We start from the raw sequence: 54,581 nt of genomic DNA, 5'->3' as shown, positions 1-54,581 counted from the left end.
CCGACCCGTCCAAGGAGCCGCGCCACCTACTCACCTATTCTAACATCGGCCAGATCCAGCCCTACACCATCGAGATCGGCGCCACCGACCGCATCGTTTTCGCGAGTGTCGCGTAATGGCCAGCGCGAAGAGCCCGCAGCCTGCCGCCGCTGAGGAGCCGGAGACGCTTCCGGTCATCTGGATCCCGCCCGTCGATCCCGGTGATGCCGGCGGCATGGGCAACAGCACCGAACGGGTGATCGTCCCCGGCACGCTGCATAAGTCCGCAGAGGAGGCGCGAGCCGACGGAACGGCTTGGGCCCGAGGTTAGCGCCCTGTGTCAGTATCCCCCGCTTCCGCCTCCGCCTCCGCCATCACCACCGCCACAGCTACCACCGTCGCTGAAGCCACCGCCCGGGCATCCATCTCCAGCGCCGCCCGATGGCGTCGAGCTGTCGGACGACTGACTGTAGCTAGCGTTTGTCGGCCACGATGGCCCTGGTCCCCAAGGGTTCTTCGAGCGGAGCCAGTTCTGCCGCAGGCTCCAGAGCGCCATGACGGACGCGAAGCAGAAGATGAAGACTTCAAGACCTTGCTTATTATCCATCCACGCACCTCAGCGGCTGTGTCAGGTCGCATCATCATAGCACATTTGGCCGCGCGCGGGGTCCAGGGTCCTTCCCCATGGGGCGGAGGGATGCGGGTCAGCGCGAGTTCGGCTTCTGTCTAGGTGCTCAGTTTCCATAAGGGGTTCCGCCGCCATGTCGACGATCAGCCAGGCCGCTTCGCATCTCGACATGAGCGAGCGCCGGTTCCGCGAGTTGCTGGACGAGACGGTCATCGCCCGCGCACCACGCGGCGAGTACGACCTCGATGCTGTTCGCCGGCAGTACATCGGGCACTTGCGCGAGGTTGCCGCCGGACGGCAGCCGGCTCAGCCCGGCGATCTTGATCCGGCCCAGGAGCGGGCCCGCAAGGATCGCGCGCTCGCCATTGCCACCGAACTGAAGAACGACTTGGCGACCGGCAAGGTCGTTCTGATCGACGACGCGATCGCAGCCGTCACGATCCAGAACATGAAGCTTCGCAACAAGCTCCTGAGCTTGCCGACTCGCATTGCCAGCCGCTTGCCCGAGCAGGGCCGCGCGCAGGTGTTCACTCTGGTGGAGGCCGAGGTGCTGTCCGCCATGGAGGAGCTGACCACCGGCGGTGAGGGGCACGTGACACCGGCCGAAGTCGCCGCCGAACGCGGCCTTACTGCATCTGTCGAGGAGCCTACCCATGGCTGACGATCGCCTGCGCCTTGTCGCGGAAGTCCAGGATGGCTTCACCGGTCCTCTGGCGAAGCTGGAGACGGCCCTCGGCAGGGCGGCCAAGACGGGCACTCAAGCCGGCAAGGATCTGAAGCACGACTTCGACGGGTTCCACGGCTCGCTCGGCAAGGCCACGGCAGCGCTGCAGGGCATGACGCCGGTTCTGTCCGGCCTCGGTCTCGTCGGCCTCACGGCAGGCGTCTCGCTCGGGACGGTGACGGCGGCTCTGAGCGGCTTCTCTCGCGGCACGCAGCAGCTTGCGATCATGTCGAAGGAGACGGGCCTCGCCGTCGATCAGCTGCGCGCCTTCAGCGCCCTGGGCGAGCGGTTCGGCGTGTCGGCGGAGACCATGCAGGGCGGGGTGCGCAAGTTCGCCGACGAGATGAGCCAGATGCGGAAGCGCTACGGCCAAACCTATCTCGACCTCCAGCAGATGAACCTCGGCGAGCTGGTCGAGAAGATGGTCAGCGCACCGAACATGAAGGCGGCGCTCGACACCTTTATGGACTCGGTCTCGCAGATCGGCGACCCTGTGAAACGCCGGAAGGTTGTCGAGATGATGCTCGGCTCGGACCAGATCGCTGCCGTCGCCGGGCAGCTGACCGGCCGCTACCGGCAGGTAATGGACGAGATCCTGAAGGCGCAGGGCCAGACCACGGACGCCCAGGTCAAGGCAGCCCAACGGTTCGAGACGGCGCTGAGCCGGGTCCGCGAGAACATGGACGGCCTGCGCACCGAGGCCCTGGCGCCGCTGCTCGAACAGCTGTCGGCCCTCGTTGAGAAGTTCGGCTCGGCGGAGTCGATGGCAGCCTTCGCCAAGCAGCTTGAGGAGATCGGCAAATTCGCCCGCACCACGGTGCAGGAATTTGAGGCGATCGTTCGGACCTACGAGAAGTTCAAGGAGTTCATCGGCCTCGGCGATCCGTCGAAGAACGTCGAGTTCAAGCCGCTGCTCGGTGGCGGAGGCGGCAAGCCACTGACCCGCGGCGAACTTGAGGGCAAGCGCGACTCCATTGAGCAGCAGCGCAAGCTTCTCGACGCTAACCCGAACGCCCCTGATTACGCCCGCAAGCGCGACCGGATGACGGAGGAGCTTCGGCGCGTCGGCGACGAGCTTGAGAAGCTGCGGACCTCTGGCGGGGCTACGGCTCAGCCCTCCGGGTTCTCCGGTGTGGCGGGGAGCGGGAACCCGCTGATCCAGCGCGCCAGCTTCGGTGGCTTCGGAGGTGTCCGCTCCGGCCCAGGCGGGTTTGGAGGGCCTCTGCCGACGATGGGCGGCGGGTATGGTAGCGGCGACCCCAACGTGACCGGTGGCGCGAACGGCCGCGGATATGGTGGTGGGGCAGCCCCGTCTATGTCGCCGACCGCACCTATCCCGCATCGCGATGCCATTGACGGCAGGACCGCAGCTGCCGTGACGGCTAATCCCGGCGCCTACAAGGATGTCCTTGACCACATCGCCCGATCTGAGGGCACAGCCAATCGTTCGGGCGGCGGCTACAACACGTCGCTCGGGTATGGGCGATACCTGCCCGGCGGCCAGGAACAGAACCTGACCGGAAAAACGCTGAACGAGATCAGCGCTCTCGGCAATCACATGCGGCGCCAACCCGGAAACCCAAACTCCTCTGCCCTCGGCCGCTACCAGATCGTAGGCAACACCATGCGCAGCCTCATGCGCAAGATGGGCCTGAAGGGCGACGAGTTGTTCGACGAAAAGATGCAGGACCGCATGGGTGCGGAACTAGCTCGCCAGCGAGGCGCGAACGCTACCGGCCTCGGCCAAGAGTGGGCGTCTCTCAGAGGACAGCGCCTTGCTCGCGCCGTCGAACTCATGGGCCGGGTCGATCCCCGGGCCTCAACTATGCCGAATGATCGCGTCGCGGGTGGCAGCCAGCCAGAGACCACAGGCTCGGGCGAGCGCACCGGTGACAGCATGATGCGCCGCTTCTACGGCGACGAGGCTCCGGTGGCGAAGGCCCCACCTCAGGACCACCGGATGACGATCGACCTGAACGGCTTCCCGCCTGGCACCCGTGCCCGCACCTCGATGGGCGACCTGTTCAAGGAGACGACGGTCTCGAAGAGCCGCCAGGTGGAGGCGATCTGATGGCCGATCCCGAACTCATCTGCGAGGTGCGCACCGAGGGCGGCACCTACCGCAACTGGATGCAGGTCCAGGTAGAGCAGAACTTCATGAACGAGGGCTGGATCCGATCCTTCCGCCTCGTCTGTGCCGAGCCGAGCGCGGTGGCGACCATGAGGCTGAAGCCGGGCGACCGCGTCGATATCGCCTTGGCCGGGCAGATTGTGATCCAGCAGGGCTACATCCGCGACCGGCAGGCCGTGTTCGATGCCAACCGCCATGCCGTGCAGGTCACCGGCTACGGCAAGGCCGGGCTGATCACGGAGGCCAGCATTAACGGCGGCACGGGGCAGTTCCGCGGCTACAAGCTCGATGCCATCGCGAACTCCGTCCTGAAGCCCTACGGCCTTACCTTCCGCGTCCAGAACGGATCGGACGGTTGGGACATGCCCTTCCCGAACGTGATGGTCCGGTACGGCGAGACGCCGTTCGATCTGATCTCGCGGCTGTGCCGGCAGCGCAACCTGTTCTTCTACGCCGACGCGGCCGGCAACGTAGTGGCCGGTCCGAAGTCCGGCAGCAGCATGGTGGCCTTCGTCGAGGGGCAGAACATCCTCACGGCGAACTGCCAGCTGCGCCACCTCGCGGTGGAGTCGCTGGTCTCGAACTCGCAGCAGCCCGGCTCCGACAGCCTGTTCGGCAAGTCGGCCTCCGAGATCCAGGCGAAGGCGACGGTGAAGGGCGGCACGCCGGGGGCGATGCGGAAGGTGCTGGCCGAGATGCCGCTCGACCAGAAGGGCACGCAGCTACGCACGAACTGGGAAGCGGCGGTCCTACAAACCATGGCCCTGCAGCTACAGCTGACCTACCAGGGCTGGCTGAAGCCGGGCGTGGGCGGACTCTGGGACCCGTCGGACGGTGTGACGGTAAAGTCGCCCATGCTCTTCCCCACGGAGAGCACGACGGAGACGCTGAAGGTGGCTGGCTACGCCTACATGCAGGATGCCAACGCCGGCACGACGACGACCCTCGACCTGATCAACACGCTGGCCTGGCAGCAGCGTAAGGGCGACGCCACGAAGAACGACGGCTTCTACGACCTCGGCAATGCGCCTGCGCAGCCGGAGGCAGCGACGTGATCTAATTCGTAGCCATGGCGTTAGCGCTGCACAGCCATTGAAGGACATGGGAAGTGGTAGGCGTCGGGCATGCCTATGACGGGTGCGACCTAAAACTCGGTATTCGAACTTTATGGTTGACGCGCTAGAGAAACCGTGAGTGACACCGCCGACCTGTGGAACGCTTATTCCTCTCCAGGGTTTTGTATCGCGCCACGGATAAATCCGATTGGCATGTCAAGGTTTTTCGTGCATAACCCGTGGCGCTACCTGGAATAAAACCAAGTCACTGATTTCGTTGGTTTTTCCCCGGCGTCTCTGTTGAGGCGCATCGGGATACACGGGCGACTCTCAATGACTCAACCGCCGATGGATCGAACAATGGGCGAACTCATCCACATGACGGTGGACCTCCCTCCTGTGGAATTTCCCGACTCTAAAAATGATGGGCAGCCGTCGGCTGGTTTGAGCTGGACCCTGTCCGAAAAAACCCAAGAAACGGTTCGAGAGATTGAGGCCAGCATGCGGGCGGCTGAGCAGATGAGCGGCAGCCTTCTGATCGGCTGAGCGATAAAGCGGCACCTTCCCCAACAAAACCAAACTTCTGGGTTGAAATGCCGTACCGGGTTGTGAAGCTCGACGGTGCAGGGTGGCAGTCACTCGAAGCCACTCTGCACGAAAACCAATCCAATAAAACCATTACAGATACTATCATAAGGCATTTGCGTGAGCTAAATGCCGACTCTTTGCTTATAGAAGAAGACTACATCGATCGCGATTTTAGCGAAGCATATTCTGCTTATTACGCAAAAACATTTCGGCGACATTCCAAGCTTTGCAGGCGCATCTTAGTGTTTGCATCAGATGTCACTTTTCTAAATCCGCTAAACGACGTCCAAAGCGCGATATCGCAACTTGAGGCGCAGGCATTCCTCGGACAGATCATTCTACGCCCTGTGATGGGGGCCCCAATAAATCAAGTCATTCTACGCACGCCCCCGGTATCACCTCCATATGAAGCTCATCTCCTAGTAAAGGGTGAGTACCGTGCGCACGTGATGGGAGCAGAGTTACGCGTAGACGGCGTACCGATGACCCAGCAGGACTCAAGGGTCGGAGCTTGCGCTCAGGCAACTATTTGGGTCGCTGCCAGGCATTTCCACACACGCCATCGAGGGCCTTGGCTATCCACTGTTTCAATAACTCAATCAGCAATTTTGAATTCTGAGCATAATATCAATCAAGTTTTGCCGGCTGGGTCAGAATTTTTAACAATAAATAATATGGTTTCAGCTTTGCGTGCAGCTGGTCAAGAGCCATTAGTTTACGGTGCGACTGGCTTAGATAGTGCAACTAATTTGCCTACCTGGGGAGGAACGTTGCGCCCTGAAGATATTATTAATAGATACGTAGACTCAGGAATTCCCGTTATTGCCGGACTTAAGTATGCAAATCAGGCAATCGGGCACGCTATCATAGTTACTGGACAGATTTTCAGCGATACTCCAGTCGGCAATTTACCAAATAATCCTACGCGCGCTGTGTACTGCGCTGCATACTACGCGAATGACGATCAAATCGGGCCTAACATTAAAGTTGCAACGACAAGTTCTTCGAAGGTGGGGGAAGCGCCGTACAACATTGCAGATAATATTATCTATCTAATGATCCCGCTTCCCAATAAGGTGTTCCTACCTGCCGAGGTTTCTGAAGCAATTTCCTGGGATATACTTGAACAATATGCAAATCTTTGGCCAAATCTAAAGCAAGTTCAGTCCGCAGATCTCGGCCAATCGGCGGCTGTTGGAGACTCCTTTGTAGACGAGTTTCGAAACAAGCGAGTGATCGCTAGGACCTATTTGACCTATGGATGGAAGAGCAAGCACAGGTCGATTAGAAATAACCTGCCAAACAAAGTTCGAAATATCATTGCAAGCCTAGATCTTCCACGTTTTGTATATGTAACTGAATTTTCGACGCTTGACCTTACGTCCTCCAAAACCAAATACGAGCGTCGTATCCTTGCCCATTCAGTAGTCGACGCAACTGCCAAGCACAATGGTGGGAATTCAGTGCTTCTGTTCTATGCTCCGGGTTTCTGTCTCACGCATTCTCACGATGTATCCGGCAATTTCACACAGAATGCTGTTGTCGTTGAAAATTCAGAACCTTATTACCCAAAGATACGTGGAGAAAATGATTTTAGCCACTTCTGCACAAGTTGAACGATAAACGTTAAAGGGTGCCGCTCTCGTTCGGATCGCTGCGTTTGATTGGCTTTGATTTGGGTGGCCATGAGCATAACCGATGCAACGAGCCCGGACGCGAAGACCATCATCAGCGCATTGTCGAAGCCGTTCGAAATGAGTACCGTGATCGACACGTAGGCCAGGATGAAGCCGCCGATGCCCATCGCGAGACGTTGAGGGTTCACGACAGGTGGCTTTTGCGTCCAGGCACACAATCGGTGCAAAACAGACTATTGAAATAGAGACTTGTAGCTTTCTAACTAAGTATTACGTCATAGCTCAGTTCGGGCATTTCGATAGCATTTTATCATACAGATCACCGAGACCGGTGAGATTAATATCTTCATTCGCAAGACCGCGATAAGTCAGTATTTTTAACCTGAGTCTGTGACCCAATAGAACATTACCTAAATCGTCTTTAATTCCAATAAGCCCAAGTTCTTTTTCGGTCATGCTGGGTAGCTTCATTCCACTGCTTGCATCTTCATCAATTCGGTACTCAAAACCTTGAACGCCTCCACGGCTACGGTAATTCATGTAAAATTGCCCAGCCGTTATTTGAACTGTCGGATCACGCGATAGGACCATCACGCATGTGGTTTTATCCGAAAATCCATCCTTTGATTTTCTAAGCTCCCAATAGCCCTGTTTTGCAATAACTTGTCCGAGCCCTTGACTAAAGGCCGGCGAGCAAAAGAAGATCGCGATGTAAGCGACCCAAGAAATGTTAATTCGTTTGCCCATGAATGACCTCGTCATGCTGCGCGCACGACCGCAGTTGTATAATCCAACACGATTTCGCGCTTCAAGACCTTCGCGTTCAACGCACGATTGACCAAGGCTCTCAAAACCCGACGAGCCTTGAACAGCTTTACAGGCTCCGCCGCGGTGTCAGTCACTTCAGATATCTCTTCGCCCTCAGGTGCTCGGCAAGGGACATCAATTTGCGCCTTCAGGATCTTCGCGGTGAGGCAGAAGACCGTGGCCGGTTAGCCAGTCGCGGAGGATGAAGCGGATTGCTTCAGCGCGGGATAGCTCAGGATCCTGTTCGAGGCGCCAGCCCTCAACGGCGCTGAGCAGATCAGGCGGAAGCCTCACGCCTTGCTGAGGAGTGATGCCAGTAGCCGGGCGGCCACGCTTTTTTTGCTCATCACTAATTGACATCAGCATATTTTTTGATTATCACAAAAACAGGCCGGAAGGAAGGGCTCAATCTTCCATCCGGCCCTGACCACCAACCGCACCAGGAGTGCTGTTCATGGCTATCTACAACCTTACACTGCCGAACGGCGGCGGTGAACGCTATTGCTCGCCTAGATCACAAATCGGCCCCGTCACGCTGGCCCTCCGCGCCATGCGGACACCCAATCCCGATCAGGCTGCAGACGACGCCATCGAGGCGATCCGCCGGGGCTTAGATCGCCACTTCTCCGAGGTCGACCACGATCGCCTGCAGGCCCTTCGCCGGCGCGTTGCGGATCGCATCCAAGCGGACCTTGCCCTGCTGGACGCCCTGGATGGCGACCCGGACTTAGACGCCGACCACGTGACATGTGAGCGGGCGGCTGACGGTAGCCTCTACCTGCTCGGCCGCTCCACGGACGACGAGGATGGTGACAACGGCTGCGGCGACCTCGACGGCGCGCTTGAGCAGCATGGCCACGGCGCCTTCAACGATGTGGTGTTCGCATGACCGCCCCGTCCGATCGCCGCGGGTTCCTCCGCGGCCTCGTCTCGCTTCCGCTCATCGGCGGCGGCGTGACGCTCATCGGGGCGCCTTCCGCGGTGGCGGTACCCCTTAGCCCGCAACTGCTCGACAGCTACGATGCGTGGCTAGAGATTGAGAGGCGGTTCCTCAAGTGGGAGCGCAACCGAACCCCCGGTTTGAGCGACCATGGGCCGGGTCTCCGCTGTGTCTGGTACGACGACCGACGCAAACAGGCGTTCGATTGGTTGCCTATCGATAACAATGGCGGGTCGTGGCACCGGACCGACGACCCGACCAAGCAGCCGCAACCCTCATCCCGTGCCGCGCTTGTCCTGAGCACGGTCGGATGCGATTGGCGGGAGGGCGCCCTATGAAGCGCCCAACCTTCAAGCCTCGTCTTGCCACGGAGGAAGGGCGCCGCGTCAGCCGGACGCCCAAGGCCAATCGCCTTGCGGCGCAACCCGCGACCGAGGCCGCTCGGCTTATGCGGTCGCTCATCGCCATCCGCAGTGAGGCCGAGGGGGCGCAAAAACGCGCCGATCGGGCGGTCGCGATCCTGGAGCGCGCGTTCCTGTCCTGCGCTCACGACGACCCGATCGTGACGCGGGCACTGGCGAGAGAGGCGCTGATAGAGTGCAGGTTCGCTGGTAATTTCGCGCTGCTGATCCGCTACTGCGAGATGGCTGAGGAGGGCACGCTATGCGCCTGATCCTGTCGTGGCTCGCCCTTGCCCAGATCCGCTGGGCTGTCGCCGACCTCGCCCGGGCCGAACGGCTCGCCGACGAGGCTGACGCGGCTTTGCTCCGATCTCGGGAACGCGTTCGCGCTGCTGAAGCTCTGGGGCAACGTGCAGGTCTCGGCCCGATGTTCGCTGACCTCCGCTAGCCTGCTGGGTAAAGCCTCTCGCGCCGGTTCAGTCTTCCCAGGACCGAAGCCCACACACCAAGACCGTCACCACCACCGAGCCGGCGATGATCAGCGACAGCGTGAGCTGATCCGTTGGGTCGTTGGTAAAGGCCCTGGCTACCGCAGGACCGATCAAGGCGCAGCCGGCACCACAGACGATCGCGACTGTGTTCGAGGTCATCGTGCACCTCCTCAGAGGCCGATCGCATGTCGCGATCACTGATCCTGTCGTCCACGCCCGCCCAGAAACGGGGGAGAACCTGAGCATGGGGGCGTGGACGGTCGATCCTCAGACCGACGCTTGGGTAAGCCGGGCCTAGGCCCTTTGTTCGAGGCGGCGGTCAGATGCCGCGGCGAGCGAATGTCCTGAGCGCCGGTCTGGCAGACTGAAGGCGCGAAATGTCCGCAACCGTCCGCTGGCGAACGGCCAAATTCTCGATGATGGCGTGGATGTAGCCGTGGGTAGTAGAAAAATTGAAAGAGTTAAGTATGTATAACGGAAGGGGTTATTCTTCTGGTTCGGCGGACATCCGCTTCCGCCAACCGCCCTCCCCCGTATCGATCCACGCGCCCCTCCGGACGGGGCTCGCGCCTTGGTGCGGACGGCCGTCGCGGCTAGGACGCGACGGACCTGTCCCGGACGCGGTTTTCCTGATGTTCTCGACCCTGATGGTCGTGCTGCCGATCTTCGCGCTGATCTTCGCGGGGTGGCTGGTGCGGCGGCTCGACGTGCTCGGCGACGGCGCCACGGCGGAGCTCAACCGCTACGTCGTCTACCTGGCGCTGCCGGCGCTGCTCTTCGACGTGATCGCCCACACCCATGCCGCCGAGATCTGGCAGCCCGGCTTCATCGCGGTGTTCGGCCTGAGCAGCGTGATCGTCTTCGCCGCCACCGTGACGTTCCGCCTGCGCCGGCCGCTGCCGCTCGCGGACGCGGCGATCGACGGCCTCAACGCGGCCTACGCCAACACCGGGTTCATGGGCTTTCCCCTGGCGCTGGTGGCGCTCGGCCCGGCGGCGCTGGCGCCGACCACCATCGCCGCGATCATGACCGTCTGCGTGGTGTTCGTGCTCGCCATCGTCCTGATCGAGATCGGGCTTCAGGCCGAGGGGCGGCGCTCCGACCTGGCCCTGAAGGTCGCCCGCTCGCTCGTGCGCAACCCGCTGCTGATCGCGCCCGCCCTCGGCGCGCTGGTCCCGCTCTCGGGCGCGGCCGTGCCGCTTCCCGCCGAGACCTTCCTGAAGCTGCTCGGCGGCTCGGCCGCCCCGTGCGCGCTCGTCGCGCTCGGCTTGTTCCTCGCCCGCCCGAGGGTGTCGGACGAACGCCCGGTCGCCGCGACCGCCCTGCTCGTCGGGCTCAAGCTCGTGGCGCATCCGCTGCTGGCCTACGGCCTCGCGCGTGCCTTCGGCCTGCCGCCGCTGCTGCTGCACACCGCCGTGCTGATGGCGGCTTTGCCGACCGGGACCGGGCCGTTCATGCTCGCCGAGTTCTACCGGCGCGAGGCCGCCGTGACCTCGAACGTCGTGCTGGTCTCGACGATCGTCTCGATCCTCACCGTCTCGGGCTACCTCGCCGCCATCCGCTGACCGGGGGATACGGCTGTGGCCGCACCGCAACGCCCGGGGCGCGAGCGGCGCCACGGTTCGATTCCTGTCTTGTTATTGTGTTACATCCGCATAATGAAACATTATAACATGATGTGACGAGGCGTGATGCGAAGCGGGCAAGCGAGATTCCGGGCGACGCTGTTGGGACTGAGCCTGAGCCTGAGCCTGAGCCTGAGCCTGCTGCCGGGTGCAGCGCGGGCGCAGGACGCGGTCGCCCTGTCCGAGCTCAGCGTCACCACGGCGAGCCCGATCCAGCCCGGGCCGAAGGCGGCGCCCGAGGCGAGCCTGCCGGCGGGCATCCTGCCGGTGGCCGTCGACACCTTCTCGCCGGTGACGGTGGTGACGCGCGACCAGATCGCCCGCGAGCAGCCGCGCACGCTCGGTGACGCGCTGATGGACCGGCCCGGCATCTCGGCCTCGACCTACGCGCCGGGCGCGGCCAGCCGGCCGATCATCCGCGGCCTCGACAACAGCCGGGTGCGGATCCAGGAGAACGGCGTCGGCATCCAGGACGTCTCGGAGCTCGGCGAGGACCACGGCGTGCCGATCAACCCGCTGGTCTCCGACCGGATCGAGGTGATCCGCGGGCCCGCGACCCTGCGCTACGGCAGCCAGGCGATCGGCGGCGTGGTCTCCTCCGAGAACAACCGCGTGCCGACCTTCATCCCGCCGCGCGGCTATGCCGGCCAGGTCACCACCGGGTATTCCAGCGTCGACAACGGCCGACTCGTGGCCGGCACCGTCGATGCGGGCTCGGAGAACGTCGCGGTCCATGCCGACGGCTTCCGGACCGGCGCCGACAGCTACGACACGCCCGCCGGCATCCAGGCCAACTCCGCCAACCGCTCGCAGGGCGGCGCGGTCGGCATGTCGGTGATCGGCGACCGCGGCTTCGTCGGGATCTCGTACAGCCACTACGACGCGCTCTACCAGATCCCCGGCGGCGAGGCGGCCGAGAGCCGCACGCGCCTGAATCCGAACCAGGACCGGGTGCTGGCGCGCGGCGAAGTTCGGCCGCTCGAGGGACCGTTCGAGGTGATCCGGTTCTGGGCCGGGGGCTCGGTCTACAAGCACCAGGAGATCGGCCTCGGCGAGGACGGCCTCGACGGGGTGCAGGCGACCTTCAAGAACCGCGAGGCCGAGGGCCGCGTCGAGCTGCAGCACGTGCCGGTCTTCACCGCCCTCGGCACGCTGACCGGGGCGCTCGGGCTCCAGGCCGGGCGGCGCGAGATCGGGACCTCGGGCGAGGCCGGCACCCTGCTGGCGCCGACTGATTCCCGCTCGAACGCCGTCTACCTGTTCGAGGAGCTGAACGTCGGCCACGGCCTGCGCTTCCAGGCCGCCGGGCGGATCGAGGGCGACCGCTCCACCGGCACGGCGACGCAGTTCCCGGGGAGCTACCTGCCGGTCGAGGGCGAGGATCCGCTCGCCTTCGGGCGGCGGCGCAAGTTCGCCCCCAAGAGCCTCAGCTTCGGCGCCCTGCAGGACCTGCCCTACGGCTTCGTCGCGAGCCTGAACGGGTCCTACGTCGAGCGCGCGCCCACCGCCTTCGAGCTGTACTCGCGCGGGGCGCACGACGCGACCGCGACCTTCGAGATCGGCGATCCCGACCTCAAGAAGGAGCGGGCGCGCACCGTCGAGGCCAGCATCCGCCGGGCGGAAGGTCCGCTGCGCCTCGACGCGACGGGCTACTACACCCGCTACACCGGCTTCATCTACAAGCGCGAGACCGGCACCCGCTGCGGCGACGACTTCGCCTCCTGCGGCTCCGACGACGCGCTGCAGCAGATCGTCTACTCCCAGCGCAACGCCACCTTCTACGGTGCCGAGATCGGCGCGCAGCTCGACCTGATCCCGGTGGGCGACGGCTGGGCCGGCCTCGAGGCGCAGTACGACTTCGTCCGCGCGCAGTTCGACGACAACACCTACGTGCCGCGGATCCCGCCCCACCGGGTCGGCGGCGGCGCGTTCGTGCGGGCGGACGGCTGGTACGCCCGCGTCTTCCTGCTGCACGCCTTCGCCCACACCGAGGTCGCGCCGCTGGAGACGACGACGCCCGGCTTCGACGACCTGCGCGCCGAGGTGAGCTACACCAAGCCCCTCGACCCGGCGGTCTACGGCGCGAGCGCGGTGACGCTCGGCCTTGCCGGCCGCAACCTGCTCGACGACCGCATCCGCAACTCGGCCTCGTTCAAGAAGGACGAGATCCTGCTCGCCGGGCGCAACGTCCGGATCTTCCTGACCGCGCGGTTCTGACCGGCTCAGGAACCCGCGGCCTCAGCCGTGGCAGGCGCAGCCCGAATGGCCGCAGCCGGCATGGTCCGGGTGGCCGGCGGCGCAGTCCTTGCAGCAGAAGGTCTTGCCCGCGCGCGCGATGCCATGGCCTGGCGCGACCTCGCAGACGCAGTCGGGGCAGGCGCAGGGGACGGTCTCGGAGTCGGTCGGTGCCATCGGTCTCGCGTCCTGATCCGCGCCGCGGAAGGCGGCCGGGACTGGAACGTTACAACCGGCGCGTGCATCCGGTCCAGGACGCGAGCGCAGCCGGGCCCGGTCGCGAACGCGCTCCCGGCGCCGTCCCCGGCATCGCCGCCGCGCGCCCCGGACGGTGCCTCAGCGTCGGCCCCTGTCGGCGGCCGACGGCTTCGGCTGCGACTTGGCCGGCACCGGCAGGTCGACGGTGCCGGTCGCCGTCCACTGGCAGATCGCGGTGCCCTGCAGGGCTAGGCAATCGTACTGCGCGCCGCCGAGGGCGACGTGCTCGGCGAGCGCGGCGATCCGATCCCGCGGAAACGCCGTGCAGCCGAGGTGGTCGGCCCTGACATCGCCCAGGCGTGCGAGCGCGGCGGCCTCGTCGGGCGCTTCCCGCCGCAGGAGACGGTAGTTCGCCAGCGACGGGCACGCGATCACCGGTGCGGAGACCGGCCCCTGCACGGCCGGCGCCGGCTTGGCCGGCCTGCCCGGCGCCTGGGCTTGCACGGGCCGGGATACGGCCAGGGCGGACAGGGACGTGGCGAGCAGGATCGCGAGACGCATGCCTCCTCCTAAGCGCAGGCCGGCATCGGGCCAAGCCTCTGTCCCGGCGTCAAGCCTCCGTGATCGAGCGGGCGTGGCCGGCACGGCGCGGCCCAAGGCCGGATGGCCTCGAGACGGGATCGCGCTCACGGTTGCGCCCGCAGCTTGGCGAAGCGCTTCACCGCCCGCTCCCGGCGCAGGCGCGAGAGGCGGGCGATCCAGAAGATGCCGTCAAGCTGGTCGATCTCGTGCTGGAGGCAGGCGGCCCGAAACCCCTCGGCCGCCTCCTCCTGCGCGACGCCGTCGAGATCCTGGAACCGCACCCGGATCGTGGCCGCCCGCTCGACCGGCTCGGACACGCCCGGCATCGAGACGCTGCCCTCCCGCGCCGTGACGCGCTCGGGCGAGCGGTCGACGATCTCGGGGTTGACGTAGACCATGGCTGGCCCGCCCGGCTCCGGGCGCAGCACGACGAGGCGCCGCCGCACGCCGAGATGCGCCGCGGTCAACCCGGCGGCCGCGGCCGAATCGAGGGTCTCCGTCACGTCCCGGGCGAGGTCGCCGAGATCGGCATCGAAGGCCGTCACGGGGTCGGACGGCACGTCCAGCCGCGGGTCGGGATAGAAGATCAGCGGACGGGCTGCCATCGGATCGGGGTCTCGCGCTGGAGGGTGGGGCGGGCGGCACGCCGGCCCCCGCGTCGGCCGTTCGGGGCGCACCGTGCGTCGGGACGATGGCGATGCGGCGAGCCTTCGCAACGACGCGGACGATGGCGCGTTGGGCTCGCGCCCGCGCCCGCAGGGATGTCGCGCCGGGCTCGCCCCGCCTTCGGCGTGGGACGCGCCATGGGCAACCTCAGCGATCGATCGAGAGAAATCGCTTGTGCAGTGCAATCGTCACGCGTAGGAAGTTCGCGCAACACATTTCGGGATAATTCGGCAATGACCCTTCGTCTTTCCAGCACCTTCGCCGCTCTCGTCCTGGCCTCGGCCACCATGACCGCCCCCGTCGCCTTCGCCAAGCCGATGACCGGCGCCCAGGCGGTCAAGATGATCGACACCGACAACGACGGCACCGTCGACATGAAGGAGATCGAGGCGACCGCCTCCGCGACCTTCGATCGCCTCGAGAAGGATGCCGACGGCACTCTCGACAAGAAGGAGCTGAAGGGCCGCCTGAGCGCCGCCGGCCTGAAGAAGGCCGACCCGGACAACGACGGCACGATCGACAAGAAGGAATACCTCGCCGCCGTCGCCGACCGCTTCCAGGCCGCCGACCCGGACAACGACGGCACGCTCGACGCCAAGGAGCTGAAGTCCCCCGCCGGCAAGGCCCTGCTGATGCTGATCAAGTGACCCTCGGGCGCGACCCTGCGGGGTCGCGTCGGATGTGCCACCTGCGAGCCGCCCCGGAAACGGGCGCGGCTCGTTTTCGTTCGGACGCTTCCTGACGCACGTCCGGTTCCGCTTCCCGTCCTGCACCCGCCTCCACCGGACCCTTGCACCGGCCCCTTGGCACCGGCCCCTTGGCACCGGACCCTTGCGGCCGACCGTGCGACGTCGCGCGACATGCGAATCCTGTTGACGCATCTCAACCATAGGATGCAAGCTTGCTCCGTCGTGGGGGCAATATCAGTATGAGCATCGATCACCCGAAGGTCGCGGACCAGCCTTCCCTCGTCGCGGAGATGCGCGAGATCATCGAGGAGACCCGCAAGACGATCGAGGCGTCGCAGGGGATCCTCGACCGCTGCACGGCTCACGTCGCCGAGGCTCACAGTGCGGAGGCTCGGGCCGCCGAGGGGACGTCCGGCGATCCGTTCCGTCAACTGGCCGACGCGGCCAGCGAGACCGTCAGCCTGCTCGAAGGCATCGCCGACGGCCTGATCGTCGCCTACGAGTACGCCAAGCTCGACAACGATCCGCCGACGCTCGCCCTGATCGAGAGGGCGATGCTGCATGTCGGCCGGCGCCTCGCCCAGGCCGTCGGCCCGAAGCAGGCCGGCCTCGCGCGCCACTGAGCGCGTCGCGCGCTCAGTACTCCCATTCCGCGCCGACGCCGACGCTGGTGCGGCCGTCGCTGCCGGCCTCGCCCTGGATCTTCACCCGGCGCGTCACGTCGTAGTCGATGGTCGCGCCCGTGTCGGCCGGCTTGGCGCCGGCCTTGATGCCGACGCTGAGCCGATCGCTGAGGTAGCGCGAGGCGCCGAGCGCCGGGCCGCCGCTGGTCCCGGTCGAGACGTCGAGGCTGTCGAGCCCGAGGCCCTTGCGCGCCGCCTCGAACACGTCGACGCCCCCTGCCCCGCCCGAGAGCTGCGACACGGCCTGCGCCAGCTGCAGCGCCTGGAACGGCGACAGGCTGCCCGACGCCTTCTTGAACAGCAGCCGCGACAGCACCTCGTCCTGCGGCAGGCTCGGGTCCGAGGAGATCGCGAAGACCGGGCTGTCGGCCGGCCCCGAGACCGCGATGCGGGCGGTGATGTCGGTGGCCTTGGTCTCGGCGACGAAGTCGAGGTCGGGGGCCGCGATGGCGCCGCCGAAGGTCACGCGGCCGCGGGTGAAGTCGAGGCGCTGCCCGATCACCGCGAGACGCCCGCGCCGAAGCTCGAACGCGCCGTTCGCGTTCGGGTCGCGCGAGGTGCCGGTGACGCGCAAGCTCCCGCCGAGCTCGGCGTCGATGCCGCGCCCGCGCACGAAGATGCGGTTCGGAGCGCTCACCGCGACGTCGAGGGTGGCGTCGAACGGCACGGCGGGCTTGCCGCGCGCACCGCGTCTTCCCACGGCCGCCACCTGCGCCCCGCGCAGGGCCTTGGCGTCGAGCCGGGCGCGGATGTCGGGCGGGGTGTTGACCCGGCGGATGCCCGGCAGCGGCTGCACCGTCGCGGGCAGCCGGTCGGGCACCGACACGTCGATCGAGACCACGTCGACGCGGCCGGCGATCCGCGGCGTGCGCGACAGCGGGCCGGAGAGCGCGAGGTTCAGGCTCGCCACCGCCGTCATCAGTGGGCTCGAGATCAGCTCGGCGCGCTCGCCCGCGATGCGGATCGTGCCCGGGAACCCGGCCTGGGGCTCGAGCGCCACGCGGCCGTCGGCGCGCAGCGTCCCGCCGTTGCGGGTCGCCAGGGTGAGGCGTTCCAGCACGACCGCGTCGCCGCGCCCCGTGGCGCGGCCCTCGATGTTGGTCAGCCGGATGCCGTTGAGCGGGTCGGTGAAGCTGCCGCCCGAGAGCGTCGCGCTGCCCTCCGCCCGCGGTGCGGCGAGCGTGCCCGTCACCCCCGCACCGATCGCCACCCGCCCGCCGACCCGCTGGCCGCCGACGCTGAGCAGGCTGTTGGCCAGCGCCGCGTCGAGCGTTCCCCGCGCCTTCACCGCGAGGCTGCCGCCGGCCGCCGCCGGCAGCGAGCCGGACAGGGTCATCGCGACGCCGGGCCCCGCGGTGATGCGGCCGTCGAGCCCGATCCGGCCGTCGCCGAGGTCGCCCGACGTCCGGGCCTCGATCGGCGGCAGGCCGGCCTTGCGCGTTTCCGGCGTGACGAGGCGGGCGACGGTGAGGGCGTAGTGCCCCTGCGGCCGATCCGTCGGCCCCCGGATCGCGGCCTCGCCGTCCAGGGTGCCGCTCAGCGCCAGGCCGGGCGCGGCGATGCGCGCGAGCGCCAGCGGCAGGGCGCGGATGCCGATCGTCAGGTCGTTGTCGCGCCCGGCCTTGCCCGCGACGGTGACGCGGCCGCCGCCCGCGGCGATCGTCAGGTTAGCGATCCGCGCGCCGCCGCCTTCGAGGGTCACCGTCGCAGGGCCCGCGAGCGCCAGCCGGTCGGCGCCCCGCGCGGCGGAGACGCGCAGCAGGTCGATCCGGGTGGCCGCGTCCGAGCCGTGGCCCGGCACGAGGCGGGCGGCGCCGTCGAGGTCGAAGCCGCGGGCGCGCGCCTTGAGCACGAGATCGGTCGCCGCCGGGGAGCCCGCCGCCGTCAGGCGCACCGTGTCGAGGATCTGGTCGGCGGCGACGATGCGGTCGGCCTCGGCCCGCCCGTTGATCCGCGGCGCCCCGAGAAGGTCCTGTCCCGTCAGGTCCGCGTCGAGCCGGGCGAGGCCGATCGCGCCGGCCTGCAGGCGCGCGCCGGTCGCGCGGATCGTCGCGTCCTGCCGGCCGCTCGCGCGGGACAGCGCGATGTCGGCGTCGAGGTGGCCGGCGAGCCGCGTCAGCGCCAGCGGCGTGAGGTCGTCGAGGTCGGCCGCCTTGAGCCGGACCGCGCCCTCCGTCAGCCGGGTCGCGGCGTCGAGCGCGGCGCTGCCGTCGAGGGTCACCGAGCCGAGTCCGAGCCCGAGCCGGTCGAGGCGCCAGTCGGCCCCCGAGCGCGCGAGGTGGGCCCCTCCCTGCAGCGGCTTGCCGCCGACGGTGCCGCCGAGGGCGACCGTGCCGTCGAGCGCGCCGGTCAGGTCCTTGAGGGTCGCCTCGACCTTCAGGCCCCGCACGGGGCGGCCCATGGCGCTGGCCTCGGACGCGCTGACGAGGGCGAACAGGTCGGGATGCTCGAGGGTCCCCGAGAGCCGCCCGGACAGCCCGGCTCGCCCGGCGAGCGCGTCGTCCAGGGCGGACAGGTCCTTCAGGTCGACGTCGAGCTTGGCGTCGGCGACCCGGGCGGTGGCGCGGCCGTCGAGGCGCGCGACGACGGCCGCGCCCTCGAGCTTCGCGCCGTCGAAGGCGTAGCCGTCGTAGACCTGGGACAGGCGCCCGGTGACGCGTGGAGCCGCCCCGAGCAGCCCGTCGAGCGCCGGTCGCCCGAGGGACAGCGCCTCGGTGCGGACATCCACCTCCGCGGTCACGGCCTTCCGCGCCGGATCGCCGCCGAGCTTGGCCGTGCCCGACAGCCTTCCGGCGAGCGGCCGGCCCGCGAGGTCGGAGAAGGCCGAAAGGTCTGACAGCGCGGCCTCGACCGTGCCGGTGAGCGTGTTGCGCCCGACGCGGCCGGCATAGTCCGCCCGCATCGTCGGCGCCTCGACGTGCAGGCGCGAGACCGAAACCGCGTTGTCGGGCTCCAGGGTCCCGCGGAAGTCGAAGGCGGCGCGTGCGCCGAGCGCCCGCCGCAGGGCGGGGTCGGGCAGCGTCAGCCCCTCGACCCGGGCGTCGGCGCTGAGGTCGAAGCGGTCGGCCGCGGCGGGCTCGGCCGCGAGCCGGGCTTCGACGAGGTCCAGGGCGCTGTCCCGGGTGCGCAGGCCGGCGGCCTTCAGGCTGCCCGCCACGTGCGGCCGGGCGAGCGGGCCTTTCAGGCTGCCGTCGAACACCAGGGTCTTGAGCTCGCTGTCGGCGGCCCGGGTCACCCCGCCCTCGGTCGGCACGGCGCGGGCCTGGAGGGTGAAGTCGGCGTTCCGCGCCGCGTCCAGGGTGCCGCGCGCGTCGAGGCGGGCGGTCCGCGAGGTCAGCTCGAGCCGGTCGATCCTGAGCGCGCCGCCATCGGAAAACCCGAGGGCGCCGTCGAGCTTGGTCGTGCCGGAGAACACCGCCGCGGCCGGGCCGGGAAGCAGGCCCTCGATGCGCGCGGCGAGGTCGAGGGCGAGGCGCCGCTCGGTCCCGACCCGCGAGATCCGGGCGCCGCCCTGGGCGCCGATGGTCTCGCCGGCGGAGAAGTCGAGGCGGGCGTTCCAGGCGTCCAGCGTCCCGCGGCCGTCGAGGTCGAGGTCGACAGGCGGGGCGCCGGGCATGTTCAGGCCCCTGGAGAGCAGGCCGCCGGCCGGCTCGGTCAGGGTCGCCTTCAGCTCCAGGCGCTCGCCCTGCGGCACGAACAGCAGCTTGAGGCCGAACCGGCCGCCGGCATCCTGGCGCTGCACCGCCGCGTCGAGGTCGAGCCCTTCGGACGGCGCGCCGAGCTTCGCCCGGCCCTTGGCCGAGAGCCGCGCCGGCTGCCCGGCGAGCCCTTCGCCGAGGACGAGCTCGGCGAGCGAGAAGTCCTTGATCTCGACCTTGACCGGCAGGTCCGGCAGCAGGGTGCCGTCGGGCTCCGGCGTCGCGGCGACGGCGGAGGGCACCGGGCGCCGCAGCACGTCGAGCCGGCCGACCTCGAGGGTGTCGACCTCGAGCCGGCCGGACAGCAGCGCGAGGCGGCGCCAGACGATGCGCGCCCGGTCGAGCTTCAGCCAGACCCCGTCGCGGTCGCTGATCGCCACGTCGCGGATCGTGGCGTCCGACGAGAGGGCGCCGTCGACCGCGCCGATGGCGACGCGCGACGACGGGGTGGAGAGCGCGCGCGACAGCAGCCCGCCGAGCACGGTCTTCTCGGCCTCGTCGGCGGCCTGGGTGACGGCCGCGGGCGCGGCGAGGCCGAGGACGAGCAGGATCGCGACGGCGACGCGGATCCCTCCCCCCCCTGCGGGGGGAGGGAGAACGCGCGCGAACCGATCCCGAATCCCCATCAGAACGACTGCCCGAGGCTGATGTAGAGGGCGACCGGGCGCTCGTGGTTGCCCTTGATCCGGTCGAGGGGGAATGCGACGTCGACGCGGATCGGGCCGATGCCGGTGTAGTAGCGAAGCCCGAGGCCCACCGCGGTGCGGATGCGCTCGTCGAAGTCGGGGAGCGAGCCGGCGAACGCCGTGCCCGCGTCGAAGAACGGCACCACGCCGATCGTGTCGGTGACCTTGATCCGGGCCTCGAACGAGGCTTCCAGCAGGCTTCGGCCGCCGACCGGCAGGTTGAACGGCCCGCGCGGGCCGAGCGTGCGATAGGGGAAGCCGCGCACCGAGCCGCCGCCGCCGGCGAAGAAGCGGATGTTGGCCGGGATGTCCTCCAGGCTCGCGCCGGAGATCGAGCCGAAGCCGAGGCGGCCGGCGAGGATGTACCGCGCGTCCTCGTCCAGGGCGTAGTAGGTCGAGCCCTGCGCCTTGGCGACGAAGATCGACGGATCGGAGCCGAGGAAGCCGGCATAGGGCGTCGCCGAGGCCGTCAGCCGGACGCCCCTGGTCGGGTCCAGCAGGTTGTCGGTCGAATCGTAGGACACCGAGACCGGGATGCCGACCAGGCGGTAATCGACCTTGCCGAGCGCGTCCTGGGCGCGGCCCGCCTGCCCCTCGACGCCGACCTGCGCGTAGAACGTGTCCGAGAAGCGGTGGCGGACGCCGAGCGTCCCGCCGGCGGCGTCCGCGACGTAGCTCTGCTGCGCCTCGCGACCCGCGAACAGGTTGGCGATCAGGTCGTTGCGGGTGCCCCACAGGGCCGGCTTCACGAAGGTGGCCGACAACCGCCCGCCGAGCCCGTTCGACTCGATGCCGGCGAGCTTGCGCTGCGTGGCGTAGAGATCGTTGCCCAGGTAGAACAGGTCGGCGTCGAGCCGGATCGTCTCGCCGCCGCCGAACAGGTTGCGGTTGGCGTAGGTCGCGCGGATGCCGGGGCCGTCGACGGTGGAGTAGCGGGCCGAGACGCCGATCAGGTTGCGGTCGCGCTCGGTCACGTCGACGAAGATCGGCAGGTTGCCCTGCGCATCCTGCGCCTCGCCCTCGCGCACCCGCACCGAGCCGAGGCCCTCGACCTTCACCAGCGCCCGGCGCATGTCGGTGAGCGCCTTCGGCGAGTACGGGTCGCCCGGCTCCGCGTCGATGAAGGAGCGCACCACCGCCGGGTCGATGTCCTTCGTGCCGCGGACCGTGACCGCGCCGAGGCCGGCCTGCGGGCCGGGATCGACGGTGAAGGTCACGTCCATGACGTGGGCGGCGTCGTCCACGACGGGATCGCGCGACACCACCTTGGCGAAGGGGTGGCCGCGCTCGCGGAAGCGGTCGACGATCTTCGCCTCGCGGGCGAGCACGAGGCTGGAGCGCGCCGGCGTCTCGTCGTCGACGCGGGTGAAGCGCTTCGGCAGCACCTCCTCGGGGAAGGCGGCGCCTTGCGGGTCGCGCACGGTGACGGTGCGCAGGGTGTAGAGCGGCCCGGCATCGACCGCGATGCGGACCGGGACCAAGGCGCGGGCGCGCTCGGCATCCGCCGCCCGCGCGGCGGCGATCAGCGAGGCCTCGCCGCCGAGCACCACCTCCTCGATCCGGACGGTGACACGGCCCGCGTAGTAGCCGTAGCCGGAGAGCGCGTCGGGCAGGCGCCGCAGGTCGGCCTCGGCGCGGCGCACCAGCCCTTCCCCGTCCGGCGGCGGCTCGCGGCGCAGGCGGTGGAGGGTCGAGGTGTCCTCCAGCGTCTTCTCCAGGTCGGAATCGTCGGTGCCCTGGATCTTCAGCGCGTAGGGCAGCGCGGTGGCGCTCGGCGCCAGGGGCTCCTCCTCGGAGCCGAACAACCCGAACAGGTCGAAGGCCGCGGCCGGCGAGGCGGCCAGGGACAGGCCGGCGGCCATGACGGCGCCGGCGAAGGCGCCGTTGCGGCCGCGCGGGACGGTGGTGGCGCGATCCGGGTTCCGTCGCGTCACGCGCAGGGGCCGGCCGTCCGCTGCACGTCCGCGGCGTGCGGAAATTCCGTCGCGCTCATCTCGAAGTCCCCCCTCGTCGCGATGCCGATCATGCCGGAGCAGGCCTTAAGGAAGGTCGCTGCCGGTGGTCCCCCGCCCGAGCCGGATCCGAGGTGATCGGGCGCCGGACCCTCCGTCCGGACCCCATCGCGCACCGGGCCGAACCTAGACGGCCGGGCCGGCTGCGGCAACCTTCGGCGGCCTTCGCAGGGGGCGGCGCCGGGACTGTCGGCCGGACTCTTGTCAGACGGCAGGCCGCGACCTAACTCCAGCGTGCGTCGATGCTTGCCGGCCGCCGCCGGGTTGCTCCGCCCGCTGTCCCTTTAGCCACTTGCAAGGGCGTCGCTTCGACTGACATTCCATCTCGACATCCAACCTGCTTCGCCCACCCCCGCGCGTGGACAGCCGCTCGGGCCGGCAGGCTCAACACATCGATACGACGGAGGTAGGCGCCATGAGCACGGGCACCGTGAAATGGTTCAACGAGACCAAGGGTTACGGCTTCATCCAGCCGGATGACGGTGGCAAGGACGTGTTCGTCCACATCTCCGCCGTCGAGCGCGCCGGCATGCGCAACCTGATCGAGGGCCAGAAGCTCTCCTACGAGATCGAGAACGACCGGCGCACCGGCAAGCAGTCGGCCGGAAACCTCCAGGCGGCCTGATCCGCGACAGCGACGCCTCCGGACGGAGCGGTCCGGGGGCGTCGATCGTCCCGCTGCGGCATATCCGCATCTGTCCCTGGATTTGCGACGGCGCGACGACGATTGTCACCCATCGCGGCGATTTCCGAATGCAGCTCAGGTTGCACGCCGCCCATCCGTCGGTCATTGGCTTTTTCGATTCGCCGCGAGGCGGAATCAGGCTTGCCGAATCCGATTTGCTGAAGGGCCCGTTCCCCCGGCCCCGTCCCGCGGATTGATCCGTCGCGGACGCTCCCGAAACCCGAAGTGAGACACCGTACGAGAAAGGTCAGATGAGCGCATTCGACTATCGTAATTTCGACGACCGCCGCCAGAATTCCGCAGCCGCCAAGGCTGCCCTGCTCGCCAAGTTCAAGGCGCGCCCCCCGGCCGACGACCCCGAGATGATCGCCAAGGCCAAGGCCCGGGCCGAACTCGTCCAGGCCCGCGAGACCCGTCTCCGCGAGCGCGAAGCCGCCCGCATCGCTGCCGAGAAGCAGGCCGCGGAAGAGAAGCGCGCCCGCGAGGAGGCCGAGCTCGCCGCCCAGATCGCCCGCGAGGCCGCCGAGGCCGCGGCGTTGCAGGAGCGCAAGGCCGCCGAGCTCGCCGCGAAGAAGGAACTCCGCGACGCCCGCTATGCCGCCCGCAAGGCCAAGGTGAAGACCAAGCGCTGACGCGGACGCCGCGTCGCATCGGCCGCCAGACAGCGCCGTCCGCCCGCCGCGGACGGCGTTGCCGTTTCTTCCGGACCTTCGCGCCTCGCGCGGCCGTCCCGCCTGTTCGCAGACCGCCGAGGGAAACATGATCGAGCGGCATTTCCGACGGCGTGCGTGCCGGGCCGGCATCGGGCTGGCCGCGATGCTCGTCACCCCCGCGCTCGCGCAGCCGGACGATCGGGTCGCGGCCTGCGATACCCTCGTGTCGCTCCGCCTCCTTACGACCGCCGCCCCCGACCGCGCCGCCGCCCTCGCCCAGGCCGGCACCCGGCCCGGCTGCAAGGCGATCCGGCGCGCCGACGTCGGCGCGGTCGAGCACCGCGCGATGATCGGCGGCGCGCCGTTCGAATGCCTTGCGGTGAAGGGCGAGCCGGCCTGCCTCTGGGTTCAGCCTTGAGGAGCTGAAGTCAGGACGACGGCCTGCGGGTCGGTCGATGCGTCGCGCCGAGATGCGGGGAGGCGCCGGCAGCCGTCCTGCTCCGGCTCACCCCGGCGGCGGGCGCATCGCCGGGACCGTCGTCGACGCCGGGCCCCCATCGGGGCGGGTCGGCCTCAGGCGCTGAGCGGCGCGCCGATGCGGGCACGCAGCTGAAGCCGCAGGTTCTCGTTGGCGTTGCCCTCGGCGTCGAGGGCCGACATCAGGCGCAGGAGCTGGCTGATCGGCGTGGCGCGGCTCTGGACCGCCTCCGCGATCCGCTCGTGGAGAGGCCTGTCGCTGCAGGGATTCCAGGTCTGTACGCTGGTCTCGGCCGTCTGACGCATGATCCGCCCCGTCCTTAGAAGGATCCCAGGAAGTTCCGGCGGGGTGGCTACGCCTTTCGCGCCACCCGCGCCAGTCTTATCCTGCGTTGTCCGTAGCCGGCGCGAGACCGCGTCGCATCCGGGCCACACGCATGCCAGGATTGCGGGGACAATTGCGGGCGCGCACCGGATTCGACGTCAGATCGTCTTGCGCTTTGCCAGCGGCGAGGATTCGAAATCTTCGAGCAGGTGCTGCGGGCTGCGATAGATCGCGATGCAGCCGGCCGCCTTCAGGTCAGTTTCGGGGAACCCGCCGCACAGCAGGCCGACGGTGGCGAGCCCGGCCTTGCCGGCGGCCTGCGCATCGTAGGGCGTGTCGCCCAGGACCACGATCTCGGCGGGGTCGATGCCTTCGAGCCGCTTCAGCGCCGCCTCGAAGATGTCGGGATGGGGCTTCGAGCGCTCGGCGTCGTCCGAGCTCGTCGCCGCGTCGACGAGGTCCGCGATGCCGAGCACGTCCTGGTAGTGCTCGACCTCGCTGCGCTTGCCCGAGGAGGCCAGCGCGATCGTCGTGCCGTCGGCGCGGATCCGCTCGAACAGGGCGCGCACGCCCGGGAACGGCTTCACCCGGTCGCGGTAGGCGCGCTTGAACAGGTCGGAGCGGTAGGCCTCGATCGCCTCGCCCTGGTCGCGCAGCTGCGCCTCCGACAGGAAGACCGGCATCAGCTCGTCGCCGCCCTTGCCGATCTGGCTGCGGACCTTGGCGACGTCGGTCTCGACGCCGAAGTGGCGGAAGGCCTCGACCCAGGCCTCCGCGTGAAGGTCGACGCTGTCGAGCAGCGTCCCGTCGATGTCGAAGATCGCGGCTTTCATCGGCTCAGCGCGGGATCGGGACGAGGCGCAGGCCGTCGTCGGGCAGCAGGTTGCGCGTGGGGCCGCCGGTCTGCTGGCCGCGGCCCTGCTGGTAATAGGGCAGCTCCGGCCGCCGGTCGTTGTCGCCGCCGGAATCGTAGGCCCAGGCCGGCTGCCAGGGCGCGCGGCCGCCGACGGTGATCGGCACGGTCTCGCCGAGCGGGCCAGCCGGCGCGCGGTCGCGATAGACCTGCGCCTGCGCGGCGGCCGGGACGGCGAGCAGGGCGAGCAGAAGGCCGGCTGTGCGGAGCGTCATCGGGTCCTCGTGTCGGACAGGGCGGCGCGCGGGGCGCGCGCGTATCCTGGCCGGTGCAGGGTTCTCGTCGGACAACGGCACAGCTTCGCCGCCGTTCCACGGCCCTCGTCGCGGACTCACGCGGCCGGCGCCTCCGTCCGCGGATGGACGTGCCAGACATAGGCGCACAGGAGCGCCACCGGCACGCCGATCAGCGCCGTGCCGACGAAGAACCAGGCGAAGCCGACATCGGCGATGATGAAGCCGGAGGCGCCGGCCAGCAGGCTGCCGGGGAGCGCGCACAGCGAGGTCAGCAGCGCGTACTGGCTGGCGGCGTGCTCGCTCGCGGCCAGCGACGACATGTAGGTGATCAGCACGATCGAGGCGAAGGCGTAGGCGAAGCTGTCGACGCTGACGGCGATCGCGAAGGTCCAGAACGCCGCTCCCCCGTCACCGCCGTGGATCGCGAGGTAGGCGAGCGCGAGGTGCGAGGCCGAGCCGAACACGGTGCCTGCGACGAGGCTCGCGAGGATCCCGATCCGCGGCACGACGAAGCTCGCTAGGAACGTGCCGGCCAGCGCGACGCCGAAGCCGAACAGCTTGGTCACCGTGGCGATGTCGGTGTTGGAGTAGTGCAGGCTCTTGAACAGCGGCATCGCCATCGCGCTCGACACGTAGCCGGGCATGCGGAAGCCCGCGACCATCACGAGGATCGGCACCGCCATCGGCCCGAGCCGCGTCACCAGCTCGCGGATCGGCGCGACCACGGTCTCGACGAAGCCGGCGCGCTCGTGCGTCGCGGGCCGGGCGGGCTCCGGCTCGGGGGCGATCAGGGCCGCGATCATCCCGGGCGCCATCAGCACGGCCATGCACAGGTAGGCGGCGCGCCAGCCGTAGGCGTCGGCGAGGTAGAGCGCCCCGGCGCCCGCCGCGAGGTTACCGACCCGCCAGCCGACCTCGGCGAAGGACGACATCAGCGCCTGCCGCTCGGGCGCCGCCGCGGTGATGCGCCAGCCGTCGATCACCACGTCCTGCGTCGCGCCGGCGAATCCCAGCGCCAGCGAGAACACCACCGTCCAGGCGAGGAAGTCGGCCGGGTCGCCGAAGGCGATGCCGGCGAGCGTCAGCGCCACGCCGAGCTGCGTCGCCACGATCCAGCCGCGCCGCCGCCCGAGCCAGCGCCCGAGGATCGGGGCGTCGTAGCGGTCGAGGAACGGCGCCCAGAGGAACTTGAACTTGTAGGCCAGCGTCAGCTCGCTCAGCAGCCCGAGGATGCCGATCGGCACCTTCGCCTCCGACAGCCACGCCGACTGCGTGACGTAGACCAGCAGGAACGGAAGCCCGGAGCTGAAGCCGAGCCCGAGCATCGCCACGATGCGGCGATCCGCGAGGTGGGTCAGGACCGACGGCTTGGCGGATGCGGGCGCGTCGGCCCCGCTCACGGCGTCTGGCATGCGAACCACAACCCCTGGCTTACGGAGATTCGGGGATCCGTCCCTCGCGCCTGCAGGATCGGCGTATCCCGCATCCGGGGCCATCCGGGAAGGGGGCATCCGGGAAGGGGCCGAGCGGGTCCTCGAAACGGCAAGAGCCCGCCCCTCGGTCGAGGGGCGGGCTCTTGCGGTCGAGTTTCGAGGCCTCGGCGGCGGCTCAGTGCAGGCTGGCGCCGGTCGAGGCGCGGGCGGCTTTCGGCTTGGCGGCGAGGCTGGCGGCCGCGAGCGCCTTCGGAGCCTTGGGGGCCGCGATCTTGGACGCCGCGGCCTTCGGGGCCGGCTTGGCGGCAGCGGTCTTGCCGGCAGCGGTCTTGGCGGCAGGCTTTGCGGCGGCCTCGGCGGGCTTCGCAATGGCCTTGGCGCGGCTGGCGCGGGGCTTCAGGGTCTTGGCCGGGCTCGGGGCGAGGCTGGTCTCGGCGACGGCCTCGATCGTCAGGATCGGCGCGGGCGCGGCGATCTCGGCTTCGGCGCGCAGCCAGTGGGCGTCCGCCCGGCCGTGGATGCGGCCTTCGTCCTCCCAGATGTAGTAGGCGCGCTCGCGCACCCGGTGCTCGATCAGGTCCATGTCTCGTCTCCCGTTGCTGTCCCGGGGAAACGATGAAAGCCGGTGGTTAAGGCAGGGTTAACGGGTGTTGCGGTGCGAAGCCGGCGCGCATCCGTGCGCCAGCGCGGGGTCGTCAGCGCTTCGACAGGCGGAGCGCGTTCGCCCGGACCTTGCGCCGGTAGCCGGCGATGACCTTGGCGGTCGAGGCGCCGGACGCCATCATCAGCGCGGCTTCGCCCGCCGCCACGACCTTCTCGGTGACCATGCGCTGCGCCTCGGCCTGGCCGACGGCCCCGCCCGCCGAGAGCATCATCAGCCGCATGCCGATCACCTGCTGCGATTCGAACGCCAGCATCGTGGCGTCCATCCCGAGCTTGAACCAAGAACCGTACATGCGTTGACACTCCAGGCGAGGCGCGCGCGACGAGCGGCACCGGCGCGCCACGGGCTCCCTCCGCGCGGCACCGGTGCCGTATCCGGGCCGACGAGAAAGAGGGGCTTCAGTCGAAGCTGCGGCCCTTGGCGGCCGAGCCGCCAAGGCTGATCTTCTTGGCAGGCCCGCCAAGGCTGACCTTCTTCGGCTTGGGCGCGCCGGCCTCGACCACCGGGACGGGCGCGGGCGCGGGCTTGAGATGCGCCTGCCCGTGGATCACCGATCCGACCTCGCCGGCGACCCGGATCAGATCCTCGCGCTCGCAGGCGCGGGCCACCTTCAGGCCGAGCTGGTGCATGTGGCTCTTGCCGTAGAGGTAGGCGGCGAGCTGCGCCCGCTTCAGCGGCGCGATGCCGGCGACGATCTCGGGGAAGTCGTACTCGTCGGCCCGGTAGACCTCGCCGAGCAGTTCCAGGGAGACCGGGCAGGCGGCATCGGGCTCGGCGCCGCTGGTCGGATGGGCTTGGGTCATGGATCACCTCGGGTCGATGTCGGGTCCGCGGCGGGGCCGGCGGCCGCGTCGGGGGAAGGTTCGGCCGGAGCGAGCGCGGCGCGCGCGCTCTCCGGCGGGGTGGCGGGCCGCGGCCGGTCCGGCCGCAGGGGCGTCGGCGCCGGCGGCCGTCCGAGGCAGCCGGTGCAGACCGAGGCGATCGCGATGTTCGCGCGGACGGTGCTGCGCTCCCACACCGCCTCGCGCGCCGCCCGCGCCGCCGCGATCTCCGGATCGACCCCGCCGGAGCCGATCGCGGGCGGAGGCGCATCCGAGGGGCGGATGCGCAGGAAGAGCGGTTCCTGCGCCGAGGCGGGCCCGATCGCAAGGGGACCGATCGCAAGGGGCCCGATCATAAGGGGCAGGCTCACGAAGGCGAGCGCCGGGGCGAGCCACAGGACGGGCCGCGAATCGGACCAGCAGGTCATGCCTTCGAGACCTCCCCTAGGCCGGTCGCGTCCGACGCTCCATCGAAGCGCCAGGGTTAACGTCGGCTTAACGGTTGCGGTGCCGGACAGATCCCGTCCCGGGGCGGCGGCTGTGCGGCGGGGATGCGGCGTCGGCGCATTAACCTTTCGTTAACCGTCGGGCGCTCAGCCTGAGGCAGGATTCGGAGGGCTGTTGCATGGCGATCCTCGGGTTTGTCGAATGGCTCGGCCAGGGCGTCGCCGCGGCGCTCGCCGGATGCGCGGCGATCGGCGTCGCGGGCCTCGTCGGCCGGGCGCTCGGCGACCGCCACGCGGGCGCGCCCGTCCTGCGGCCGGTCCGGGTGCGCGCCCGCCGCCGCTGAGCCGCCGGCCGGTCCTCAGATCCCGTCGGCGTAGCCGGGGGCTTCGGCCGCCCGCGCGGCGCGGTGGCGCCGCTCCTGCGCCCGCCCGAGCCATAGGCTGTTGACGAGCCAGGCCGCCGAGAGCGGCACCGCCACCACCGAGGCCGCCGCCGCGCCGAACCCGAGCGCCCCGAGGCCGGCATAGGACCACGCGCCGGCCTGGTCGCCCAGGCGGTAGACCACCGTGTCGATGAAGCTCTTGGCCTTGTAGAGGTCCTCCCGCGGCACCACCGTGAACAGCACCTCGCGGATCGGCCGGCTGATCGCGAAGTTGCCCGCCCGCCGCAGCACCTGGAAGCCGACGATGGCGGCGATGGACGGCGCCAGCGCCAGCAGCCCGAAGCCGAGGATGCTCAGCGCGGGCAGGATCGCCAGGGTGAGCCCGACGCCGATCCGGCGCACGATCCGCCCGGTGAGGAAGAACTGCACCCCCAGCGTCAGCACGTTCACCGCCAGGTCGACGCCGGCGAAGAACGCCGTCTGCGCCGCCCGGTCGGGGAAGCTCGCCTTGGCGATCGCCGCCTGCTGGAAATACAGGTAGGTCGAGGTCACCGAGAACAGCAGCAGGAACAGCGAGATGTTCAGGAGGTAGGGCGAGGCGAACGTCCGGGTGACGCCGGCGAACACGCTGCCGCCGATCACCTGTCCCGTCCCCTGCTCCGGCCCGCCGGACGGCGCCTGCCGCAGCCGTTCCGACAGGCGGGCGAGCCCGCGCATGCTGAACACGGCGCATTCGAGCAGCGCGACCGCGCCGAGCATCAGGCCCCAGGTCGGCACGGTCTTGGCGAGCAGCGCGGTCGTCGCCGAGCCGGCGATCGCCCCGAGCGTCGCGCCGGCCGCGATGAAGCCGAACAGGCGCTTGCCCTGGCTCGTCGAGAACACGTCGACGATGGTCGCCCAGAAGATCGACACCACGAACAAGTTGAAGATCGAGAGCCAGACGAAGAACACCCGCCCGATCCACACGTCCCAGTCCGGCGGGGCGAGGTAGAGCGCCAGCGCGAACAAAAGGATGTTGGCGCCGAAGAACCGGTAGGTCAGCGGCACGAAGCGCGCGCGCGGCATGCGCTTGACCAGCCAGGCGAAGGGCAGGTTCAGCGCCAGCATCCCGACCAGCGTCGCCGTGAACAGCCAGGGCAGGTTCTCGATGCCGCCGGCCACGCCCATCTGGTCGCGGATCGGCCGCAGCACGTAGTAGGCGGCCAGGATCGAGAAGATGTAGGCCCAGGACCAGGCCAGGGCCGGCCCCTCTCCGGGCCGGACGCCGATCAGGCGCGCGAGGGCGTTCGAAGGCGCGGCCTCGCTCGGCGGCGTTGCGTGATTCATCGGGTCAACTTGTTGCAAGGACCGGCTCCGACGCGCCCTCCCCCGCAGAGGGGAGAGGGAGTTGCCCGGTGGCCATCGTCACGGCGTCAGCCCGAGGGTCTTGCGCAGCTCCGGCGCGGTCTTCTCGTGGCCGAAGCCCGGCGAGCCCATGGCGAACTTGCTCGCATCCTTCAGGCCGCCGACCACCACCGGGTCGAAGCCGGCATCGTGCACGAGGCCCTCGGCGACCTTGAGGGCGCTGGCGTCGTCGCCGGCGATCGGGATCGCCATGCGGCCGCCGGCCCGGTCGGCCCCGCCGTTGGCGCCCTCCTTGGCGAAGACCTTGTAGTTGGCGGCGTTGAACGCCCGGACGAGCCTGGCGCCGGGGAAGTACTTCTCCGAGGTGGCGCCGATGCCGTTGGCCTGGACCTCGTCGTAGAGCTCGCCGTCGCGCGCCTTGGTGGCGTTGCCGGCATCGAGCACGACCTTGCCCTTGAGCGCGGCGGCGTAGGATGTCGAGAGCTCCGGATAGGCCTTGTACGGCACCGCCACGAGCACCGCGTCGCCGAAGGCGATCGCCTCCTCGGGCGTGCCGGCCTTGGCCTTGCTCCCGAGGGCCTCGATCAGGGCCTTCAGGGTCTCGGGATGGCGGGAGGAGAACATCACCTCGTGCCCGTCCTTGACCCAGAGGCTCCCGATCGTGCCGCCGATGTTGCCCGAGCCGATCACGCCGATCCGGATTTTCTTGGATGCTTCCTGCGCCATCGCCGGAAACGCGAGGCATGCGAGGCCGGCGATGAGCGCGGCACGACGGGAAAGTCCCAAAAGGTCAGAGCGCATCGATGAAGGCCTCCATCCGTTTCCGCTCGGCCGCGTCGGGCAGGCGCCCGCGGGCTGCGGCGAGGTTGTCCTCGACGTAGGCGACCTTCGCCATGCCGGGGATCGGGCAGGTCACGGCCGGGTGGCCGAGGACGTATTTCAGGAAGAATTGCGGCCAGGTCTCGCAGCCGAAGCCCTTGGCGAAGTCCGGCACCGCCTTGCCCTGGACCGCCTTGAACAGGCGGTCGCGCCCGAACGGCACGTTGACCATCACCGCCTGCCCCCGGTCGACGGCGAGCGGCAGGATGCGCTCGGCGGCCTCGCGGTTGTCGATCGCGTAGTTGACCTGGATCGCGTCGAGGGTCTCGCCGCGCATCACCCGCTCCAGCCCGTCGAACTGCCCGTCGCGCCAGACCGTGACGCCGAGGTAGCGGATCCGCTTCTCGGCCTTGAGGTCGCGCAGCACCGCGAGGTTCTCGGTCGCGTCGATCAGGTTGTGCACGGCCAGCAGATCGATCCGCGCGACCTTCATCCGCGCCAGCGAGCGCTCGAACTCGGCGCGCGTCGCCTCGCGGCCGGTGGTGTCCACCTTGCTCGCCAGGAACACCTTCTCGCGCAGGGCCCCGTCCGGGAGGATGAGGCCGAGCACGTCCTCTGCCGTGCCGTAGCTCGGGGCGGTGTCGATCACCGATCCGCCGAGCGCCACGAAGCGCTCCACCGCCGCCCGCAGCGGCGCGACGGCGTCCGGCGTCGGCGCGACCTCGTAGCGGCGCGAGGTGCCGATGCCGACCACCGGCAGCAGCTCGCCCGTCGACGGGATCGGCCGGCGGATCAGCGCCTCCTCCGCCGCGAGGGTTTGGGCCAAGGGCATCAGCCCGGCGGCGGCGATCAGCGCGCGGCGGGACAGGCCGCTGGGGGCGGGAAAGGCTGCGAGAGGCATCGCGGAAGGCTCCGTGGCGCAAGGCGTGCCGGGACTCAACTAGGGCAACCGTGAGTAAGCGCCCGCCTTTTCTCGATTGTGACTCCGCGAGCCGTTCGGGCGGCTCTGCGATCAATCCTCTTCCGGCGGATCCTCGAACTCCGCGCCCTCCGTGTCGGGGGCGATGCGGAACCGGTACTCGTCGATGGCGAGGAACGCCCGGTGCACCGCCTGCGGGTCGAGGCCGTCGCGCACCACCAGGGTCTGGAAGTCGATGAACAGGCGGGCGATGCGCGCCTCCCCCGTCAGGGCTTGGAGGGCCGAGGAGCCGGCCCCGCCGCGCATCAGGAAGCGCTTGGCCGCGCCCTCCGTGTCGGGGAGGGGCAGCACCGCGACCTGGCCGGCGGTGTCCGGGCGCAGCTCCGCCCAGCGCGCCGGCGTCCAGGCGATGATGGCGTCCGATTGCTTCACCGACCGAGCCTCCGCATGCCGTCCCCCGGCGAGCGGCCTACAGAAAGCGCGCGGCCCGGAAAAGGCCTACGGCGCGCGCGCCACCTGCCCGCGGATCTCGCCCTTCGGGTTCGCGGCGGTGTGGAGGTTGACGTAGATCTTGCCCGCGACGAGGTCGGCCGCCTTGGCGTCGTCGATCGTGGCCGAGCCCTCGAACGGGCTGGCGGCGGCGGTCACCGGGATCAGCACGCCGGCATTGGCGCCGGCCTCGGCCGGACCGTGGAAATGCGCGGCCGTCACGGGCCCGGTCAGCCCATTGTAGCTGCCCTTCCAGGTCAGCGTCTTGCTCGCCGGATCGTAGGTCGCCGAGATCTCGCCGGTGCCCTTGCTGTCGTTGGCGGGCACTTCCGAGCTTGCCTTCAGCGCAGCCCGGTACGCCAGGCCTTCGGCTGCCGACGCCCCGGAGACGGTCGCGGACAGCGCGATGGCGGACAGCGCCAATGCGGCGAAGCCGCCGCGGACGGTGCGGATCATCGGATCCTCCCTTTCGGCAAGCCGGCGTGGCTCGCATCCGGGAAGATAGGCGCATCGGAGCGCCCGGCGATCACGTTGTCGCGTGCGGCCGGCGCCGTGGCGTCGGCCCGCGTGTCAGGCGATGTCGGAAGCGGACGCGTCGGGCGTGCTGGCGCGGGCGATCCGGGCGGCGGACTTCACCATCGCCAGGACGTCGCGGCGCATCTGCAGGTCGGCGATCGCGGCGTAGGCCTTCAGCAGCTCCGCGGCGCCGGCGATGCCGAGGAAGGGCAGGCTCGTGCCGTCCTCGAAGCTGCGGGCCTCGCCGGGCTCGCTCTCGAAGAAGGTCGAGACCGGGACGCCGAGATGGTCGGCGATCGTCTGCAGGCGGCCGGCGCCGACGCGGTTGCGGCCCTTCTCGTACTTCTGGACCTGCTGGAAGCTCACCCCCAGCGCCTGGCCCAGGGCGGTCTGGCTAATCCCGCGGGCGGCCCGAAGCACCGCGATGCGGTTGCCGACGGTGTGGTCGGCATCGGTCGGCTTCTTCTGTTCCGCGGTCGTCATGGGGCTGGCCTCACAGGGTTCGTGCTGTCGGGCGGGATGCCCGGATGTGCGGTGTAACCGGCGCTCTCGGAATACAATCAAGAGGAGCACTGTAATCGTGGTATCAATCTATACCTTTCCAACGGTGCAGCCACGCTTTTTTCGAATGGCCGGTATCCCGCACGGCAGGGGTCAACGTTTCTTAAGGCAACCGCGCTGTCATGGCGTGACGGGAACGCGTTGCGGAAAACGTACCTAAAGTATGTCGATTGATTCGGGCAACACCCCCGTCCGCCCCATCGGCCGAATCCGATCCATCGACGCCCTGCGTGGTCTCGCCGCAACGATGGTGATGCTGCACCATTACCTCTTCAGCTACGAAGGCCGCATCGGGCCGCATCGGGCCGCATGTCGACCGCGTTCCGAGCTTCGCCGCCGGGCATTTCGGCGTCGAGCTGTTCTTCATCCTGAGCGGTTTCGTGATTGCCGGTACGCTCGGGCGGACGCCGTCCCTCGGAGACTACGTCGTGCGGCGGGTCGCGCGGCTGTATCCCGCCTTCCTCGTCTGCTCGGGGGTCACGCTGGGGATCTTCGCCCTCGGCGGCCCGAATCCCGTGGGGATCACGCCGGGCGCGGCCCTCGCGGGTCTGACGATGCTCAGTTCGCTGATCCGGGTGCCGCCGATCGATCCGTCCCACTGGACGCTGACCTACGAGGTCGCCTTCTACGCCCTCGCCGCCCTCGCCCTGATCCATAGGGGCCCGGCGACCGATCCCGGGCTGCGCCTGGAGCGGATCTGCGCCGGATGGCTCGCCGCGGCGTTCGTCGGCACGCTGGTCCTTCCGGTCCGGACGCTGCAGGTGGTCGTGCTCCTCAACCTTCCCTTCGCGCTGCTGTTCGTGATCGGGGCGATGCTCGCGCGCCTCGCGGCGGGCGCGCTGACCCCCCTCGGCCTCGGGGCGCTCGCCGCCGCGTTCGGCTTCACCGCCCTCGGGCCCGCCGTCGACTACGGCGGCGTCGGGACGGGCTTCTATGTCCTGCTCGTGCTCGGCTTTGCCGGCACGGTCCTCGCCGCCGCGACCGGGCGGCTGCCCTGGCTCGGCGGCGCGCCCCTGGTTTTCCTCGGGGCGATCTCCTACCCGCTCTACCTCGTCCACCAGATCCTCGGCTACGCGATCATCCGGGCGCTGGAGGCCGGCGGATGGTCGTCCGGATCGGCGATCCTCGCGGCCGTCCTCGCCTCGGTCGGGCTCGCGACCGTGATCCGCTACGCCATCGAGACGCCGGGACAGCGCGCGATCCGCCGCGCCTTCGACCGGACGCGGTCGTCCGTGCCCGACACCGCCGAGCCGGCCCGATCCTGATGGGATCCTTATGGATTCGGCGCCGCCTCCCTCTCGCATTCCTACGGCGCATCCGGCCACTCTGACGATCACGGCAAGCAGGTCGCCGGGGCGGATCGGTCGAAGCGGACCGGTCGGCCCACGACCGCGTTGCCGGCTCCTCGTCGTCCGGACGCCCGCCATGCTCGACCTCGTCTTCCTCGCCGGAGGCCTCGCCTTCTTCGCCCTCGCGGTCGGCTATGCCGGCCTGTGCGCGCGCCTGTGAGGGCCCCGCCATGCCCTACGGCCTGTCTCTCGACCTGACCCTCGGCGCCCTCGTGACGGTCGGCCTCCTCGCCTACCTCACCTACGCCCTCGTCCGCCCCGAGCGGTTCTGAAGGACACCAAGCCCATGACCGTGAACGGCTGGATCCAGATCGCGCTCTTCTGCGCGGTCGTGCTGGCGCTCGTGCGCCCCCTCGGCGGCTACATGACCCGCGTGTTCGCGGGCGAGCGGACGTTGCTCTCGCCCGTGCTCAAGCCGATCGAGCGCGGGCTCTATCGCCTGGCCGGCATCGACCGGACCCACGAGCAGCACTGGCTCGCCTACGCCACCGCGATGCTCGTCTTCCACGCGGCCGGCTTCGTGCTGCTCTACGGCCTGCTGCGGCTGCAGGCGGCCCTGCCGCTGAACCCGGACGGGCAGGGCGCCGTGGCGCCGGACCTCGCCTTCAACACCGCGGCGAGCTTCGTCACCAACACCAACTGGCAGTCCTACGGCGGTGAGACCACGCTCTCGTACCTGTCGCAGATGCTGGGGCTGACCCACCAGAACTTCCTGTCGGCCGCGACCGGCATCGCCCTGGCCGTCGCCCTCGTCCGGGGATTCTCGCGGGCCTCGGCGCGGACGGTGGGCTCGTTCTGGGTCGATCTCACCCGCTGCACCCTCTACCTGCTGCTGCCGCTCTGCGTCGTGTTCACGCTGTTCCTGGTCTGGCAGGGCATCCCGCAGACCTTCGGCGGCGCCGTCGCGGCGACGACGCTCGAGGGCGCGCCCCAGACCATCGCGGTCGGGCCGGTGGCGAGCCAGGTCGCGATCAAGATGCTCGGCACCAACGGCGGCGGCTTCTTCAACGCCAACGCCGCCCACCCGTTCGAGAACCCGACCGCGCTGTCGAACTTCGTGCAGATGGTCTCGATCTTCGCGATCGGCGCCGCGCTCACCAACCTGTTCGGCCGCAGCGTCGGCGACGAGCGTCAGGGCTGGGCGATCCTGGCCGCGATGGCCGTGCTGTTCGGGGCCGGGATCGCGGTCACCTACGGCGCCGAAGCCGCCGGCAGCCCGGTCCTGAACGCGCTCGGGCTTCCCGGCGGCAACATGGAGGGCAAGGAGATCCGGTTCGGGATCGTGGCCTCGGCGCTGTTTGCCGTCGTCACCACCGCCGCCTCCTGCGGCGCGGTCAACGCCATGCACGACTCGTTCACCGCGCTCGGCGGCATGATCCCGCTGATCAACATGGAGCTCGGCGAGATCATCGTCGGCGGCGTCGGCGCCGGGCTCTACGGCATGCTGGTCTTCGTCATCGTCACGATCTTCGTCGCCGGGCTGATGGTCGGGCGCACGCCGGAATACCTCGGCAAGAAGATCGAGGCGCGCGAGGTGAAGATGGCGATGCTCGCCATCCTCTGCCTGCCGCTGATGATGCTCGGCGGCACCGCGCTCGCCACCGTGGTCGCCGCGGGGCTCGCGGGGCCCGCCAATGCCGGCCCGCACGGCTTCTCCGAGATGCTCTACGCCTTCACCTCGGCGGCGGCCAACAACGGCTCGGCCTTCGGCGGCCTGACGGCGAACACGACCTTCTACAACACCACGCTGGCGGCCGGCATGCTGGTCGGGCGGTTCTTCGTGATCGTCCCGGCGCTCGCCATCGCCGGCGCGCTCGCCGCCAAGAAGACCGTGCCGGCCTCGTCCGGAACGTTCCCCACCGACGGCGGCCTGTTCGTCGGGCTCCTCGTCGGCGTGATCCTCATCGTCGGCGGCCTGACCTTCTTCCCGGCGCTGGCGCTGGGGCCGATCGTCGAGCACCTCGCCGGCGGCCTCGGCCAGACCTTCGCCGCGGGGGGCTGACCCGTGGGCCGCACCCTCCTCCACGCCGCCCCCCGCACAGCGCCCCGCCCCTTGCCGCGGCGCAAGCGGGGCGCGCAGCGCCCGCGCCCGGCCGTCGCCGGGCGCCGCCCGCCGGTCCGGGTCTCCGACCTGATCCTGGCGATGCTGAGCCTCACCCTCCTCGGCGCCCTCGGCCTGATGGCCGGCGCCGCCCTCCTCGGCCGCGCGCTCGGACACTGAGCCCGCCGGCCCTCCCCCGCATCCGGACGAAACCCCATGTCCCGCCCCTCCCAGACCCTGCTCAGCGCCGCCCTCGTCGGCCCGGCCCTCCTCGGCGCGCTGCGGAAGCTCGATCCGCGCCTCATGGTGCGCAACCCGGTGATGTTCGTCGTCGAGGTCGTCGCCGCGCTCACCACGGTGCTGTTCGTCCGCGACGCCGCGACGGGCGCCGAGAACCTCGCCTTCTCCGGGCAGATCATCCTGTGGCTCTGGTTCACGGTGCTGTTCGCCAACTTCGCCGAGGCGATCGCCGAGGGGCGCGGCAAGGCGCAGGCGGATTCCCTGCGGCGCACCCGCACCGAGACCATGGCCAAGCGGCTGACGGGTGCGGGCCGCGCCTTCGAGACCGTCCCCGGCAACGATCTCAAGGTCGGCGACGTGGTGCTGGTCGAGGCCGGCGACATCATCCCCTCGGACGGCGAGGTGATCCTCGGCATCGCCTCGGTCAACGAGGCGGCGATCACCGGCGAATCCGCCCCGGTGATCCGCGAATCGGGCGGCGACCGCTCGGCGGTGACCGGCGGCACGCAGGTGCTCTCCGACGAGATCCGGGTGCGGATCACGGCCGCGGCCGGCTCGACCTTCGTCGACCGGATGATCGCGCTCGTCGAGGGCGCCGCCCGCCAGAAGACCCCGAACGAGATCGCGCTCAACATCCTGCTCGCCGGCCTGACCCTGATCTTCGTCTTCGCCGTCGCCTCGATCCCGAGCTTCGCCTCCTATGCCGGCGGCGCGATCCCGCTGATCGTGCTGGTCGCCCTGTTCGTGACGCTGATCCCGACCACCATCGGCGCGCTGCTCTCGGCCATCGGCATCGCCGGCATGGACCGGCTGGTGCGCTTCAACGTGCTCGCCATGTCGGGCCGCGCCGTGGAGGCGGCCGGCGACGTCGACACGCTGCTCTTGGACAAGACCGGCACGATCACGCTGGGCAACCGTCAGGCCACCGCGTTCCGCCCCGTCCGCGGCGTCACCGAGCAGGAGCTCGCCGACGCGGCGCAGCTCGCCTCCCTCGCCGACGAGACGCCGGAGGGCCGCTCGATCGTGGTGCTGGCCAAGGAGAGCTACGGGATCCGCGCCCGCGACATGGCAAGCCTCGACGCCACCTTCGTGCCGTTCACCGCACAGACCCGGATGAGCGGCGTCGACCTCGCCGGCTCGCAGATTCGAAAGGGCGCCGTCGATTCGATCGTCGCGGCGGTGAGCGGCGGCCCGGTCGCGACCCGGGGCTCCAGCGCGGCCCTGGCCTACGCGCCGACCGCCTCGGCCGAGAGCGTCGAGGAGGTCCGCGCCATTGCCGACGACGTCGCCAAGGCCGGCGGCACGCCGCTCGCCGTCGCCCGCGACGGGCGCCTCCTCGGCGTGGTGACGCTGAAGGACATCGTGAAGGGCGGCATCCGGGAGCGCTTCTCCGAGCTGCGCCGCATGGGCATCCGCACAGTGATGATCACCGGCGACAACCCGGTCACCGCCGCCGCGATCGCCGCCGAGGCCGGCGTCGACGACTTCCTCGCCCAGGCCACCCCCGAGGACAAGCTGGCGCTGATCCGCCGCGAGCAGGCGCAGGGCAAGCTCGTCGCGATGTGCGGCGACGGCACCAACGACGCCCCCGCCCTCGCCCAGGCCGACGTCGGCGTCGCGATGAACACCGGCACGGTGGCGGCGCGCGAGGCCGGCAACATGGTCGACCTCGATTCCGACCCGACCAAGCTCATCGAGATCGTCGGCATCGGCAAGCAGCTGCTGATGACGCGCGGCGCGCTGACCACCTTCTCGATCGCCAACGACGTGGCGAAGTACTTCGCCATCATCCCGGCAATGTTCCTCGGGCTCTATCCGCAGCTCCAGGCGCTGAACGTGATGGGGCTCGCCTCGCCCCAGAGCGCGATCCTGTCGGCGATCATCTTCAACGCGTTGATCATCGTCGCGCTGATCCCGCTGGCCCTGCGCGGCGTGGCCTACAGCGCGGTCGGCGCCGGCGCGCTGCTGCGCCGGAACCTGGCGGTCTACGGCCTGGGCGGAATCCTGGTGCCCTTCGTCGGCATCAAGGCGATCGACCTCGCCGTCACCGCGCTCCGCCTCGCCTGATCCTCCCCCTTCGCGTCACGAGACCCCGCCATGCTGACCCAGCTTCGCCCCGCCCTCGTCCTGCTGATCGCGCTGACCGCGCTCACCGGGCTCGCCTATCCGCTCGCGATGACCGGGCTCGCCGGCCTCGCCTTCCCGAGCCAGGCCGCCGGCTCGATCGTCCTGCGCGACGGCAAGCCCGTCGGGTCGAGCCTGATCGGCCAGGCCTTCGCCGGCGCGCGCTACTTCCAGGGCCGGCCGTCCGCGACCAGCGCCGCCGACCCGGCCGACCCCGCCAAGACCGTGCCGGCGCCCTACAACGCCGCGAACTCGTCGGGCTCCAACCTCGGCCCGACGAGCGCGGCGCTCGCCGAGCGGGTCGGCGCCGACCTCGCCCGCCTGAAGGCCGAGAACCCGGGCGTGCCGGTGCCGGTCGACCTCGTCACGACGAGCGGTTCGGGCCTCGACCCCGACCTCTCGCCCGCCGCCGCCCTGTTCCAGGTGAAGCGCGTGGCGGCCGCGCGCGGGCTCCCCGAGCCGGCCGTGCGCGACCTCGTCGAGGGGCAGGTCCGCGGTCGCTGGCTCGGCATCCTCGGCGAGCCGCGGGTGAACGTGCTGGCGCTCAACCTCGCGCTGGACGGGCTGGCGAAATAGGCGCTGGCCCATTCGGGCCCCGTTGCGGGTAGGATGCGCCCCCGATGCCCGAGCCGAGCCGAGACCCGCCCCGCCCCTCCCCCGACGCGCTGCTCGAAGCCGCGCGCCGCGAAAGCCGGTCGCGCGGCCGGCTGAAGATCTTCCTCGGCGCCGCGCCGGGGGTCGGCAAGACCTACGAGATGCTGACCACGGCCCAGGCCAAGGCCCGCGCCGGCCTCGACGTGGTGGTCGGCGTGGTCGAGACCCATGGCCGCGCGGAGACCGAAAGCCTCGTCGCCGGGCTGGAGGTCGTCCCGCGCCGCGCCGTCGCCTACAAGGGCACCCGCCTCGACGAGATGGACCTCGACGCGCTGCTGGCCCGGCGCCCGGCCCTGGCGCTGGTCGACGAGCTCGCCCACACCAACGCGCCGGGCTCGCGCCACCCGAAGCGCTACCAGGACGTCGAGGAATTGCTCGACGCCGGCATCGACGTCGACACCACCCTCAACATCCAGCACGTCGAGAGCCTGAACGACGTCGTCGCCCAGATCACCCGCATCCGGGTGCGCGAGACCGTGCCCGACGGCATCCTCGACCGGGCCGACGACATCGAGGTGATCGACCTCAACCCCGACGACCTGATCCGGCGTCTCGAGGACGGCAAGGTCTACCTGCCCCGCAACGCCGCCCGCGCGCTGCGGCACTACTTTTCCCGCGGCAACCTCACGGCCTTGCGCGAGCTGGCGCTCCGCCGCACCGCCGACCGGGTCGACGACGAGCTCCTGAGCCACATGCGGGCCAACGCCATCCCCGGGCCCTGGGGCGCGGGCGAGCGGGTGCTGGTCTGCGTCAGCGAGGATCCGCGCGCGGCCGGGCTGGTGCGCTACGCCAAGCGCCTGGCCGACCGCCTGCACGCGCCCTGGACCGCGCTCTCGGTCGAGGGGCCGCGGGCGCAGGCGCTGTCGGAGGCCGCGCGCGACCGCATCGCCGACACCTTGCGGCTGGCCGACCGGCTCGGCGGCGAGGCGGCGACCGTGCCGGGCTCGCGGCGGATCGCCGACGACATCCTGGCCTATGCGCGGAGCGCCAACGCCAACCACGTCGTGGTGGGCAAGTCCGAGCGCTCGCGGCTGTTCGAGATCCTGAACGGCTCGGTGGTGCACGACCTCGTGCGCGGCTCAGGGCAGATCAGCGTCCACGTCATCGCGGGCGAGGCGCAGAGTGGGGAGGCGCAGGGCGGGGACGCGGCCGGGCCGAAGAGCGTGCGCACGGCCGCGGAGCCGTCCCGCTCGGCCTGGCCCTACGCGGTCGCGCTCGCGGCCGTCGGGGGCGCCCTCGGGATCGCGCTCGCCCTGCAGCCGATGCTCGGCGTCGAGAACGCCGACCTCGTCCTGCTCACCGCCGTGGTCGCCGTGGCGGTGCGCTTCGGCCTCGGGCCCTCGCTCGCCGCCGTGGTGGCGGCCTCGCTCGCCTACAACTTCTTCTTCCTGCCGCCGCTCTACACCTTCACCATCGCCGACCCGACCAACGTCGCCGCCTTCTGCCTGTTCACGCTGGTCGCCGTGCTGGTCTCGAACCTCGCCGCGCGCACCCGCCAGGAGGCGGTGGTCTCGCGGGCGCGGGCCGTGGCGAGCGAGCGGCTCTACGGCTTCAGCCGCAAGCTCGCCGGCTGCGGCACCCTCGACGACGTGCTGTGGGCGACCGCCTACCAGATCGCCGCGAGCCTCGACGTCCGCGTCGTGCTGCTCCTGCCCGAGGCCGGCGCGATCGCGGTGCGCGCCGGCTACCCGCCGGAGGACACCCTCGACGCGGCCGACCTCGCCGCCGCCAAGTGGGCCTTCGACAACGACCGGGCGGCGGGCCGCGGCGCCGACACCCTGCCCGGCGCCAAGCGCCTGTTCCTGCCGATGCGGACCGGCCGGGGGACGCTCGGCGTCATCGGCCTCGACGCCGACCGGGCCGGGCCGATCCTCTCGCCGGAGAGCCGGCGCCTCCTCGACGCGCTCTCCGACCAGGGCGCGCTGGCCATCGAGCGCGTCCGCCTCGTCGAGGACCTCGACCGGGCCGAGCGCGCGGCCGAGACCGACCGCCTGCGCCAGGCGCTGCTCACCTCGATCTCGCACGACCTGCGCACGCCGCTCGCCGCCGTGCTCGGCGCGGCCACGACGCTGCGCGACCTCGACGACGCCCTCGACGCCCCAGCGAAGGCGGATCTCCTCGCGACCGTCATCGCGGAATCCGAGCGCCTCAACCGCTTCATCGCCAACCTCCTCGACATGACCCGCCTGGAGGCCGGCGCGGTGGTGCCCAACGTCGCGCTGCACGACGTCGCCGAGATCGCCGACACGGCCTTGCGCCGCCTGGAGGCGATCCTGTCCGGCCACCGCGTCGTGGTGGAGATCGCGCCCGGCCTGCCGCCGCTGCGGCTCGATCCGGTGCTGTTCGAGCAGGTGCTGGTCAACCTCCTCGACAACGCCGGCAAGTACGCCCCCGAGGGGTCGACCATCCGCCTGCGCGGCCGGCGGGACGGGATGCGGGTGCGGATCGAGATCCTCGACGAGGGCGGCGGCCTGCCGGAGGCCGACCTGGAACGGGTGTTCGATACGTTCTACCGCGTCGCCAAGGCTGACAGCGTGCGGGCCGGAACCGGCCTCGGCCTGCCGATCTCCCGCGGCTTCATCGAGGCGATGGCCGGCACGGTCGTCGGCGCCAACCGCCGCGACCGCTCCGGCGCGGTGTTCACCATCACCCTGCCGGTCCCCGCCGAGCCCGCGCGGACCGCCTCGGATCGGGCGGCATGACCCTGCACATCCTCGTCGTCGACGACGAGCCGCCGATCCGGCGGCTGCTGCGCACCGGGCTCGGGACCCAGGGCTACGCCGTGCTCGAGGCGCCGGACGGCCGCACCGCCCTGGAGACCCTGGGCCGCAAGGCGTCCGGCCACGAGACGGTGGACCTCGTGATCCTCGATCTCGGGCTGCCCGACATGCGCGGGCACGACCTCCTCGCCCGGATCCGCGCGGCGCATCCCGCCCTGCCGGTGGTGGTGCTGTCGAGCCGCGACGACGAGACCGGCAAGGTCGAGGCGCTCGACCTCGGGGCCGACGACTACGTCACCAAGCCCTTCGGCATGGGCGAGCTGCTGGCCCGCATCCGCACGGCGCTCCGCCACCAGCTCGCGACGGAAGGGCAGCGCCCGCTGTTCCAGGTCGGGCCCCTGAGCGTCGACCTCGTGCGCCGCATCGTCCGGGTGGAGGGGCGCGAGGTGAAGCTGACGCCGCGCGAGTACGACTTCCTGCGGGTGCTGGTGCAGCATGCCGGCAAGGTGCTGACCCACGCCCAGCTGATGGGCGCGGTCTCGGCCTCGTCCGACCCGCAATACCTCCGGGTCTACATGCGCCAGCTCCGGCAGAAGCTGGAGGCCGATCCCGAGCGCCCGCGCCTGCTGCTCACCGAGACCGGCGTCGGCTACCGCCTGCGCGCGCCCGACGACGGGCTGTCGCGCTGACGGCGTCCCCGATGCGGATCTTTTCCTGAACGAACAGGTCCGGCGCGGGTTGTGCAGGCCGCGATCCCGTTCGGATCGCAAACCCGTCCGCATCGCAAGGCCGCCCCGCCCCATGAACACCACGACCCCGGATACGACCCTGAAAGCCGCCGACTTCGCGGCTCCGACCGTCCTGCTCGCCGGCACGGTGGATTACGACATGTACCGGGACTTCCGGGCCCAGATCGGAAAGGCCCCGTGCGAGGGGCTGGTCGTCGTCGAGCTGACCACGCTCGGCGGCGACCCGGAGGTCGCGCGGATGATGGGCGAGGACATCCGCTTCAAGAGCGCGATGAACCCGCAATGCCGCTACGCCTTCCTCGGCAAGGCGGCGATCTACTCCGCCGGCACCACCTTCATGAGCTTCTTCACCCGGCAGAACCGCTACCTCACCCCCGGCACACGGCTGATGATCCACGAGCGCAAGCTCGCCAAGGAGCTCCGGATCAACGGTCCGCTGACCACCTGCATCGCCACGGTGAAGGCGACGCTCCACGAGATCGAGTGCTCGATCGCGATCCAGAACGAGGGCTTCGCCAACCTCGTCGAGGGCTCGACCGTGACCCTCGACCAGGTGATCGAGCGGGCTCCCTACAATTGGTACATCGAGGCCGAGGAGGCCCGCACCCTCGGCCTGATCGAGGCGGTGATCTGAGGCTCATGCCGAGTCTTCAGGCCAAGCCTCGTAGGTGAGAACCCATGAGGTCCGGCGGACGACCGCCGCCCCGCGGTCGCGGGGGCCGACCCTCGATGAGCCGGGCTCACCGAGGGTCGGCATCAGAACGCCAGCTTCATCCCGGCAACGAGGTTGCGCGGGGCGCCGGCATAGATCGAGCCGGTGGTGCCGGCGAGCACGCCCGCGCCGTTCTGCAGCCCGGTCGTTGCGCTGATCGTGTCGGCGAGGTTCTGGGCCGAGGCGGCGTAGACCGTGTCGAACAGGTTGCGCACCTCGGCGTAGAGCGTGAGGCGCTTGGCGTAGCCGCCGGGGAGTTCCGTCGCGTAGTGGACGTTGGCGTTGACGATCGCGTAGCCCGGCGCCTTCAGCTGGTTGGCGTTGTCGAGGTAGAAATCGTCCTGGAACACGGTCTCGACGAAGGCGCCGAGCCCGGCGAGCGGCCCGGCCGGGACGTCGTAGCCGACGCGGGCGAGCAGCTGGTTGGCCGGCACGCCGGGGATGCGGTTGCCGGCGCGGTCGAGGCGGCGGGTCAGCGCTCCGGCGCTGAGCTGCTCGACGTAGCGGGTGTAGACCTGGTCGTCGAAGGTGTAGGCGGCGACGATGCGCCAGCCCGGCGCGAAGGCCCAGTCGGCGCCGACCTCGAGGCCGCGGTGCTCCGAGGCCGGGGCGTTGAAGGTGTAGCTCTGCAGGCCGGCCCCGGGCGATTGCGAGACGAGCTCGTTGCGGAAGATCTCGTAGAAGCCGGTGACGCTGAGGCGCAGCCCCTCGACCGGCGTCCAGTCGGTGCCGAGGTCGAAGCCGAGGTTCTCCTGGGTCTGCAGCCCGGTGTTGTTGCCGGGCAGGCCCGCCGAGGTCACGAACAGGTTGCTCGCCGCCGGCGTGGTGTAGCCGGTGGCGACGCGGCCGCGGAACGCCCATTCGGCGCTCGGGCGGTAGACCAGCGCCAGTTCCGGGGCGACGTTGAGGAAGCTGCGGTTCGCGTCCGCGATCGTCGTGGTCGCGCCCGCGGCCGCGTAGGCGTAGGCGAGGCTGCGCCCGGTGATCGACGTGGTCTCGGCGCCGATGCCGACGACGCCCGTCCACTGCTCGGAGAGCGCGACCTCGGTGCGGGCGCGGCCGCCGAGGTTCGACTGCACCGCCTCCTGGTCGCCGATCAGCGCGCCCAGCCGCGGGCCGCCGTAGGGCGCGCGGTTGTAGGTCGAGATCCGGTTGTCGATGGTGCTGTAGGCCAAAGCCACGTAGCCGACCGCCGGCAGGCCGAACAGGTCGTAGCGCCGGGTGAGGTCGGTGAGAAAGTTCCAGGACGGGTACGAGCCCCGTGACGCGGTCGCGTAGAACGGCTGGTTGAAATTGCGCTCGTCGAAGCCGAGTTGCGTGCGCCAGGTGGTCTGGGCGTCGATGTCGTGCTCGTAGCGCGCCGCCACGATCGTGCGCCGGTCCTTGCGCTCGAAGCCGGCCTCGTCGGCGGTGACGCCGACCCTTCGGCCGTAGGCGCCGTTGACGAAGAGGTTGGTGAGCGAGCAGCCCGCCGCCGCGGTCGCCGCCGCCGCGCAGCCGCGCTGATAGGGGTTGGTGCGGAACTCGGCCAGCGACGACCGGGCGGCGAGGTCCGCGTGCAGGTCGTTGTTGATCACCTTGAGGGTGAAGCGGTTGTCCGGCGTCGGGGTGTAGCTCGCCAGCAGGTCGATGGTCTGCGTGTCGTAGGACGAATGGTCCTGGTAGCCGTTGGCGCGCACGTCGCTGGAGAACAGGCTGATCTCGAACGGGCCGCTGACGCCGCCGACCGTGAAGGAGGTGCTGAGATAGCCGAAGCTGCCGGCATCGGTGCCGATCTCGTAGCCGTCGATCTCGCGGCCGGTGCGGGTGCGGAAGGCCAGCGCGCCGCCCGTGGCGTAGTTGCCGAACAGGGCCGATTGCGGCCCGCGGAACACGTCGATGCGGGAATAGGCCCGCGGGTCGGAGAGGTCGAAGCGCGCGGCGCCGTCGGGCTGGGTCAGGACGAAGCCGTCCTCCAGCACCACCGTGTTCTTGATCACGCCGGTGGAGCGGGCGTTGTTGCCGCGGATCGAGATGATCACGTCGCGCCCGCCGTTGCCCTGGCGCACGGTGACGCCGGGGCTGTTGGCGAGCACCGCGCCGACGCTCGTCGCCGGCCGGTTCTCGATCGTGTCGCGCCGCCCGATCCCGGTCACGACCTGCCCGACCGGATGCTCGATGACGCTGGGCGCCGAGCCCTGCGGCGCGGCGACGCCGAAGGGAATGCCGGCCGCCGGTGCCGGCCCGTCGCGCTCGCCGACCACCGAGAGCTCGGAGAGCGTGACGCTCTCCTGTGCCTGTGCCTGCGCCTGTGCCTGTGCCTGCGCCTGCGCGACGGCGAGCGGGCTGGCGGACAGGAGGAGGAGGCCGGCGCGCAGCCGGAGCTTGGGCAGGAAGGGCATCGGGCGGGCTCGTCTGATCGGGAGGCAGGCGGGATCGGCCCGCCGGAAGAGGTTCGCGATTCGATCAGAGCAGGGTCGGCGGTGCCCTCGGCCGGCCGGCGATCCGGGGGCGATGCGGGGTGCGGGCGGGCGGCGGGGTCGGCCAGGCGACGGGCGACCAGCGCAGGACCCGCGCCGCCGGCTGCGGTGCGGCGACGACCGGCGCGGCGAGCCCCACGGCGCAGAGCGGGCAGGCGTGGCAGCCGGGAACGAGCGGAGCCGGCTCCCCCGCGGCGTCGGCTGCGCCGGCATGGCCGCAGATCGCCGACAGGCCGAGCGGCGCGGCGTCGGGCGCCATCCGCAGGGCGGCGAGCGGCACGATCGACTGCGCCCAGATCGCCAGCAGGATCAGCGCGGTGCCGAGGGCGCCGACGCGCTTCGCCCGACCCGTCACGGGACGGCCTGGATCTGCCGGAGGGCGAGCCCGTGCCCGGCCGCGAGATCGAGCGGGCCGACGAAGCCGCCGTTCCGGTCCATCAGGTAGACCATCAGCGTGTGCTCCAGGGTGTAGTCGCCCCCCGGCAGCGGGACCTTCTTGGAGAAGACGCGGTAGGACCGCGCCACCCGGTCGATCTCCTCGCGGGTCCCGGTCAGCCCCGTGATCGAATCGCTGAACGAGCCCATGTAGTCGCGCAGCACCGCGGCGTCGTCGCGCTCGGGATCGAGGGTGATGTAGTAGGCGCCGATGTCGCCGCCGGCCTTGTGCAGGTCGTCGATCAGGTTGGAGAGGTCGGCCAGCGTCGTCGGGCAGACGTTCGGGCAGCGGGTGAACCCGAAGAACACCAGGAAGGGCCGGCCGGCCAGCGTCGCCGAATCGAGGATCCCACCCTTGGACGATTGCAGCCGGAACGGGCCGCCGACCACCGACATCGCCGGCTTGGCGGGCCCGCGCGGCAGCATCGCCACGACGCCCCCGGCGATGCCGAGGATGCCGACGAGCACCGCCGCGAGGATGCCGTAGCCCGCCCGGCGCTGGGCCGGCGTGACGGGCGGCGGATCAATGGGCATGATCGTGGCCGCCGGCCGCCCCTTGCGCGCCCTCGGGGGCCTTCGCGCCGATCGCCTCGACCGCGAACTCGACCGGGACGGTCCCCGCCTTCTCGAACCGCAGCGTGCCCTTGACGCGCTCGCCCTTCTTCAGGGGCGCCGTCAGGTCGACGAACATCATGTGGTAGCCGCCCGGCGCGAGCGTCACCGTGGCGCCGGGGGCGATGACCAGGCCGCCCGGGACCGGAGCCATCTTCATCACGGTGCCGTCCATCGTCATCGAATGGATCTCGACGTGGTCCGCCCCGGTCACCGTGGCGCCGAGCAGCGTGTCCGGCGCGGTGCCGGTGTTCGTGACGCTGAGGTAGCCGCCGCCGACCTTGGCGCCGTTCGGGGTCGCCCGCGTCCAGGGATGGGCGATCGCGAGCGCGCCGGCCTTGTACTCGTGGGCGCCGGCCGGGACCGCGAGCAGCGCGAGGGCGACGAGGGAGCCGGTCGCGCGGCGACGGAACAGCTTGGACATGGCAACTCTCCTGAAGGGGGCGGTGTCGGTCGCGGCCGGGGGCGGCCGGGCGGTTGGGGGACGGCGTCCCGGGCATGCCGGCTCGCGCGATCGCGAGGGGCCGAGCGACGGCGATGCGGCAGGCTGCATCGGTCGATGCGGGCCGAGGCCTTCCCGGAGCACGGCTTTCGGCGCGCAACCGTGAGGCAGGGCGCGACGCCGCGTTCCGGCTGGGCGGCGGCCGGGCGGTGGATCAGGCGGCGGGTGGGGCGCGTGCGCCGGCGCCGATGCCCGGCGGAGCGCGGGCGGCGGCGGCGAGGACGGGACGCCACGGAACGTCGACGGCCGGGGGAGCGGACCGGGCGACCGCGACGGCCGCCGGAACCGGCACGTCCGCCATCGGCATCGCCTGCGCGGCCGTGCAGCATGCCAGGTGGTCGCCGTGATGGGGCGCGTCGGCCGGGCCGTGCCCGTCCGCGCCGGATTCCTGCAGGCAGAGCGCGTGCGCCGGGTCGAGGGTGCGCACGCCCGTCATCCCGCCGAGGACGGCCTGCAGGGCGAGCGCGTAGAGCGCGGTCACGGCGATGACCGCGCGGCAGACCCGCCAATCTGGCCGCCACATGCGCATGCCCCACGCCTAGGGCGCCGGCCGCCGCCCCGTCAATGCGGCAGAACCGTGCGAGGCCGTTTTCGCCGGGCCTGCCGCTCGGATCGAGGGCCGCCGCTCAGAACCGCCCGGCCAGCGTCAGCCGCACGGCGGTGGGCTCGACCGGGTGGAAGTGCCGGTCGGCGACGCCGTCGGCCGGTTCGCCCGGCAGGCGCGAGATATAGTAGTAGGTGATCTGGTCCGACTTGGCGTTTGTCAGGTTCAGCACGTCGAGCGACAGGCTGAGGCCGTTGTCGAAATGGTAGCCGACGCGGCCGTTGAGCAGCGCCGTCGGCTTCGAGCGCACGGAATTGTCCTCGATCAGCGGGCGCGGGCCGAAGTAGCGCAGCCGCATCGCGCCGAACCAGCCGAGGCCCTCGCCGAAGGTGAACCCGGCCGACGCGATCGTGGTCGGCGCCTCGGGGATGCGGTTGCCGACCGGGTCGACGTCGGAGAAGCGGGCATTGGTGACGGTGAGGTCCCCCTCCAGCCTCAGCCACGGCGTCACCGCGTAGCGGTTGGTCCACTCGATGCCGAAGCGGCGGCTCGGCCGGCTCGGCTCCGTCGTGCCGGTGTCGCCCTGGAACAGGTTCTCCGACGCGAAGTCGAGGCGGAACAGGGCCAATGCGGTCTCCAGCCCGGCGATCGAGCGGTTGCGGATGCCGACCTCGTAGCCGGTCGAGGGCACGAGGAAGGGCGAGCGCGCGATGTTGAAGAGGGGGCTCGCCGGGTCGACCGTCGCGGTCACGCCGCGCACGTCGTTCGAGTGGAAGCCGCCGCCGTAGTTCACGTAGAGCTCGGTGTCGAACCACGGCCCCAGCACCAGCCCGAGCTTCGGGTTGACGATGCCGTCCCGTGCCTTGCCGGAATTGGCCGCCGTGTCGGAGACCACGTCGCCGTAATAGCCGTCGGCCCGGAAGCCGACGCTGGTGCGCAGCCAGTCGGTCCAGCGCACGCGGTTGTCGACGTAGAACGCCCCGCTCGCCTCGAGCACCCGGTCGTCGAGGACGCCCGTGCGGAACTGGCGGTTCGCGGTGTTGAACAGCCCGACGCGGATCGCGTCGGTGCGGGTCTGCACCCCGATCTCGTTCTCCATCGGATGCCCGAACAGGTCGCCCTGGAAGACGTGGCTCACCTCGCCGCCGCCGAGGATGCGCTGGTCGAGCTGGTGGAACTGGTCGCCGTTGACCGGATCGTTGAGGAAGTAGGTGAAGTCGTTGAACAGGTTGAGCTGCGAGCGGATGACGTAGGCCGAGGCCCGCGTGACGCCGGTGTCGTCGGTCATGCTCCAGCGGCCCGAGAGCGAGAACCGGCTGCTGTCGCCGCCGTCGGTCGGGTTCAGGGTGCCGAAGCGGCCGATGATCCCCTCCGACACCGCGCGCGACGCGATCTGGTTGGTCGCGGTCCAGCGGCTGGCATAGGCCATGCCGGTGACCGAGAACCCGTCGAGCGCCGTGCCCTGGCTGTAGCGCACCACGCCGTTCACCTTGCGCAGCGCATCCGGCACGTCCCACGGGCCGTCGTAGACCTGCGCCTCGCCCGCCACGAGCAGGTTGCCCTGGCCGAGGGGGGCCGAGGCGATGGTCAGCGCCCGCGCATAGCCGAAGCTGCCGAACGAGGTCAGCGCGACGTTCTTGGCGACGGTGTCGAGGTAGTCGATCCGTACCGAGCCGGCCGAGGCGAAGTCGCCGTCGCGGACGAAGTACGGCCCCTTGTGGAACGCCACCGCGCCGACGAGCTCGGGGATCAGGAAGTTGATGTCGGCGTAGCCCTGGCCGTGCGCGTGCGTGCGCATGTTCACCGGCATCCCGTCGACCTCGATCGCGATGTCGGTGCCGTGGTCGAGGTTGAAGCCGCGCAGGAAGAACTGGTTGGCCTTGCCCTCCCCCGAATGCTGGGTGACGATCAGGCCGGGCACGGATTCGAGCACCTCGCCCGGCCGCGTGATCGGGCGGCTGTTGATCTCGGCGCCGGAAACGATGCCGGCGCTCGCCGCATCCACCGTCCGAAGCGCCCCGCCGGCGCCGATGGTGCCGCCGACGTAGCCGGCGCTCGCCGCAGCCCCGGCGGCGGGCCTGGGATCGTCGGCCGTCACGGAGATCTCGGCGAGGTTCGCCTCGGCCTCCCCGGCGGCGGGGCGCGCCAGCGCGGCCGGGCCCGAGAGGGCGGCGGCGCAGGCGAGAGCGAGCAGGGTTGGCGTTCGGAAGACGGGCGGGGACTGGGACGCGGACACGGGACCTCGGGCGACGCGGACGTGGCACGTCACCGCGAACGAGGCCGATCCACCGCTCCGTCCATCGGACGGCCGGGGGCTTCGACACCCGCCGGAACACCCCGCCCGACGCGCTTCGCGTGTGACCACGACTGACGGCAGGTCTCCTGGCTCGCGGGTCATCGCCCGCCACCGTCTTCCCGGATGCGGCGCATCCAGTGACGTCCAGTGGTGGAAGGCTCGCCGCTTACAGTTGCGGGGGCAGCCGCGGCTTCGGGCAAGGCCCCGTCGGGCCCTCCCCTCACCGCGTTCCCTTTTGATCCTCGATGAGGAACCGTCGCGTGCAGGTTGCGTCGGGCGGCGCCGGCCCGTCAATCCGGCTTTCGGACGCCGTCGCCGGGTGTGGCCGATCGGTGACGGCGTCAGCGGCTCGCGGCGAAGCGGGCCGGGCCGTCGCCGCGGCCGGTCACCACGACGAGGCGGCGGATCTCGCCGCGCAGGAACGCCTGCAGGAAGCGGTCGTAGTTGTGGAAGGACACGCAGCCGTTCGAGGCGCCGCTCGGCCCGAGCATGTAGGTGTGGGCCAGCAGCCCGTCGCGGCCGTGGATCGCGGCGGCGCCGCCCACCGGGTTGAGGCGGATCGCCCGCACGCCGTGGAACAAAGCCTCGCGCTCGGTGAGGTCGTAGGTGCCCGGCGGGGTCGAGCCGCGCATGCGCAGGTGCACGAAGTCGGGATGGTCCATGCTGGCGCCGAGGCCGGAATGGGCTTCCAGCACCTCGCCGTTCGGCAGGCGGACGGTGCGGGCGGTGATGTCGTAGATCGCCGTGCCGGCGCCCGCGTCGGGGCTGGGGAACAGGCGGCCGCGCGACCGCTCCAGCCCGGGGCTCTCGAGGGCGGCGTAGGCCAAAGCCGGGCCCGGGTCCTTCCGCGCGGCGAACAGCTCCTCGAAGAACGACGGCGTCTCGGCGGTGGGCGCCGGCACCGCCTCGGGCACCCGGCGCGGGGCGCGGCGCAGGGCGAGGCGCTGCGGCACGGGGGCGGCGATCAGGTCCGCCGGGCGGGCGACCGGCAGCGGCACGATCTGGGCCTGCCGCACGACCTCGGTGTCCCGCAGGACCTGGGTAACCCGCAGGACCTGCGTGTCCCGTAAGACCCGGCTTGCCCGCAGGGCCCGCACCTGCTCCACGACCTGGGCCTGCCGGCCGGTCTCCGCCGGGGGCGCGGCCTCCGTCGAACGCGGCTCGGCGGCCGCGAGCGTCGCGATGGGCGGGGCGAAACGCGGCTCCGGCGGGGTGAGCGCGGCGCCGAGGGGCGCGCCCTGACGGTCCGCGCCGGCCTCCGGGTCCAGCATCGGCCGGGGATCGAACAGGGCGGCGAGGGCGGTCGACCCGGTGCTGCGGGCCTGGAGCCTCGCGACCTGCGGCACCGGCTCGGTCCCGCCGCCCGGCGGCACGCCCTCGAGGGTGACGAGGCAGAGCAGGGCGGCGAGCGTGTTGCGAAGGATCGGGTGGCGGCGTGCCCGCCGGCGGCGGGCGGGACGCGTGAGGCCGCAGGAGGAGCGCGGGTGATGAGGCATGCGGACTCGACTCGAAGGCGACCCGGTGCCCGCAGCCGCGCAGCGTCCGGCCCTCGCCCGCGACGGATCGGCGGGCGGCGGGCCGGCCGATGGGGTCGGCCGTGCGGGGATCGAGAGAACTGCGACTGATCCGTATTGGGCGCGCGTTTGGTTAATCCGCCCCTAAGCCGCCGGCCGACCCGTGCGGATCGCGCGCGAAAACCCGCGAGACCCGTGCGCCGGCGCGACGATGATCGGCAGCGTCTCGCTCGACCCGCTCGACCCGCGCGGCGCGGGGATAAGCGGGGGCATGCGCAGGCACGCGAACGTGTTGCCGCTTCGTTCTTGCCGAGCCGGCCCCGAATCGGCGATACCGTCGCACATGCGGATGCCCGTCCTCGCTGTCCTCCTGTCCCTGAACGCCCTGCCCTGCGCGGCTGCGCAGGCGCCGCGGGCGGCCGACCCGGCGGCGCTGGAGCAGGCGTGGCGCGACTGCGTGCGGGAAGCCTATGCGCACCAGCCGCCGGCCCAGGGGCGCGCCGGCTCGCAGCGCAACGCCCTCGACGAATGCAAGGAGCGCGAGGACGCCGTCGTCGCGGCGCTGATGGCCGCCCGCGACGTCGAGGCCGGACGCGATGCCCGCTCGCTGCCGGCCCGTGCCCGCGCCTGGGCGGCCTCGGTCGCCGCCTACGTCGTCGACCCGGTCTCGTCCTGGATCGCGATGCTGCGCAACTGAGCGCCGGCAATTCCCGCGCCGACGGCGGCCGGGTCGTTCAGAGGATCGGATGCATCTGCCGGGCGCGCCCGCGCGTCACCGCCCGTAGACATCCTCGACGCGGATGATGTCGTCCTCGCCGGTATAGGAGCCGACCTGGACCTCGATCAGCTCGAGCGGGATCCTGCCGGGATTGGTCAGGCGGTGCAGCGAGCCGATCGGCAGGTACACCGCCTCGTTCTCGTGGACGAGGACGAGGCGCTCGCCCAGCGTCACCTCCGCCGTGCCCTTCACCACCACCCAGTGCTCGGCGCGGTGGAAATGCTTCTGCAGCGACAGGCGCCCGCCCGGCGTCACCATGATGCGCTTGACCTGGAAGCGCTCGCCGATGTCGACGCGCTGGTACCAGCCCCAGGGCCGGTACATCCGCCGGTGCGCGTCGGCCTCCGGATGGGCCCGGGCCCGCAGCACCCCGACCAGCTCCTTGACCCGGCCCGACTGCGCCTTCGAGGCGACCAGCACCGCGTCGGGGGTCGCCACCACCACCACGTCGTCGAGGCCGACCACCGTGGTCAGCCCCTCGCCCTCGCTGTGCACCAGGCTGTTGCGCGTGCCCAGGAGCTCGACCCGGCCGCGCACCGCGTTGCCGGCGGCGTCCTGCGGCAGCACCTGCCAGACCGCGTCCCAGGTGCCGACGTCCGACCACGGGAACGATACCGGCAGCACGCCGGCGCGCGTCGTGCGCTCCATCACCGCGTAGTCGATCGAGATCTTGGGCGCCTGCCCGAACGCCGCCGCGTCCAGGCGGACGAAGT

The 54,581-nt window shown here is 70.4% G+C and carries 58 protein-coding genes and 1 riboswitch (2 of these 59 cut by a window edge); of the genes, 29 read left to right on the top strand and 29 right to left on the bottom strand.

The window, feature by feature from the left end:
* From MKK60_RS14160 to MKK60_RS14130, 7 genes are all read left to right on the top strand, one after another.
* On the top strand, window positions 1-116 hold the 3' portion of the coding sequence (locus MKK60_RS14160; RefSeq protein ID WP_243986629.1) for a hypothetical protein. 235 nt of this gene lie to the left of the window's left edge; only the last 116 of its 351 coding nucleotides appear in the window; its start codon lies beyond the left edge, outside the window; it ends in the stop codon at window positions 114-116.
* The gene (locus tag MKK60_RS14155; protein ID WP_243986627.1) at window positions 116-310 is read left to right on the top strand and encodes a hypothetical protein; all 195 of its coding nucleotides are present in this window, start codon (window positions 116-118) and stop codon (window positions 308-310) included. Before MKK60_RS14160 ends, MKK60_RS14155 begins: the two co-directional genes overlap by 1 nt.
* Window positions 311-740: 430 nt before the next feature.
* Window positions 741-1,268 carry a hypothetical protein gene (locus MKK60_RS14150; protein WP_243986625.1) on the top strand — a complete coding sequence of 176 codons (528 nt, stop codon included), beginning with the start codon at window positions 741-743 and terminating at the stop codon, window positions 1,266-1,268.
* Window positions 1,261-3,402, top strand: coding sequence for a hypothetical protein (locus MKK60_RS14145; protein ID WP_243986623.1), 2,142 nt, complete (start codon window positions 1,261-1,263; stop codon window positions 3,400-3,402). Before MKK60_RS14150 ends, MKK60_RS14145 begins: the two co-directional genes overlap by 8 nt.
* Window positions 3,402-4,517: a phage baseplate assembly protein gene (locus tag MKK60_RS14140; protein WP_243986622.1), complete on the top strand. Its 1,116-nt coding sequence runs from the start codon at window positions 3,402-3,404 to the stop codon at window positions 4,515-4,517. The genes MKK60_RS14145 and MKK60_RS14140 overlap by 1 nt, the downstream gene beginning before the upstream one ends.
* Window positions 4,518-4,877: 360 nt before the next feature.
* Entirely contained in the window at window positions 4,878-5,063 is a 186-nt protein-coding gene (locus MKK60_RS14135; RefSeq protein WP_243986621.1) for a hypothetical protein, read from the top strand.
* A 62-nt stretch (window positions 5,064-5,125) separates the two neighbouring features.
* On the top strand, window positions 5,126-6,721 hold the full coding sequence (locus tag MKK60_RS14130; protein ID WP_243986620.1) for a hypothetical protein: 1,596 nt from the start codon (window positions 5,126-5,128) through the stop codon (window positions 6,719-6,721).
* Between the two features lie 303 nt (window positions 6,722-7,024).
* Here MKK60_RS14130 and MKK60_RS14125 read toward each other — a convergent pair whose 3' ends face one another.
* Window positions 7,025-7,489 (bottom strand): hypothetical protein, encoded by a 465-nt coding sequence (locus tag MKK60_RS14125; RefSeq protein ID WP_243986619.1) that lies wholly within the window; start codon window positions 7,487-7,489, stop codon window positions 7,025-7,027.
* Between the two features lie 514 nt (window positions 7,490-8,003).
* Between MKK60_RS14125 and MKK60_RS14120 the strand changes: the two genes are divergently transcribed.
* The 4 genes from MKK60_RS14120 to MKK60_RS14105 are packed head-to-tail and all read left to right on the top strand — an operon-like array spanning window position 8,004 to window position 9,338.
* A complete protein-coding gene (locus tag MKK60_RS14120) occupies window positions 8,004-8,438 on the top strand; it encodes a hypothetical protein (protein ID WP_243986618.1) in 435 nt (144 codons plus the stop codon).
* On the top strand, window positions 8,435-8,827 hold the full coding sequence (locus MKK60_RS14115; protein WP_243986616.1) for a hypothetical protein: 393 nt from the start codon (window positions 8,435-8,437) through the stop codon (window positions 8,825-8,827). Before MKK60_RS14120 ends, MKK60_RS14115 begins: the two co-directional genes overlap by 4 nt.
* Entirely contained in the window at window positions 8,824-9,162 is a 339-nt protein-coding gene (locus MKK60_RS14110) for a hypothetical protein (protein WP_243986614.1), read from the top strand. Before MKK60_RS14115 ends, MKK60_RS14110 begins: the two co-directional genes overlap by 4 nt.
* On the top strand, window positions 9,153-9,338 hold the full coding sequence (locus MKK60_RS14105; RefSeq protein ID WP_243986612.1) for a hypothetical protein: 186 nt from the start codon (window positions 9,153-9,155) through the stop codon (window positions 9,336-9,338). The genes MKK60_RS14110 and MKK60_RS14105 overlap by 10 nt, the downstream gene beginning before the upstream one ends.
* Window positions 9,339-9,366: 28 nt before the next feature.
* Here the strand turns inward: MKK60_RS14105 and MKK60_RS14100 are convergent, their stop codons facing one another.
* A complete protein-coding gene (locus MKK60_RS14100) occupies window positions 9,367-9,540 on the bottom strand; it encodes a hypothetical protein (protein ID WP_243935568.1) in 174 nt (57 codons plus the stop codon).
* 473 nt (window positions 9,541-10,013) lie between these two features.
* On the opposite strand from MKK60_RS14100, the gene MKK60_RS14095 reads away from it, so the two are divergent.
* Both MKK60_RS14095 and MKK60_RS14090 read left to right on the top strand, forming a co-directional pair.
* Window positions 10,014-10,946, top strand: coding sequence for an AEC family transporter (locus MKK60_RS14095; RefSeq protein ID WP_243986610.1), 933 nt, complete (start codon window positions 10,014-10,016; stop codon window positions 10,944-10,946).
* Window positions 10,947-11,072: 126 nt separating this feature from the next.
* On the top strand, window positions 11,073-13,223 hold the full coding sequence (locus tag MKK60_RS14090) for a TonB-dependent receptor (RefSeq protein ID WP_243986608.1): 2,151 nt from the start codon (window positions 11,073-11,075) through the stop codon (window positions 13,221-13,223).
* Between the two features lie 21 nt (window positions 13,224-13,244).
* Here the strand turns inward: MKK60_RS14090 and MKK60_RS14085 are convergent, their stop codons facing one another.
* The 3 genes from MKK60_RS14085 to MKK60_RS14075 all read right to left on the bottom strand — a co-directional run bounded on the left by MKK60_RS14085 (window position 13,245) and on the right by MKK60_RS14075 (window position 14,626).
* Window positions 13,245-13,418 carry a metallothionein gene (locus tag MKK60_RS14085; RefSeq protein ID WP_243986606.1) on the bottom strand — a complete coding sequence of 58 codons (174 nt, stop codon included), beginning with the start codon at window positions 13,416-13,418 and terminating at the stop codon, window positions 13,245-13,247.
* A gap of 159 nt (window positions 13,419-13,577) precedes the next feature.
* A complete protein-coding gene (locus MKK60_RS14080) occupies window positions 13,578-14,000 on the bottom strand; it encodes a hypothetical protein (protein WP_243935682.1) in 423 nt (140 codons plus the stop codon).
* Window positions 14,001-14,125: 125 nt separating this feature from the next.
* Window positions 14,126-14,626, bottom strand: a complete 501-nt coding sequence (locus tag MKK60_RS14075) for a peptide deformylase (protein WP_243935683.1) — start codon at window positions 14,624-14,626, stop codon at window positions 14,126-14,128.
* 294 nt (window positions 14,627-14,920) lie between these two features.
* On the opposite strand from MKK60_RS14075, the gene MKK60_RS14070 reads away from it, so the two are divergent.
* The gene (locus MKK60_RS14070; protein WP_147726351.1) at window positions 14,921-15,334 is read left to right on the top strand and encodes an EF-hand domain-containing protein; all 414 of its coding nucleotides are present in this window, start codon (window positions 14,921-14,923) and stop codon (window positions 15,332-15,334) included.
* Between the two features lie 281 nt (window positions 15,335-15,615).
* Window positions 15,616-15,999, top strand: a complete 384-nt coding sequence (locus MKK60_RS14065) for a hypothetical protein (protein WP_147726352.1) — start codon at window positions 15,616-15,618, stop codon at window positions 15,997-15,999.
* A 13-nt stretch (window positions 16,000-16,012) separates the two neighbouring features.
* Here MKK60_RS14065 and MKK60_RS14060 read toward each other — a convergent pair whose 3' ends face one another.
* Window positions 16,013-20,383 carry a translocation/assembly module TamB domain-containing protein gene (locus tag MKK60_RS14060; protein ID WP_243986603.1) on the bottom strand — a complete coding sequence of 1,457 codons (4,371 nt, stop codon included), beginning with the start codon at window positions 20,381-20,383 and terminating at the stop codon, window positions 16,013-16,015.
* Window positions 20,383-22,305, bottom strand: a complete 1,923-nt coding sequence (locus MKK60_RS14055; protein WP_243986654.1) for an autotransporter assembly complex protein TamA — start codon at window positions 22,303-22,305, stop codon at window positions 20,383-20,385. The genes MKK60_RS14060 and MKK60_RS14055 overlap by 1 nt, the downstream gene beginning before the upstream one ends.
* 565 nt (window positions 22,306-22,870) lie before the next feature.
* Between MKK60_RS14055 and MKK60_RS14050 the strand changes: the two genes are divergently transcribed.
* From MKK60_RS14050 to MKK60_RS14040, 3 genes are all read left to right on the top strand, one after another.
* Window positions 22,871-23,080: a cold-shock protein gene (locus MKK60_RS14050; protein ID WP_018043862.1), complete on the top strand. Its 210-nt coding sequence runs from the start codon at window positions 22,871-22,873 to the stop codon at window positions 23,078-23,080.
* Between the two features lie 311 nt (window positions 23,081-23,391).
* Window positions 23,392-23,772, top strand: coding sequence for a DUF6481 family protein (locus MKK60_RS14045; protein ID WP_147727286.1), 381 nt, complete (start codon window positions 23,392-23,394; stop codon window positions 23,770-23,772).
* Window positions 23,773-23,899: 127 nt separating this feature from the next.
* The gene (locus MKK60_RS14040) at window positions 23,900-24,211 is read left to right on the top strand and encodes a hypothetical protein (RefSeq protein ID WP_147843413.1); all 312 of its coding nucleotides are present in this window, start codon (window positions 23,900-23,902) and stop codon (window positions 24,209-24,211) included.
* A 155-nt stretch (window positions 24,212-24,366) separates the two neighbouring features.
* On the opposite strand, the gene MKK60_RS14035 is transcribed toward MKK60_RS14040, so the two are convergent.
* The 8 genes from MKK60_RS14035 to MKK60_RS14000 all read right to left on the bottom strand — a co-directional run bounded on the left by MKK60_RS14035 (window position 24,367) and on the right by MKK60_RS14000 (window position 29,090).
* Window positions 24,367-24,576, bottom strand: coding sequence for a hypothetical protein (locus MKK60_RS14035; RefSeq protein ID WP_147843412.1), 210 nt, complete (start codon window positions 24,574-24,576; stop codon window positions 24,367-24,369).
* Window positions 24,577-24,753: 177 nt separating this feature from the next.
* Window positions 24,754-25,428, bottom strand: a complete 675-nt coding sequence (locus tag MKK60_RS14030) for an HAD family hydrolase (protein WP_243986594.1) — start codon at window positions 25,426-25,428, stop codon at window positions 24,754-24,756.
* 4 nt (window positions 25,429-25,432) lie between these two features.
* Window positions 25,433-25,723, bottom strand: coding sequence for a hypothetical protein (locus MKK60_RS14025; RefSeq protein WP_147727282.1), 291 nt, complete (start codon window positions 25,721-25,723; stop codon window positions 25,433-25,435).
* Between the two features lie 116 nt (window positions 25,724-25,839).
* A complete protein-coding gene (locus MKK60_RS14020; protein ID WP_243986592.1) occupies window positions 25,840-27,156 on the bottom strand; it encodes an AmpG family muropeptide MFS transporter in 1,317 nt (438 codons plus the stop codon).
* Window positions 27,157-27,352: 196 nt separating this feature from the next.
* Window positions 27,353-27,760: a DUF2934 domain-containing protein gene (locus MKK60_RS14015; RefSeq protein WP_243986590.1), complete on the bottom strand. Its 408-nt coding sequence runs from the start codon at window positions 27,758-27,760 to the stop codon at window positions 27,353-27,355.
* 112 nt (window positions 27,761-27,872) lie between these two features.
* Window positions 27,873-28,133, bottom strand: coding sequence for a hypothetical protein (locus MKK60_RS14010; RefSeq protein WP_147859544.1), 261 nt, complete (start codon window positions 28,131-28,133; stop codon window positions 27,873-27,875).
* Window positions 28,134-28,239: 106 nt separating this feature from the next.
* Window positions 28,240-28,644 (bottom strand): hypothetical protein, encoded by a 405-nt coding sequence (locus MKK60_RS14005; RefSeq protein WP_147727278.1) that lies wholly within the window; start codon window positions 28,642-28,644, stop codon window positions 28,240-28,242.
* Window positions 28,641-29,090 (bottom strand): hypothetical protein, encoded by a 450-nt coding sequence (locus MKK60_RS14000; protein ID WP_243933462.1) that lies wholly within the window; start codon window positions 29,088-29,090, stop codon window positions 28,641-28,643. Before MKK60_RS14000 ends, MKK60_RS14005 begins: the two co-directional genes overlap by 4 nt.
* 197 nt (window positions 29,091-29,287) lie before the next feature.
* Between MKK60_RS14000 and MKK60_RS13995 the strand changes: the two genes are divergently transcribed.
* A complete protein-coding gene (locus tag MKK60_RS13995; protein WP_187276682.1) occupies window positions 29,288-29,452 on the top strand; it encodes a hypothetical protein in 165 nt (54 codons plus the stop codon).
* 15 nt (window positions 29,453-29,467) lie between these two features.
* On the opposite strand, the gene MKK60_RS13990 is transcribed toward MKK60_RS13995, so the two are convergent.
* The 6 genes from MKK60_RS13990 to MKK60_RS13965 all read right to left on the bottom strand — a co-directional run bounded on the left by MKK60_RS13990 (window position 29,468) and on the right by MKK60_RS13965 (window position 34,061).
* Window positions 29,468-30,817, bottom strand: a complete 1,350-nt coding sequence (locus MKK60_RS13990; RefSeq protein ID WP_243986588.1) for an NTP/NDP exchange transporter — start codon at window positions 30,815-30,817, stop codon at window positions 29,468-29,470.
* A gap of 78 nt (window positions 30,818-30,895) precedes the next feature.
* A complete protein-coding gene (locus MKK60_RS13985) occupies window positions 30,896-31,636 on the bottom strand; it encodes an NADPH-dependent F420 reductase (RefSeq protein ID WP_147727692.1) in 741 nt (246 codons plus the stop codon).
* Entirely contained in the window at window positions 31,626-32,555 is a 930-nt protein-coding gene (locus MKK60_RS13980; RefSeq protein ID WP_243986586.1) for an aldo/keto reductase, read from the bottom strand. Before MKK60_RS13980 ends, MKK60_RS13985 begins: the two co-directional genes overlap by 11 nt.
* Window positions 32,556-32,666: 111 nt before the next feature.
* Complete coding sequence (locus MKK60_RS13975; protein ID WP_147843737.1) at window positions 32,667-33,005, bottom strand: hypothetical protein; 339 nt, start codon at window positions 33,003-33,005, stop codon at window positions 32,667-32,669.
* Between the two features lie 66 nt (window positions 33,006-33,071).
* Window positions 33,072-33,518 (bottom strand): CHRD domain-containing protein, encoded by a 447-nt coding sequence (locus MKK60_RS13970; protein ID WP_243986583.1) that lies wholly within the window; start codon window positions 33,516-33,518, stop codon window positions 33,072-33,074.
* Between the two features lie 114 nt (window positions 33,519-33,632).
* A complete protein-coding gene (locus MKK60_RS13965) occupies window positions 33,633-34,061 on the bottom strand; it encodes a helix-turn-helix domain-containing protein (RefSeq protein ID WP_147727688.1) in 429 nt (142 codons plus the stop codon).
* A 341-nt stretch (window positions 34,062-34,402) separates the two neighbouring features.
* Here MKK60_RS13965 and MKK60_RS13960 point away from each other — a divergent pair, with 341 nt between their 5' ends.
* The 9 genes from MKK60_RS13960 (at window position 34,403) to MKK60_RS13920 (ending at window position 44,650) form a co-directional block, all read left to right on the top strand.
* Window positions 34,403-35,404 (top strand): acyltransferase, encoded by a 1,002-nt coding sequence (locus MKK60_RS13960; protein WP_313901126.1) that lies wholly within the window; start codon window positions 34,403-34,405, stop codon window positions 35,402-35,404.
* Window positions 35,405-35,658: 254 nt separating this feature from the next.
* Window positions 35,659-35,760: a K(+)-transporting ATPase subunit F gene (locus tag MKK60_RS13955; RefSeq protein ID WP_147843734.1), complete on the top strand. Its 102-nt coding sequence runs from the start codon at window positions 35,659-35,661 to the stop codon at window positions 35,758-35,760.
* Between the two features lie 14 nt (window positions 35,761-35,774).
* On the top strand, window positions 35,775-37,490 hold the full coding sequence (kdpA, locus tag MKK60_RS13950) for a potassium-transporting ATPase subunit KdpA (RefSeq protein WP_243933466.1): 1,716 nt from the start codon (window positions 35,775-35,777) through the stop codon (window positions 37,488-37,490).
* Between the two features lie 3 nt (window positions 37,491-37,493).
* Window positions 37,494-37,709, top strand: coding sequence for a hypothetical protein (locus MKK60_RS13945; RefSeq protein ID WP_243933467.1), 216 nt, complete (start codon window positions 37,494-37,496; stop codon window positions 37,707-37,709).
* 36 nt (window positions 37,710-37,745) lie between these two features.
* Window positions 37,746-39,836, top strand: a complete 2,091-nt coding sequence (gene kdpB, locus MKK60_RS13940) for a potassium-transporting ATPase subunit KdpB (protein ID WP_243986581.1) — start codon at window positions 37,746-37,748, stop codon at window positions 39,834-39,836.
* Between the two features lie 30 nt (window positions 39,837-39,866).
* The gene (locus MKK60_RS13935; protein ID WP_243986578.1) at window positions 39,867-40,469 is read left to right on the top strand and encodes a K(+)-transporting ATPase subunit C; all 603 of its coding nucleotides are present in this window, start codon (window positions 39,867-39,869) and stop codon (window positions 40,467-40,469) included.
* 44 nt (window positions 40,470-40,513) lie between these two features.
* Complete coding sequence (locus tag MKK60_RS13930) at window positions 40,514-43,249, top strand: sensor histidine kinase (RefSeq protein ID WP_243986577.1); 2,736 nt, start codon at window positions 40,514-40,516, stop codon at window positions 43,247-43,249.
* Window positions 43,246-43,956 carry a response regulator gene (locus MKK60_RS13925; protein WP_147728118.1) on the top strand — a complete coding sequence of 237 codons (711 nt, stop codon included), beginning with the start codon at window positions 43,246-43,248 and terminating at the stop codon, window positions 43,954-43,956. The genes MKK60_RS13930 and MKK60_RS13925 overlap by 4 nt, the downstream gene beginning before the upstream one ends.
* 112 nt (window positions 43,957-44,068) lie before the next feature.
* Entirely contained in the window at window positions 44,069-44,650 is a 582-nt protein-coding gene (locus MKK60_RS13920) for a peptidase S14 (protein WP_243986575.1), read from the top strand.
* Window positions 44,651-44,772: 122 nt separating this feature from the next.
* Here the strand turns inward: MKK60_RS13920 and MKK60_RS13915 are convergent, their stop codons facing one another.
* The 7 genes from MKK60_RS13915 to MKK60_RS13885 form a co-directional block, all read right to left on the bottom strand.
* Window positions 44,773-47,109: a TonB-dependent receptor family protein gene (locus MKK60_RS13915; protein ID WP_243986573.1), complete on the bottom strand. Its 2,337-nt coding sequence runs from the start codon at window positions 47,107-47,109 to the stop codon at window positions 44,773-44,775.
* Window positions 47,110-47,173: 64 nt separating this feature from the next.
* Window positions 47,174-47,542 carry a DUF2946 family protein gene (locus tag MKK60_RS13910; RefSeq protein ID WP_243933474.1) on the bottom strand — a complete coding sequence of 123 codons (369 nt, stop codon included), beginning with the start codon at window positions 47,540-47,542 and terminating at the stop codon, window positions 47,174-47,176.
* Window positions 47,539-48,156: an SCO family protein gene (locus MKK60_RS13905; protein WP_243986571.1), complete on the bottom strand. Its 618-nt coding sequence runs from the start codon at window positions 48,154-48,156 to the stop codon at window positions 47,539-47,541. The genes MKK60_RS13910 and MKK60_RS13905 overlap by 4 nt, the downstream gene beginning before the upstream one ends.
* The gene (locus MKK60_RS13900) at window positions 48,146-48,658 is read right to left on the bottom strand and encodes a copper chaperone PCu(A)C (protein WP_147729784.1); all 513 of its coding nucleotides are present in this window, start codon (window positions 48,656-48,658) and stop codon (window positions 48,146-48,148) included. The genes MKK60_RS13905 and MKK60_RS13900 overlap by 11 nt, the downstream gene beginning before the upstream one ends.
* A gap of 232 nt (window positions 48,659-48,890) precedes the next feature.
* Window positions 48,891-49,265 carry a hypothetical protein gene (locus MKK60_RS13895; protein WP_243986569.1) on the bottom strand — a complete coding sequence of 125 codons (375 nt, stop codon included), beginning with the start codon at window positions 49,263-49,265 and terminating at the stop codon, window positions 48,891-48,893.
* 97 nt (window positions 49,266-49,362) lie between these two features.
* Window positions 49,363-51,516, bottom strand: coding sequence for a TonB-dependent receptor (locus MKK60_RS13890; protein ID WP_409567396.1), 2,154 nt, complete (start codon window positions 51,514-51,516; stop codon window positions 49,363-49,365).
* 118 nt (window positions 51,517-51,634) lie between these two features.
* Window positions 51,635-51,849: riboswitch (cobalamin riboswitch) on the bottom strand.
* A gap of 68 nt (window positions 51,850-51,917) precedes the next feature.
* The gene (locus MKK60_RS13885; RefSeq protein ID WP_243986567.1) at window positions 51,918-53,072 is read right to left on the bottom strand and encodes a DUF2778 domain-containing protein; all 1,155 of its coding nucleotides are present in this window, start codon (window positions 53,070-53,072) and stop codon (window positions 51,918-51,920) included.
* 361 nt (window positions 53,073-53,433) lie between these two features.
* Between MKK60_RS13885 and MKK60_RS13880 the strand changes: the two genes are divergently transcribed.
* Window positions 53,434-53,787 (top strand): hypothetical protein, encoded by a 354-nt coding sequence (locus tag MKK60_RS13880; protein ID WP_147729975.1) that lies wholly within the window; start codon window positions 53,434-53,436, stop codon window positions 53,785-53,787.
* Window positions 53,788-53,862: 75 nt separating this feature from the next.
* On the opposite strand, the gene MKK60_RS13875 is transcribed toward MKK60_RS13880, so the two are convergent.
* On the bottom strand, window positions 53,863-54,581 hold the 3' portion of the coding sequence (locus MKK60_RS13875; protein ID WP_243986566.1) for a mannose-1-phosphate guanylyltransferase/mannose-6-phosphate isomerase. 706 nt of this gene lie beyond the right edge of the window; the window shows 719 of its 1,425 coding nt (coding positions 707-1,425); the start codon falls outside the window, past its right edge; the stop codon is at window positions 53,863-53,865.

The organism is Methylobacterium sp. J-092 (genome assembly GCF_022829325.1).
Classification (GTDB): Bacteria; Pseudomonadota; Alphaproteobacteria; order Rhizobiales; family Beijerinckiaceae; genus Methylobacterium.
This window is presented reverse-complemented; position numbering and strand designations above follow the sequence as displayed.

Coding starts and splice junctions, on each gene's coding strand:
- MKK60_RS14065 (WP_147726352.1), top strand. CDS start 15,616: ATGAGCATCGATCACCCGAAGGTCGCGGACCAGCCTTCCCTCGTCGCG.
- MKK60_RS13895 (WP_243986569.1), bottom strand. CDS start 49,265: ATGCGCATGTGGCGGCCAGATTGGCGGGTCTGCCGCGCGGTCATCGCC.
- MKK60_RS14140 (WP_243986622.1), top strand. CDS start 3,402: ATGGCCGATCCCGAACTCATCTGCGAGGTGCGCACCGAGGGCGGCACC.
- MKK60_RS13930 (WP_243986577.1), top strand. CDS start 40,514: ATGCCCGAGCCGAGCCGAGACCCGCCCCGCCCCTCCCCCGACGCGCTG.
- MKK60_RS13925 (WP_147728118.1), top strand. CDS start 43,246: ATGACCCTGCACATCCTCGTCGTCGACGACGAGCCGCCGATCCGGCGG.
- MKK60_RS14045 (WP_147727286.1), top strand. CDS start 23,392: ATGAGCGCATTCGACTATCGTAATTTCGACGACCGCCGCCAGAATTCC.
- MKK60_RS14010 (WP_147859544.1), bottom strand. CDS start 28,133: ATGTACGGTTCTTGGTTCAAGCTCGGGATGGACGCCACGATGCTGGCG.
- MKK60_RS13885 (WP_243986567.1), bottom strand. CDS start 53,072: ATGCCTCATCACCCGCGCTCCTCCTGCGGCCTCACGCGTCCCGCCCGC.
- MKK60_RS13915 (WP_243986573.1), bottom strand. CDS start 47,109: ATGCCCTTCCTGCCCAAGCTCCGGCTGCGCGCCGGCCTCCTCCTCCTG.
- MKK60_RS14150 (WP_243986625.1), top strand. CDS start 741: ATGTCGACGATCAGCCAGGCCGCTTCGCATCTCGACATGAGCGAGCGC.
- MKK60_RS14115 (WP_243986616.1), top strand. CDS start 8,435: ATGACCGCCCCGTCCGATCGCCGCGGGTTCCTCCGCGGCCTCGTCTCG.
- MKK60_RS13970 (WP_243986583.1), bottom strand. CDS start 33,518: ATGATCCGCACCGTCCGCGGCGGCTTCGCCGCATTGGCGCTGTCCGCC.
- MKK60_RS13965 (WP_147727688.1), bottom strand. CDS start 34,061: ATGACGACCGCGGAACAGAAGAAGCCGACCGATGCCGACCACACCGTC.
- MKK60_RS14095 (WP_243986610.1), top strand. CDS start 10,014: ATGTTCTCGACCCTGATGGTCGTGCTGCCGATCTTCGCGCTGATCTTC.
- MKK60_RS13880 (WP_147729975.1), top strand. CDS start 53,434: ATGCGGATGCCCGTCCTCGCTGTCCTCCTGTCCCTGAACGCCCTGCCC.
- MKK60_RS14070 (WP_147726351.1), top strand. CDS start 14,921: ATGACCCTTCGTCTTTCCAGCACCTTCGCCGCTCTCGTCCTGGCCTCG.
- MKK60_RS14155 (WP_243986627.1), top strand. CDS start 116: ATGGCCAGCGCGAAGAGCCCGCAGCCTGCCGCCGCTGAGGAGCCGGAG.
- MKK60_RS13900 (WP_147729784.1), bottom strand. CDS start 48,658: ATGTCCAAGCTGTTCCGTCGCCGCGCGACCGGCTCCCTCGTCGCCCTC.
- MKK60_RS14110 (WP_243986614.1), top strand. CDS start 8,824: ATGAAGCGCCCAACCTTCAAGCCTCGTCTTGCCACGGAGGAAGGGCGC.
- MKK60_RS14015 (WP_243986590.1), bottom strand. CDS start 27,760: ATGGACCTGATCGAGCACCGGGTGCGCGAGCGCGCCTACTACATCTGG.
- MKK60_RS14145 (WP_243986623.1), top strand. CDS start 1,261: ATGGCTGACGATCGCCTGCGCCTTGTCGCGGAAGTCCAGGATGGCTTC.
- MKK60_RS14075 (WP_243935683.1), bottom strand. CDS start 14,626: ATGGCAGCCCGTCCGCTGATCTTCTATCCCGACCCGCGGCTGGACGTG.
- MKK60_RS13985 (WP_147727692.1), bottom strand. CDS start 31,636: ATGCGCTCTGACCTTTTGGGACTTTCCCGTCGTGCCGCGCTCATCGCC.
- MKK60_RS14060 (WP_243986603.1), bottom strand. CDS start 20,383: ATGGGGATTCGGGATCGGTTCGCGCGCGTTCTCCCTCCCCCCGCAGGG.
- MKK60_RS14030 (WP_243986594.1), bottom strand. CDS start 25,428: ATGAAAGCCGCGATCTTCGACATCGACGGGACGCTGCTCGACAGCGTC.
- MKK60_RS14025 (WP_147727282.1), bottom strand. CDS start 25,723: ATGACGCTCCGCACAGCCGGCCTTCTGCTCGCCCTGCTCGCCGTCCCG.
- MKK60_RS14125 (WP_243986619.1), bottom strand. CDS start 7,489: ATGGGCAAACGAATTAACATTTCTTGGGTCGCTTACATCGCGATCTTC.
- MKK60_RS13980 (WP_243986586.1), bottom strand. CDS start 32,555: ATGCCTCTCGCAGCCTTTCCCGCCCCCAGCGGCCTGTCCCGCCGCGCG.
- MKK60_RS14105 (WP_243986612.1), top strand. CDS start 9,153: ATGCGCCTGATCCTGTCGTGGCTCGCCCTTGCCCAGATCCGCTGGGCT.
- MKK60_RS13935 (WP_243986578.1), top strand. CDS start 39,867: ATGCTGACCCAGCTTCGCCCCGCCCTCGTCCTGCTGATCGCGCTGACC.
- MKK60_RS14000 (WP_243933462.1), bottom strand. CDS start 29,090: ATGACCTGCTGGTCCGATTCGCGGCCCGTCCTGTGGCTCGCCCCGGCG.
- MKK60_RS14035 (WP_147843412.1), bottom strand. CDS start 24,576: ATGCGTCAGACGGCCGAGACCAGCGTACAGACCTGGAATCCCTGCAGC.
- MKK60_RS14120 (WP_243986618.1), top strand. CDS start 8,004: ATGGCTATCTACAACCTTACACTGCCGAACGGCGGCGGTGAACGCTAT.
- MKK60_RS14090 (WP_243986608.1), top strand. CDS start 11,073: ATGCGAAGCGGGCAAGCGAGATTCCGGGCGACGCTGTTGGGACTGAGC.
- MKK60_RS14135 (WP_243986621.1), top strand. CDS start 4,878: ATGGGCGAACTCATCCACATGACGGTGGACCTCCCTCCTGTGGAATTT.
- MKK60_RS14050 (WP_018043862.1), top strand. CDS start 22,871: ATGAGCACGGGCACCGTGAAATGGTTCAACGAGACCAAGGGTTACGGC.
- MKK60_RS13990 (WP_243986588.1), bottom strand. CDS start 30,817: ATGAATCACGCAACGCCGCCGAGCGAGGCCGCGCCTTCGAACGCCCTC.
- kdpB (WP_243986581.1), top strand. CDS start 37,746: ATGTCCCGCCCCTCCCAGACCCTGCTCAGCGCCGCCCTCGTCGGCCCG.
- MKK60_RS14020 (WP_243986592.1), bottom strand. CDS start 27,156: ATGCCAGACGCCGTGAGCGGGGCCGACGCGCCCGCATCCGCCAAGCCG.
- MKK60_RS13905 (WP_243986571.1), bottom strand. CDS start 48,156: ATGCCCATTGATCCGCCGCCCGTCACGCCGGCCCAGCGCCGGGCGGGC.
- MKK60_RS14080 (WP_243935682.1), bottom strand. CDS start 14,000: ATGCGTCTCGCGATCCTGCTCGCCACGTCCCTGTCCGCCCTGGCCGTA.
- kdpA (WP_243933466.1), top strand. CDS start 35,775: ATGACCGTGAACGGCTGGATCCAGATCGCGCTCTTCTGCGCGGTCGTG.
- MKK60_RS14040 (WP_147843413.1), top strand. CDS start 23,900: ATGATCGAGCGGCATTTCCGACGGCGTGCGTGCCGGGCCGGCATCGGG.
- MKK60_RS14100 (WP_243935568.1), bottom strand. CDS start 9,540: ATGACCTCGAACACAGTCGCGATCGTCTGTGGTGCCGGCTGCGCCTTG.
- MKK60_RS14005 (WP_147727278.1), bottom strand. CDS start 28,644: ATGACCCAAGCCCATCCGACCAGCGGCGCCGAGCCCGATGCCGCCTGC.
- MKK60_RS13955 (WP_147843734.1), top strand. CDS start 35,659: ATGCCCTACGGCCTGTCTCTCGACCTGACCCTCGGCGCCCTCGTGACG.
- MKK60_RS13995 (WP_187276682.1), top strand. CDS start 29,288: ATGGCGATCCTCGGGTTTGTCGAATGGCTCGGCCAGGGCGTCGCCGCG.
- MKK60_RS13920 (WP_243986575.1), top strand. CDS start 44,069: ATGAACACCACGACCCCGGATACGACCCTGAAAGCCGCCGACTTCGCG.
- MKK60_RS14085 (WP_243986606.1), bottom strand. CDS start 13,418: ATGGCACCGACCGACTCCGAGACCGTCCCCTGCGCCTGCCCCGACTGC.
- MKK60_RS14055 (WP_243986654.1), bottom strand. CDS start 22,305: ATGGCCGCCGGCCTGTCCCTGGCCGCCTCGCCGGCCGCGGCCTTCGAC.